Consider the following 55434-nt stretch of genomic DNA (forward strand, 5'->3'; position numbering starts at 1 on the left):
CTCCTTGGCGAACCAGTTCGCCCGCTCCCACCCGTTATAGGCGCCCATCTGGCCGCCATCGGCCAAGAGGCGTTCGTGGTTCGGCGACAGCTTCTTGTCGCGCCCGGCAGGCCATTCGTGATGCGGGAAGTGCATCGCGTACTCGTGACCATAAGTCTCCAGCGCCTTCGACAGGCAATAATCGTGATCCGCGTAGTCGGTGTACCGGCGCGGATCGACGGCCCACATGTCGAGCTCGGTCTCGCCGTGCATGATCCACTCGCTGAGGCACTTGCCCGCGCCCCCACCCTGCGCGATCCCAAAGGTGAAGGAATGCGCCTCAAAGGCATTCTTCACCCCCGGCATCGGGCCGATCATCGGCAACCCATCGGGCGCGTACGGGATCGGCCCGTTGATATTCCGGCCAACGCCCGCCGTCCCCAGCGCTGGCACCCGCTCCATCGCGTCTTCGATATAGAACTCCAGCCGCTCCAGGTCATCCGGGTAGAGCTGGAACGAGAAGTCTTCCGGCATCGGATCGTCCGGCGTGACCCAATGCGCCTTGCAGTTGCGCTCATACGGCCCAAGGTTCAGGCCGTTCTTGTCCTGCCGCAGATAGTACGAAATATCCACGTCCCGGATCATCGGCATCTTGTGGCCCTTCTCCTTGGTCCACGCGGCCAGTTCTGGAATCTCGTCGGTCAGGAAATACTGGTGGCTCATCACCACCATGGGCACCGTGCGCCCGCCAAAGGGCTTGAACATCTCGCCCACGCGCTGCGCGTAATACCCCGCGCAGTTGGCCACATACTGACAGCGAATGTCGCCCTTGTCGGTCTTCACGATCCACTCGTCGCCATCGCGCTCGATGCCGGTGACCGGGCAGAACCGCTCGATCCGCCCACCTGCATCACGCGCACCCTTGGCCAGGGCCTGCGTCAACTGTGCCGGGTCAATATCACCATCGAGTGGATCCCAAAGGCCCCCGGCGAGATCATGGGTCTCCATGAACGGATTGTACTCTTTCAACTCTTCGGGCGTGCAGATGCCCATCTCCAGCCCCTGGTACCGGCCCATGGAGGCGACCTTCTCGAACTCCATCATCCGGTCTTTGCTGTGCGCCAGCCGGATCGCGCCGGTGACGTGGTAGTTCATCGGGTAATCAACGTCTTCGGCCAGCGTGCGGTACATCGACAGCGAATAGCGCTGCATGTTCATCACAGCCCAGGAGCCCGCAAAGTTCGGACAGTTGCCCGCCGCGTGCCAGGTCGATCCGGCGGTCAGCTCGTTCTTCTCCAGCAGCACACAATCGGTCCAGCCTGCCTTCGCCAGATGATAGAGCGTCGAGGTGCCGACGACACCGCCGCCGATGATGACCACGCGGGCCGTTGTTGGAAAATCTGCCATGGTTTAGGTCTCCCTTTGCGGCTCGTCGGCCGCGATGCTGTAGTAATCGCCCTTCGTGGCGGTATGGATGTGGCCGCGCAGGCGCAGCCCCGTCGGCCCGTCAATCGAGCCGGTGGAAAAACAGATGAAATCGTCGTCGTCGTGCTGCCAGAAGAGTGCCGACCCGCAGGTGGGGCAGAAGCCGCGCTTGGCTTTGTCCGAGGATTGGTACCAGCGGACCTCGCCTTTGATCTCCAGCGCGCCGTTCGCGACATAGGACGACGCCCAGACATGTCCCGACTGCTTACGGCACTGCGTGCAATGGCACGCGGCGGGCGCACCGGGCTCCCCTTTGGCCGTGTAGGTCACGGCCCCGCAGAGACAGCTGCCGGTGATCATATCACACCCTCCCCGGCGTGGCTGAGGTGCCCAGAAGAACGCCGTAAATCACGAAACAGGCCGCCATAATTCGGCGCACCCAGACATTGAACACGGCGCCCAAGGCAGCCCGTCCCAGCCCGGCGCCCAGAAGCGTAAACCCGGTATAGCTTATCGCGGTGATCACCAAAGCCGTGGGCATAATCACCCCCATCTGGCTCCAGATCGGTACATCCGGTTGTACGAATTGCGAAAAGGCGGCGAGATATCCAGCCACACTCTTGGGGTTGATCGTGGCGATGGCCAAAGCGTGAAGATAGACCGATTTCGCCGGGCGGTCGCCGACGATGACAGGCCGCTTGGCCAGAATCCAGCCGCGCACACCCAGATAAATCAGGAACCCCGCACCCACCAGCTTGGCAACAAAGAACCCCGTCGGTGAGGCCGCGATCAGCGCCGTGATTCCCAGCGCTGAGAGCAGCAGAAACAGGCTGGCTTGTGTCAGGATCGCCAGCACGCCGACCATCGCGCGCGGAAAACTCAGGTGCATCCCGTTGGTAATGCAATTGACCGCATTCGGCCCCGGCGTGGTGACAAAGACCACCCAGAACAGCGCGAATATGGTCCAGGCCTCGAAGCTCATTAATACACCGGTGGCGCGATGACCCAGATCGCCAAAGCGGGCGCATCATAGGGGTTTGACCAGCGGAAAGGCTCGCCGCGAATGCGGAAGCTGTCGCCGGGGTTGATTGTATGGCTTTTGCCCGCGATCTCCAGGTCGAGCGCACCGTGTACAAGATAGCCAACTTCCTGCGTCGGCCTGGTGACGGGTTCGGTGATCCTGCTCCCCGGGGCAAAAGTGGAATGCACCATTTCAAAATCATCGGTGAGGTCGGGCGAGAGAAGCTCTTCGACCAACCCTGCCACGGATGATCCAATCGGGCGGCGCGCCGTCTTGCGCACCACGTATCCTGCCTCATCCGAGGGGGCAGCCGCGTGCCGAAAGAGCATCGAGACCGACACATCCAGGGCCGCTGCGATCTGTCGCAGATCGGTGATCGAGGGATCGGATTTATCACGCTCCACCTGGCTCAGCCAGCCAACGGATCGGCCCAACATCGCGGCCAGATCGGTCAATGTCAGCCCGCGCGATTTCCGCAGAGCGCGCAAATCTGCGCCGAGCGTGTGGGGGTGCGAAGGAAGACTATGGTGCATGGCTCGTGAAATTTCAGAGGTTTTTTTCACACTGCCGTGAGTCGGTGAAAAAATCCAGCGAATTTTCACTTCATTAACAAATCAATCCCATAAACCCCATCAGCATCAGCCAAAGACCGCCTTTAGCAGTGCCGCAAGCGCGTCCGCATCTGCTGTGGTAAAGGCATCCGGTTGGTCGCTGTCGATATCGAAAACAGCGATTAGCGCACCGGATGCATCATGCACCGGCAGTACCAATTCGGAGCGGGTCGAGGAAGCGCAGGCAATGTGGTCAGAAAATGCATCAACATCCGGCACCAGTTGAATTTCACCGCTACGCGCCGCCGCCCCGCAAACGCCGCGCGAAAACGGGATCGTCAGGCACCCGTGTCCGCCTTGATAGGGGCCGATTTTAAGAAGCTCCGGTTCCGTCACGCGGTAAAACCCGGTCCAGTCAAAGCGGTCGTCCGAATGGTGCACCTCGCAAGCCACTGTGGCCATCAACGCCACCGCATCGCGCTCATTCTCGGTCAGCGCTTGGATTGTCTTGTGCAGGTGGTCGTAGTCTACGGTCATTCCTATGCCTTCTGGTTATGCAGGCTGGGGGCTGTCTGCCCCCGCCCTCCGGGCTCCCCCGAGGATATTTGCGGCCAGAAGAAATCAAGCGCGCTCGATTGCAATGGCCGTGCCTTCGCCGCCGCCAATGCAGATGGCGGCGACACCGCGCTTCACATCACGTTTTTCCATGGCATTCAGCAGCGTGACGATGATGCGCGCACCCGAAGCACCGATGGGATGCCCCAATGCGCAGGCGCCGCCGTTGACGTTCACGATCTCATGATCGAGCGCCATTTCCCGCATAAACGCCAGTGGCACCACGGCGAAGGCCTCATTCACTTCCCACAGGTCCACGCTCTCCTTGGTCCATCCAATCCGGTCGAGTAGTTTTTGTGCGGCGGGCACAGGCGCGGTTGTGAAGAGACCCGGCGCCTGTGCGTGACTGGCGTGACCGATGATCCGCGCGCGGGCGGTCAGACCCTGCGCCGCGGCGGTCTCTTCCGCCGCCAGCACCAGTGCCGCCGCGCCATCGGAAATCGAGGATGAGTTTGCCGCCGTGACCGTGCCGCCCTCGCGAAAGGCCGGTTTCAACTGTGGGATCTTGTCCGGTCTGGCCGCCGCGGGCTGTTCATCCGCCGTGATCGTCATGCTGCCCTTGCGGGATTTGACCTCAACCGGTGCGACCTCATGATCAAATGCACCGGTGGATTGCGCCTCCAGCGCCCGGGACAGCGAGGCCAGTGCATAATCATCCTGGACCGCGCGGGTGAATTGAAACCGTTCTGCGCAATCTTCGGCAAAGGTGCCCATCAAGCGGCCCTTGTCGTAGGCATCTTCCAGACCGTCCAGAAACATGTGGTCCACGACCTGACCATGACCCAACCGCGCCCCACCGCGCATTTTCGGTAAGATATAGGGGGCGTTGGTCATGCTCTCCATGCCGCCTGCAACCATCACATCCGTCTGTCCCAGTGCGATCTGATCAAAGGCGATCATCGCCGCTTTCATACCCGACCCACACATTTTATTCAGTGTGGTTGCCGGAATATCTTCGCCTAATCCAGCCTTGAAACCTGCCTGCCGCGCGGGTGCTTGACCTTGACCGGCGGGCAGGACACAGCCCATCAAAACCTCTTCCACCACGGCAGGCCCGGCCTTTTCGATGGCTGCCTTGATCGCGGCGCCGCCCAAGTCAGAGGCATCCAATGCCGTAAAATCTCCCTGGAAGCCACCCATCGGTGTGCGGGCCGCCCCGGCTATCACGACTTGGCGCATATGAAGGTCTCCTTGATGCCTAATAGTTTCGTAAGACTTGCCCGCTAGACAAATCCGAAACGAGTCATGAGGCTATATAATGCAACTCGCCACCAAAACAGAAGAAGCACTGCGCATCGTCTCTGTACAGGAAGAACGGATTGATGCGGCTGTGGCGCTTGAGTTCAAGGACGCCATGCGGGTCGAAACCGATGGTGGGCCTGATACCGTGGTTCTTGACCTCAGTATGGTCGAATTTATCGATTCCAGCGGGCTGGGCGCAATTGTCGCTGCGATGAAACATCTCGGAACCGAGCGAAAGATGGCGCTGGCCGGGCTGACGCCCACCGTCGAACGGGTTTTTCAGCTGACCCGCATGGATACGGTTTTCAGTGTGTTTACCACCGTTGACGGTGCGCTCGCTGAGTTGCGGCATTGATGGTTGAGCAGGAGAGGTTCGAACACATGAGCATACTGCCCCCGTTCGATTTTTCGGTTCAAAGCAGCGAATTGGCGGTGCGCGAAGCGCTGCAAAAGCTCCTTGATGCGCTTGGGCCTCTGGATTTGGGCGTTGAAGAGGCGGGCACGGTCGAGTTGGTGCTGGCAGAGGCGCTAAATAATATCGTCGAACACGCTTATCCGGACCAGAACACGGCAGGACAGATCGCGATCTCCTGCAAACATCTTTCCGATGGGCTTCACTTTAAAGTCGTCGATCAGGGCAAAGAGATGCCGGACGGGCAGGCCCCGCTTGGCATGCAAGCATCGCTCGACGTCGATCTTAACGATTTGCCAGAGGGCGGATTTGGTTGGTTCCTCATTCAGGATTTGGCGAAAGACGTCTCATATCAAAGAGTTGGCTCCGCCAACCAGCTTTCAATGCGCTTGGCTGTTGCCCTTCAAAGCTAGGGGTCGTGTTAACACCCACGGCAGCCGGGCCTTAATTCTTCCGTAATAATTCTCCAAAGCGCCGCGTTACAATCATATTAACGCCTTGATCCACACGCATAACTGAGCCTGTAGCTGCATATAGCTTCCCTCGGCGCTGCGTGTAATAGCCCCCACCCAGTGCGCGGCGTCGAGGATCTTACATCCCCCAAATTTCCAAGCAGAATCGCGCCGCCATGGACTTTGCCGTGCGCGTGGTTAGGGTGCAGCGAGATAAGCTGCAAAGGGGTCGCTCATGCGCGATTTTCATTTTCCCGGGCGCTCGCCCGTTCTTGCAACAAACGGCATGTGCGCGACATCCCATCCCCTGGGCGCAAAGGTTGCCATCGACATTCTTGAACGGGGCGGCAACGCAATGGATGCCGCGATTGCGGGTGCATTGGTCCTGGGCATCTGCGAACCCCAGATGACCGGTATCGGCGGGGATTGCTTTGTGCTCTGGCACACGGGCGACGATGACATTCAGGCCCTGAATGGGTCGGGGCGGGCACCGGCGGCTTTGGATGCTTCCGATCTACGTGATGCAGGCGAAACCACGGTACCGATCCAAAGCGCGCATTCCGTCACCATCCCTGGTGCGATTGATGCGTTTTGCCATCTGTCTGAAACGGTCGGTAAACTTGGCCTTGATGCGATTTTTTCCCCAGCAATCAAGGCGGCGGAGACAGGCGTCCCTGTAGCGCCGCGTGTCGCCTTCGATTGGATCCGGGACGAATGTGTCCTTCAGGGAAAGGCACGGGAATACTACCTCGTGAACGGTCAGGTGCCAAAAACCGGCCAGATATTTCACGCCCCCGGTCAGGCCGCCGTGCTGCAACGGATCGCAGATAAAGGGCGCGAGGGCTTCTATGCGGGCGAGATCGCCGAAGACATGGTCCAAACGCTCAACGCTCTGGGCGGACGGCATACGCTCGACGATTTCGCACAGGTCAGCTGCACGCCCACCACGCCGATTTCGGGCAGCTACAAGGATATCGAGATCGTCGAACATCCGCCGAACGGTCACGGCGCCACCGCTTTGTTGATGATGAACATCCTGTCGCAGTTCGATATCGCAAGCATGGATCCACTGGGCAGCCAGCGCACCCACCTGGAGGCAGAAGCCGCGAAACTGGCCTATGACGCGCGCAATCGCTTCCTTGCCGACGCCGATTATGTGACGCGTCTCGATCACATGCTCAGCATGGACACCGCCAAAGCACTGGCCGGGTTGATTGACCCTAAAAAGGCCATGGCAAATGCGACCAGCATTTCCGAAAACATCCACAAGGACACGATCTACATCACAACAGTTGATCGTGACGGCATGTCCGTTTCGCTGATTTATTCGATCTTCAATGGGTTTGGGTCAGGCATTGCGTCCGACAAATTTGGCATTCTGTTCCAAAACCGAGGCTCCGGCTTCTGTCTGGAAGCGGGTCATCCCAACGAATTGAAAGGCGGCAAACGCCCCATGCACACGATCATACCGGGCATGGTGCGCAAGAATGGCAAGGTCATCATGCCATTTGGTGTCATGGGAGGCGCGTATCAGCCTGCGGGTCACGCCCGATTTGCCTCAAACATCGCGGATTTTGGTATGGACCCGCAAACAGCGATCGATCTGCCGCGGGCTTTCTCCGACAACGGGGACATGAAGGTCGAGCGCGGGTTCTCGGACCAGGTGCGGCAGGATTTGAGCGATATGGGGCATAACGTCAGCATCCCGGATACGCCCATTGGCGGCGCGCAGGCCATCTTGATCCGTGACGATGGGGTTCTCGAAGGTGCAAGCGATCCGCGCAAGGATGGATGCGCTTTGGGCTATTGACCCCCATCAGCCGAAAGCCGCCTCAATTCAGCTGGAAGTGCAGCGGGTAGGTCCCGTTTTGAAACGGACCGAATAGATCGGCAATATCGGGATGATCCACAGGTTCGCCCGAATAGTCCGCGATCAGGTTCTGCTCCGATACGTAGGCGACGTAATAGCTTTGCTCGTTTTCGGCCAGCAAATGGTAATAGGGCTGGTCTTTTATCGGGCGGCTGTCTTCGGGAATGGCCTCATACCACTCCTCGGTATTCGCAAATTCGGGGTCGACGTCAAAGATCACACCGCGGAAGGGGTGCTTCTTGTGGCGGACCACCTGGCCCAAATGATATTTTGCACGCGTTCTTAACATTACAAACAAGCCCCTTACCGAGCGATTTTAACCGCTTCAAGAGGTATTTGTCCAATCACAGCCGCCGATTTGAAAGAAACAGTTTGTGAACGCCGGGCAGACAGTACCGTTTCAAGCGCGATGGCGCCGCATTATTGGCTAACACCCTCAAAAACCGAGTTTGAACCGTCAAAGTTTAGAAATCATGATTTCCTAGACCGGCTTTTTCGGCTAAACTGCTTCAAAACATATAAAAGAAGCGAGAGGCAGATGAGCAGAACTCTTCGCGCTATGACACTGGTTCTTTTGGTCGCCTCTTGCGGGGGCGGGCAAGGAAGTGCGCCGCGTCACCTCGACGATGCGTGCAGAATCGCCAGCGAGCGCCCCGAATACCTCAAGGCATTCCGCAAGACGGAAAAGAAATGGGGCGTGCCCGTGCACGTTCAGATGGCGACGATCCATCAGGAAAGCAAGTTCATCTCGAACGCGCGCACACCACAGAGATACGCCTTGGGGGTGATCCCGATGGGTCGTCAGTCTAGCGCCTATGGCTATGCGCAGGCGCTGGATGGCACGTGGGACGACTATAAAAAAGCAACCGGCAAGCGTTTTGCGCGCCGGGACCGGATCAGGGACGCCTCCGACTTCATGGGATGGTACATGGTCACCAGCCGCTCCAAGAATGGCATTCCTCTCACGGACACGCGTAACCAGTACCTCGCCTATCACGAGGGCCATACCGGGTACGCCCGCGGCAGCTACAATCGCAAATCCTGGTTGTTGCAGGTGGCAAACAAGGTCGATCAGCGCGCAGGCGTCTACCAGGCGCAGTTGGCGACCTGCAACCTGCGGCGATAACCGGGGTTAACGGTCCCGGTTTCGAAGCGCGACGCTGCGATCGAACAAGGAGCTGTCGAGACTGACGCCGGTTTCAAAAGCGCCGAGAATCACAGTCGTTTGCCCGCCGTTTGCGTCATTGATGATCCACTGACGCAACTGGACCGGCGCATCGGTAAAGCTCATCTGGATGGTGCCATATTCCGCATTGTCCGGATCCTGCGCGGTCACGATGGTCGCGGTCCCGTCATAGTCATGGCCCATCACCATCCGCGCCCGATCCAGGTTCACCTGGCGGGCCAGAATCAACGACAAGGGCGTCCGGTTCAGCGGGTAGGTCTCCGGCGGTTGGTTTGATTTCTTGTCGATGATCACCACCGCATTGGCGCTGGCAACCACAAGGGCTTGCTCCGGTGGATCGTATTCAAACCGCATTTTTCCAGGACGGCTGATATAGAGCGTACCGGTGCTGATCGTGCCGTCGTCGTTGATCTGCGTGAAAGCACCCTGAGCTGTTTTGAGCCCGTTGAGATAGCTGGATATTGCGTTGAGCGACAGTTTTTCTGCTGCGGCGGGCAAGGTGGAAGCAACGTTAAGGCCAACGATCAAGGCCACCAAAATCAAGTTTTTCATCAAGGGCTCTCCGAGCGATCTACACACCATCGCACTTAGGCACGATGGGGCTGTTATGCGATATCAACCCCGGAAAATTGACCCCGATGCTGTCGCCCAGAGGTAACGCGCGGAACGCTACGCTTGTTCCGGCACCAGAATTTCGCGTTTGCCGACATGGTTTGCAGGCGACACCAGCCCCTGATCTTCCATCTGTTCTACAAGACGCGCGGCCTTATTGTACCCGATGGCCAATTTACGCTGAATGTAGCTGGTGGAACACTTGCGATCCTTGATCACAACCGCGACGGCCTGATCATAAAGCGCATCTTCTCCATCGGTATTGCCACCAAGGCCCAGCACCAGATCAATGTCGTTTTCCTTGTCGTCCGATGGCCCTTCGACAACACCCGAGACATAGTCAGGCTCGCCGTAGGCCTTCAGGTGGTTCACGATCTCTTCAACCTCCTCATCGGACACAAACGGACCGTGGCAGCGCGTGATTTTCGCACCACCGGCCATATACAGCATGTCACCCATGCCCAGGAGCTGCTCCGCGCCCATCTCGCCCAGAATGGTGCGGCTGTCGATTTTCGACGTCACCTGGAAAGAAATCCGCGTCGGGAAATTCGCCTTGATCGTCCCGGTAATGACATCCACAGACGGGCGCTGCGTGGCCATGATCAGGTGAATACCGGAGGCCCGCGCCATCTGCGCCAGCCTCTGGATGCAGGCCTCGATCTCCTTACCGGCGACCATCATCAGATCCGCCATCTCGTCGACAATCACCACGATATAGGGCAGCGCGACGGGTGTGTTTTCCTCGGTCTCGAAAACCGGTTCGCCCGTTTCCTCGTCAAATCCGGTCTGCACGGTGCGGGTGAAGAGCTCGCCCTTGGACAGCGCTTCGCGCACGCGGCTGTTGTAGCCTTCGATGTTGCGCACACCCATCTTGGACATCTTGCGATACCGCTCTTCCATCTCGCCCACGACCCATTTCAGCGCCACAACCGCCTTTTTAGGGTCTGTCACAACGGGTGAGAGCAGGTGCGGAATGCCGTCATAAACGCTGAGTTCCAGCATCTTGGGGTCGATCATGATCATCCGGCATTCTTCCGGTGTCAGCTTGTAAAGCAGCGACAGGATCATCGTGTTGATCGCCACGGATTTACCGGAACCGGTCGTCCCCGCAATCAACAGGTGCGGCATCTTGGCGAGGTTTGCGACCACCGGGTCGCCCCCGATGTCCTTCCCTAGGGCCAGCGGCAGGCGCATGTTGCTATCGCCAAAGTCACGCGCAGACAGGATTTCACGCAGCACGACTTTCTCACGGCTCTCGTTGGGCAGTTCGATGCCAATGACCGACCGGCCGGGCACGGTGGAAACCCGTGCCGACAGGGCAGCCATGGACCGCGCGATGTCGTCGGCCAATCCGATGACCCGCGACGCTTTCAAACCGGGTGCCGGTTCCAATTCGTACATGGTGACCACGGGGCCGGGGCGTACGGCGACGATCTCGCCCTTCACGCCATAGTCATCCAGCACCGATTCCAGCATGCGGGCGTTTTCCTCAAGCGCCTCGTCGCTCAGGTGCAGCCGCGGCACTTCCGTCGGGTTTTCCAATAGGCTCAGCGGCGGCAGTTCAAAGCCCGGGTGGGTATCGTCAAACGACAGTTTCGGCTGCGCCTCTGCCTTGGCCCGCGTCGAAGGCTGCACCGGTTTGCGGTTCAGCTGCTGGATCACCCGGCGCGGCTCAGCCGTCGGGATTGCGGGCGCGTCCACCTGTGGGGTTTCGACATAGGGATCGATCATATCCATGTCGTCCGGCGCGGGCGGAATGGAGGAGGCGGGAGATGCGGTCAAAGGCGGCTCAGCCCGCACCCCATCCGTGTCCAGAACCAGCGGATCGGGGCCGCGCCCCCGGCCTTTGGTCAGGGGGGCCGTTGCAGGTACCTGCACCGCTTTGCTGGTCCGCGCCCGGGATTTGATGACATCGGCGATACGGGCCCGGATCCGATCCTCGCCCGGCGCATCGTCGAAATCATCCGGGGTGTCAAATTCAACCAATTCGGGTTCGGGCATGACATCGGGCCGCTTCACCAGCCCCGGCATCCGCGAAAAAAGACCAGCCTTGGGCTCAGACCGCATGTCCTGAAACCCTGGTGCATCCTGTAGCGGTGCAACTTCCGTATGCACGGTCGCATCCGCAGCGGCCTGCGCCGCCGCCGCGCGGGCTTCTTCGCGCCGTTCAGCATGACGGGCAGACAGGTTTTGCGCCGTGCTCAGCGCACCGCTTGCGCCCCGGCCCAGCACGGCCATGATCCCGGCGTAAATCATCACCAGACCCACCAACAGGAACCGTCCGATGCGCATCAGTTCAGGCCGGGTGAAGCCGGTGACAAATGCGCCCAATGCGAGGATGCCCACGGCCATCAGAAGCGACATCAGTTTGACGGTAAAGGTCGACCCGATCGGCAGCAGGGTCAGCAGCGCGCCCATGACGGTATCGCCAAAGAGCCCGCCCAGACCAAAGCTGTGCGTATCAAGCCAATTGCCATCCGGTGTCAGGGTTGCCGCGTAAATCGACCCCAAAGCGATGGCGATGGGTGCAAAAATCAACCGCCCGATGGCCCGTTCCGCACCCTGGTGCAGCGCAAACCGCGCGCCCCAGGCCAAGAGCACGATGCCAATGCCCCAGGCGCCCCAGCCCACGATCATGAAGAGCGGGGCCGCCAGCGACGCACCGGGCCGCCCGAGCCAGTTCTGCACCGGTGCGTCGGTCGACACCATCCAATTGGGATCATCCGGCGTGTAGGAGGCGATCATCGCACAGGCCATGCACCCCAGAGCAATCAGCACAAGCCCCAGCAGTTCCTTGCCACGCTTTTCAACCGCTTCAGCCATTGAACTGTCCAACAATGGGTCTCGCCCCCGTGTTTGATATGCCATGCTCTGATCCCTCGTTAATTATTGCGCAAAAAGGCACGCGCGGATCAGTTCGATCCCACGCGCCGTTTCCGCTTTTGGGGCCACCATCGCGGCCCGAATATATCCCTGGCCCGGGTTCACCCCGTTCCAGTCCTGCGCCAAATACCCGCCGGGCAAAACACGCACGCCGGTTTCACGCCACAGCTTCACCGCAGCGGCCTCGTCATTCTCGACCGGCAGCCACAAAAAGAACCCGGCCTCGGGGCTGGCGTATCCCGGCACATTGCCCAACATCCGGTCAGCAATATCGTATTTCTCCACATAGAGACGCCGATTTTCGACAACATGCTCTTCGTCGTTCCAGACCGCGGCGGCTGCTGCCTGCAAAGGGAGCGGCAAGGGCGCGCCTGCATAATTGCGCAACTGTTTGATCTCGCGAATGTTCTCCGCCCCGCTGGCCACAAACCCTGACCGTAGTCCCGGCAGGTTGGAGCGTTTGGACAACGAATGAAAGATCACGACGCGGTTGAGGTCCACGCCCATTTCCTGTGCCACCTGCAGCGCACCCACCGGCGGCGTGTCGCGGTAAATCTCCGAATAACACTCATCCGCGAATACTTTGAAATCGTACTTCTCTGCCAACGCGATCAGCCCGCGCCAGTAGTCACGGCTTGCCACCGCCCCCTGCGGGTTGGCAGGTGAGCAGACATAGGCCGCCGTGGTGCGATTCAACACCTCTTCGGGCAGATCCACAAAATCCGGCAGATGACCATTTTCGACGGTGGCTGGCACCATGACCGGATCGGCAGCGGCGGACAGGGCTGCAATCATATAGACTTGGTAGAACGGGTTGGGCATCAAAATCGCCGGGCGCGCACCGTTCTTTGTTTCAGGACAAAGCGCCATGACGGCGTTATAGAGCCCTTCGCGGGTGCCATTCAGCGCCATCACCTGCGTCTGCGCGTCGACAGGCACGCCGTAGCGCCGGTTCACAAACCCCGCGATGGCCTGCCGCAATTCCTCGGACCCATCGTTGGGCGGATAGCTGTTAAACCCGACGGCATTCTGCGCGATAATATCGGTCACCCAGGCCGGAAATTCATGTTTGGGCTCGCCAATGGTCATGTGAATGGTGGGGCCACCCCCTTCGGACACGTCCAAAAGAGCGCGCAAACGCGGCCACGCATGTGCCGGAAGGTTCGAAAACCGCTCGGGGTACACCATCAAAACTGCCTCAGATCGGGATCATTCACGTCCCGTTTGCCTCAAACTACCCAAGGCGGGCGGCTGCGTCCAGAAAAACGCGCAGCTTTGTCGTGATTTGTGGCTTTTAGGACAATGCCTGCTCAGCGGCCGCCCCAAGCCGCAACAGCGCCCCTTCGCAATCGGGTGCCGCCATCATCATCAAGCCACAGCTCGGGACACCGGTGGGCAGGCTCAGCGCGCAAAGACCCATCAGGTTGCCGATCCGAGTGTTGCGCAGCGCCATCAGGTTTTCCGTGATGTAATAATCATGATCTGAATTCAGCCGCTCCAGGTTCGGCGGCATGATGGGGGCGGTCGGCAAGATCACGGCGTCATAGCCAGCAGTTGCGCGGTCATAGGCCATCCGCGCAGCATCAAGCGTTGCCCAGGCCGCCACATAGTCCGGGCCGGAGTGATTTTTCCCAAGCTGGAACCGCTGCAGAATTTCGCTGTACATCGCCTCCGGATTGGCTTCGATGACATCGCGCCAAAGGCCGTAAGCCTCTGATGTATAAACACAAGTACTTTGCGCGAGGGCCGTTTCGACCTCGGGGATCTCGATGTGATCGATCCGGGCGCCCGCATCCTGCAGGCGTGCCACGGCACCTTCAAATGCAGCCATGGGCGTGTCGCGCACCTCTTGCGTCGCAACCGTGTCCAGGACCGCCAGGCATCTGCCCGCAAGCGATGCCCCGGCCAAATCAAAGGGCTTGCAACCTTCCATCACCGCAGTGAGCAGATTGGCGTCCTCAATCGAGCGGCAGAGCGGCCCAACCGTGTCGAATTTCAGCGCCAGTGGCACGACACCTTCCAGGCTCAGCCGACCCGCTGTAGTTTTCAGGCCCACCAGATCGTTCCACGCGGAGGGAATGCGCACAGATCCACCGGTATCAGAGCCGATACCAGCCGCCGCCAACCCGAAGGCGACCGAGGCCGCCGCCCCGGACGACGATCCACCGGGCACAGCGCCCGCATCATTGACGCAGGGCGGCGTATCGGTGCTCGGGTTGTAGCCCAGCCCGGAAAACGCCAGCTCGCTCATGTGGGTTTTGCCCAGGCACACAAGGCCCGCAGCCGTGGCATTCTGCAAGACGCGGGCATCATGGTCTGGCACGCGATCCTTCAGCAGTTTGGACCCAGCTTCTGTGCCCACCCCGGCCGTATCAAACAGGTCTTTCCAACTGATCGGGACGCCATCCAAGGGCGACAAACGTTGGCCTGTCGCGGCACGTTCCGCCGCTGCGGCAGCCTCGGCCAGGGCGCGATCTTTGGTCAGCCGGGCGTAAATCCGGTCTTTCAACGCGTGGCCCTCAATGGCGTCCAGATAGGTCTGCGTGAGCGCCACCGGATCAATATCCCCTGCGGCAATGCCGCGCCCGAGATCAGCGGCTGTCATCTGCAACCAGTTCTGCATGTCATCTACCCCCAATATTTTGCGCGGAGGGTAGCGACGCAAGCGCGCATGGACAATCCCCCGCCCACGGTCCTATTGAGGCACATGGCATTTGATTGTGACATCGTAATCGTAGGGGGCGGCCTGAATGGTCCGGCGCTCGCTTTGGCGCTCGCAAGCGCGGGTCAGACCGTGACACTTGTTGACGCGCTGCCGATCAAGGTTCGCAAGAATGCTGGTTTTGACGGTCGCTCCTACGCCCTTGCGCTGACCTCCGCCCGATTGGTCCGTGCCCTGGATGTCTGGGACGCCCTCGAGGACGTGGCCCAACCGATGCTGGACATCAAGGTCAGCGACGGTCGGGCGGGCGAAGGTCCCTCGCCATTCTTCATGCACTTCGATCACGCGGAGATCGAAGAGGGGCCCATGGGCTACATGGTCGAAGACCGCCACCTCCGTCCCGCCCTGCTGAACGCGGTGAAGAAGGTCAAAGCCATTCGCCAGATCAGCGAAGATCAGGTCACAGGCCAGGAGGTTGATGCCACCGGTGTCACGGCGCATCTGGCGTCGGGAAAATCCGTGCGCGCCAAATTGCTGGTGGGGTGCGACGGGCGCAGCTCCGGGACAGCGCAGCGCGCCGGGATTTCGCGCACCGGATGGGGGTATGGTCAAACGGCGCTGGTCTGTGCCCTGAACCACGAATTGCCGCACCACGGCGTCGCACATCAGTTTTTCATGCCGCCTGGTCCCCTGGCCATCTTACCGCTCAAGGGCAACCGATCCTCCATCGTCTGGAGCGAAACCACCGAGAACGCCAGTCATATCAATGGTACGTCGGATGCTGACTACCTTGACGTGCTACGTCCGAGGTTTGGCAGTTTTCTCGGTGAGATTTCCTTGGCCGGTGCGCGTTTTACCTATCCGCTGTCCCTGTCACTGGCGAATGCCCTGGTGGCCAAACGCGTGGCACTGGTGGGCGATGCGGCCCATGGTGTGCACCCGATTGCGGGTCAGGGGCTGAATGCAGGCATCCGCGATGTCGCCGCGCTTGCGGATGTGATTGCAGATGCCGCGCGGCGTGGCGAAGACATCGGCTCCGCCCCGGTCCTGTCCCGTTACCAGCAGTGGCGACGGTTCGACAACACGACGCTGGCCATCGCGACGGATGCCTTCAATCGGTTGTTTTCAAATGACAATGCGATGCTACGCGGCATGCGCGATCTTGGCATGGGTCTGGTTGGAAGATTTCCGGCGCTACGCCGAAGCTTCATCCGGGAGGCCGCTGGCTTGACCGGGGATCTACCGCGATTGCTTAAAGGCGAAAAACTCTAATCCAGCGTCCTGGCCTCATCGACCAGCAAGATCGGAATACCATTGCGGATCGGATAGGCGAGATTTGACGACTGTGAAATCAGCTCCTGCTTGTCCGCGTCATACTTCAGCGTTGTGTGACTGCGCGGGCAAATCAGGGCCTCCAGCATGCGCCGGTCAAAACTGACAGCGGTTTCGCTCATTGGATCATCTCGCTCTCGCTGCCACCTCTGAGCTGGTATTCGATCAAGGTCACCAGCGTCTCGCGCCGCGTGGTCAGCGACGGCGCTTCCAACAGCGCCTGCTTATCCTCAGGGTCGAAGTCGAGCATCATCGACAGGGAATTGATCAGCAGTTCATCGTCTGCCTCTTTCAACGTGTCCCAATCGGCGGAGAGCTGTCGCGCATCGAAATATCGCTCCAGGAGCTCCATGAAACCGCTGCGCACAAAAGCCGTGTCTTTCTCTTCGGGTCCGAGGTCGCGGTCAAAGCCATCCCATTTCACATCACAGCGCCGGTAGGGCGTAAACCCTTGCACTTCCTGCACAACCCGAAACCGTGAAACACCACCCAGGGTGATCAGATAGCGCCCGTCTTCGGTCTCTGAAAACTGGGTGATCCGGCCCGCGCACCCGATGGATTGCAGACCATTCCCGCCGCGCCCCGGTACCTCATTGGGCTGCAACATACCGATCAGCCGTGTCGATGTTTTGAGCGCGTCTTCAAGCATTTGCAAATAGCGCGGTTCAAAAATATGCAGCGGCAGTCGTGCGCGCGGCAACAGCAAAGCGCCAGGCAATGGAAATATTGCAATCGTGTCAGGGAGCTCTGCGGCTTTTATCATAAAAGATCACCTAGCCCGCAGTGCGGCTCAGGCAAATATCATTGAGCTCAATTTGCGACGGCCGTTTAACATAATCGGATCGTTCGGCTTCAGCGCCTCGAATATGGTGAATAGCTGCGTTTTGGCAGCACCTTCATTCCAGTCGCGGTCCCGCCGGAACAACTCCAATAGTGCGTCAACCGCGCCTTCGACGTCGCCATTCGCATGCATGGCCTGCGCCAGATCAAAGCGCGCCTGCAGGTCATCCGGGTTGGCCTCGACCGCTTTGCGCAGGTCATCAACTGGCCCTGCACCTTCGGCCTGGCGGGCCAGCTCAAGCTGTGCATGCGCGGCTTCAAGCTCAGGCGAGGCAGAGATTTCTGCGGGCGCACCGTTCAGGATCGCCTCGGCCTGATCCAACTCGCCCAGGGCAATATGCGCGCGCACCATGCCGCCGTAGGCTGCCGCATGGTTTGGATCTTCGCCCAGAATAGCCGCGAAGGTTTGCGCGGCATCTGTCGCTGCACCTTCTGCCAACATCTCCTCGGCGGCCGCAACGGCCTCGCCCAGGGCTTCCCCCGGCGCGTCACCGCCTGCGGCTTTCACCACACGATCAACAAAGGCCTTGATCTCGGATTGCGGCACCGCGCCCTGAAAGCCGTCAATCGGCTGACCTTTGTGGAAGGCATAGACCGTCGGGATCGACTGAATTTGCAACTGTCCGGCGATCATCTGGGCCTCGTCCACGTTGACCTTGGCCATCTTCGCCGCGCCCTTGGCAGCGCGAACGGCCTCTTCCAATTGTGGTCCCAGCGTTTTACAGGGGCCACACCAGGGCGCCCAGAAATCAACAATCACCGGCGTGGTCTGAGAGGCCTCAACCACATCCGCCATGAAACTCGCTTCGGTCACGTCTTTGATTAGATCGTCGGCCGCCGGAGCGGCACCCAGGTTCAGGTCCATCATCTTGTCGTCCTTACGCTCGCGTCAGAAGTTATATGGGAGGCGGCCCGGCTTTTCAAAGGTCAAAACTGGCAAAAACGGGCGCGTGGTCGCTGGGTTTCTCCCATCCGCGCGCCGACCGCAAGATGCGGCTTGAATGTGCAGCCTGCGCAATGTCCGGACTGGCCCAGACGTGATCGAGGCGGCGCCCCTTGTCGGCCCCGTCCCAGTCTTTCGCGCGATAGGACCACCAGCTGTAAAGCCGCCCGTCCGGGATGTCCCGCCGGGTGATATCCACCCATCCGCCGGCATCCTGGGTGTTGGCCAGATGTTCGACCTCAATCGGCGTGTGGCTGACGACCTTCAGCAGCTTCTTGTGGTCCCAGACGTCGTCTTCGCGCGGGGCAATGTTCAAATCGCCAACCAGAATGGATTTCTCGGGGCGATTATCCCGGAACCAGTCACGCATCTCCGTCAGGTAATCCAGCTTTTGGCCAAACTTCTCGTTGACCGCACGATCGGCAACATCCCCGCCTGCGGGAACATAGAAGTTATGGACGGTCACGCCATTCTCAAGCTCTCCGGCAATGTGGCGCGCATGACCCAGGGAGGCGAAATCATGAGACCCGGCTTCCTGCATCGGAATCTTCGACAGGATTGCGACGCCGTTGTAGCCCTTCTGCCCGCGTGCCACGACATGGCCGTAGCCAACGGCGGCAAATGCCTCCAGCGGCATCTTGTCCACCGGGCTCTTGCACTCTTGCAGGCACAGCACGTCAGGTCCCTCCTCCGCCAGCAATTTCAGGACCAGCGCTTCGCGCAATCGGACCGAATTGATGTTCCAGGTCGCAAGGGAGAATGTCATGAGGCGGGCTCCGTGTTTCGTGTCGTGGCACCCTAACGCAGGCATAATCCATGCGCCACGCGATTCCATCGACGCGCGCCGTTTGCAGAGGATATCGGAGCTTTGGGCAAAAAAAGACCGGGCACGAAGCCCGGCCAAGTCCAACAGGGAGGTACATGCCATTACCCGGGCATGCGCGGGATCTCATCGCCAGCGAGCCTGAATTCTCGCTGATAAAATCAATATAGGCGCTAATTGGTTAATAAAAACCCAACGCTTTACGCCATCAGACGATATCCGCCTGATTCGGTCACAAGAAGGCGTGCATTTGACGGATCTGGTTCGATTTTTTGACGCAGCCGGTAGATATGCGTCTCCAATGTATGGGTGGTCACGCCGGCGTTATATCCCCAGACCTCGTGCAGCAGCACATCTCGGGCCACCACACCATCGGTTGATCTATATAGGAATTTCAGGATGTTAGTCTCTTTTTCGGTCAGACGGACTTTCTTGTCGTCCTCCGTCACCAACATCTTCATCGACGGCTTGAACGTGTAATGACCCAGTTGGAAAACGGCGTCCTCAGATTGCTCATGCTGTCGCAACTGCGCACGAATCCGCGCAAGCAACACCGGAAATTTGAAAGGTTTGCTGACATAATCATTGGCACCGGCATCCAGACCGAGGATCGTATCCGCGTCGCTGTCATGCCCCGTCAGCATCAGGATCGGGCTCTTGACCCCCTGTTTGCGCATCAAACGGCACAATTCGCGCCCGTCTGTATCCGGCAGACCCACATCCAGGATCACCAGATCGTAAAGCGCCTCCTTGGCGCGCACCATGGCATCCGCGCCATTAGCTGCCTCAAAGACATCGAAGTCCTCGGTCATGATCAACTGCTCGCTCAGCGCATCGCGCAGATCATCGTCATCGTCGACCAAGAGTATCTTTTTCAGTTGTGCCATCAGCTTTCTCCCTTTGGTGACCTAGAGATGTGGTTTCGCGCACAATCTGGCAAGCGCGCGACAAAATCTCTCACGCGCTCGTGTTACAGGACCCGGCAAATGTTTCAATTCCGGCGGAATTGGCCTAGATCAAGCGCAGATTATGCAGGCATTGTAACATCATGAACATCAGACCGGACATCACAGAACAGCTTGCACGGGCCCGGGCGGACCTGCGGATGGGCGTACCAGTGGTGCTTGACGGGCATTCTCCGGTGATCATCGCGGCGGTCGAGACACTGGATCGGGATCGGTTGTCATCGCTGATGGACCTGCCCGGTGATGCTGTTTTGGCCATTACCGTGCGGCGGGCGGAAACGCTCAAGGCGCGGGCCTATGACGGCGATCTCGCGCGTGTCGTTCTGCCCGCGGACGCCACGCTGGCCTGGGCGCATGGGATCGCGGACCCGGCAGGCGATTTGATGGCACCGATGAAAGGGCCGCTCATCTGCGCACGCGGGGGAGGTGTCGAGGGCCATCGCGCGGCGCTGCAATTGGCAAAATCCGCGCGGCTGCTGCCCGCATGTCTTGTGATCCAGATAACCGCCGGTGCCGATTTTGCACAGGAGCACGCTTTGACGTCCTTGTCTCTGGATGAGGCGCTGCCGCATTTGTCTGGGCGCAGCCCTTTGCATGAGGTCGTCAGCGCGCGCTTGCCGTTGGAGGTATCGGAAGCCGGGCGACTGCATATTTTCCGCCCCGAAGACGGCGGCGAAGAGCATTATGCCATCGAGATCGGCAGGCCCGACCGGTCCGCACCAGTGCTGACCCGGCTGCATTCCGCCTGTTTCACCGGTGATCTGATGGGCTCGCTGAAATGCGATTGTGGCCCGCAGTTGCGCGCAGCCCTCGCCCAGATGGGACAGGAAGGGCACGGCATCCTGCTCTATATGAATCAGGAAGGGCGCGGGATCGGCCTTGCCAACAAGATGCGTGCCTACTCACTGCAGGATCAGGGTTTTGACACGGTTGAGGCCAACCATCGACTGGGTTTTGAAGACGACGAGCGGGATTTTCGGCTCGGGTCCGACATTCTGACATCCCTGGGATTCTCCGCCGTTCGGCTGTTGACGAATAACCCCAAGAAGGTCGAGATGATGCAGGCCAGCGGCATTGACGTGACTGAGCGTGTCCCGCTTCAGGTGGGCGGCAACCGACATAACCATGCTTATCTGGCGACCAAAGCTGCGAAATCGGGCCACCTGCTGTGACCGCTGACGATCTGGTTCTGACGCGGATGGGGTTGCGGTTTCAGGGACAGACCTACCCCTGCACCATCGGCAAATCGGGGTGTACCGAACGCAAACGCGAAGGCGACGGTGGCACGCCGGTGGGCGTGCACCGGCTTGTTGGCATGCTCTATCGTCCCGACCGGATTGCGCGCCCGACGGATTGGGCGCTGCCCATCGGGCCACGCGACCTGTGGTCCGACGATGCGAAGGATGCGGATTACAATATGATGGTCCGTGCACCTTATTCTGCCAGTCACGAAAAGCTGCGCCGGGCGGACCCGCTTTATGATCTTGTGATCCTGACGGATTGGAACTGGCCCTATGCCGTAAAGGGGCGTGGTTCAGCGATCTTCATCCATCAATACCGCAGACCGGGCTATCCGACAGAAGGCTGCATCGCTTTATCCCGCATGCATCTGCATAAGATAGCCGGTCGTATCACCTACGGCACGCGTTTGATCGTCACAGCATAGGTGTATGGTAACGGGGTGGTTCAGGTTGCCACCCGTTCGCCGAAAATAGCGGAGCCCACACGGATATGGGTCGCACCCAGCGCAATCGCCTTCTCAAAATCGCCACTCATGCCCATGCTGAGCCCGGCGAGACCATTGCGGGCGGCAATCTTGGCCAGAAGGGCGCAGTGAAGGGAGGCCTCCTCCTCCGCAGGCGGGATGGACATAAGCCCGGTGATTGGCAGATCCATGGCAATACAGTCCTGGATGAATACATCCGCATCCGCAGGTAAGATGCCTGCCTTTTGGGGTTCTTCACCCGTGTTCACTTGGATGAACAGATCCGGGCAATGCCCCACCTCCTGCGCCAGACGCGCGAAGGTTTTTGCCAGCTTGGGTCGATCAAGAGAGTGAATGCTCTGAAACAGATCAAACGACTGCCGCGCCTTGTTTGTCTGCAGGGGCCCGATCAAATGCAGATCGATCCCATCAAACTTTTCTCGAAACGCAGGCCATTTTCCTGCCGCTTCCTGTACGCGGTTTTCGCCAAAGCACCGGTGTCCCTGCGCCAGCACAGCTTCGACACGTTCATTGGGCTGAACTTTGGACACCGCAATCAGCTTGACCGATTGGGCGGGACGACCAGCAGCGCTTTCAGCCTTGGCCACCCGATCGGCAATCTCCTGCAGTCCCATCTTCAACTCCGCTTTGTGTTTGGGGTCACAAGATAACAGCCCAGCGCAAAAGAAAAGGGGCAGACCAAAAGGCCTGCCCCAAATTCAGGTTGTAGCGTTCAACTTAGAAGTTGAAGAGCACACCAAGGTCAGCAATGGTGTTGCCGCCTGTGTCACGGCCAACCATACCTTGCAGTTTCACACCGCCACCGAGGCTGTGGTCGAAACCAAGGCCATAGGCTGTGTCAAGTGCGTCGGCACCGCCGCCAGCAACGGATGCTTCGATCACTGTGGCTGCGCCAACTGGGATCGCTGCGGAGATACCGTATGCTACGTCGTCGCCAGCTGCGTCTGTGTCACCAACGAAGAAGACCAGGTCAGCAATGCCGACCGCGCCCGACGCGGACAGAGCCCAGAAGTCGATTTCTTCTGCCACACCAACAGTTGTCTGCTCGGACATACCGTAAACGGCGCCCAGCGTCCAAGCGGAGAAGGTGTAAGCTGCACCAAGTTCGAATGTTTCGGCGAAGTCACCGTCGTCAGTTGTGACGGCTGTGTTTTCGTCGTAGTCGTCGGTGTAGCTCGCCATGACGACGAAGTCACCCATTTCGTACTTCGCAGAAACGCCATTCGCGCCTTCAGCACCAGTTGCGTACGCAGGGAACAGGCCAGCAACGTTGGCGCCCCATGTGCTGTAGTGACCTGTGTTGAATGTCAGGCCTGGCTCGAAGCCGTAGGTGTTGATCGTGGAAGCCGCGTCGGAAACACCGGAGATGTTACCAACTTCAACACGCAGACCGCCGCTTTCGATGTGGAAGCGTGGACCGTTGAAGGATGCAACATTGCTGGAACCATCGGATTCGTCGTTGTCCGACTGGATCCGCAGACGTGCGCCGAATTCGATGCCGCTGTCTGTTTCTGTTTCCGCGTCAATGTTGAGACGCATCCGGCTGTCGAGAACTGTTTCGTTTTCGTCGCCTGCTGCGCTTGTGCGGTCTTCTTGGTAGTCAAGACCGAAGCGGCCCAGACCGGAGATGTTTACCTCAGCAACGGCTACTGTGGTTGTGGCCACCAGTGCTGTTGTCGCGATGAGAATCTTTTTCATTATCTTATCCTCGGTTTCTAGTAACGTTCAAAGAGAGAATCTCGACTGAACCCGAGGTGCTTTTCGCTCGTAACCGGGTCCTTTTGCAAGAAGTTGAGGCCCGCGTTAATCAGAGTAGTTAAAGATGGTGCAGCAATGCCACACTCCATTTGCGCACCCCGTTACCAGAGCTGCTTGGCAAATACTGGACACCTCAGGTAATACCGACTTGTCCATTTCGGACCAGATAGAATATAGCAAGTATAACTTAGGCTTTACGCAGGTCGGGCACATAATGAGAATACCCTTGAGCATACGCCAAATCATGGCAGGTTGCGCGCTCGCGCTTTTGATCGGTTGCGGTCAGGGCACATCAACAACCAACCAGCAAGGCAACGTCTCTGGCGCGGTCGATGCCCGCGCCATTGATCGGGGCGATGCAGTCGGAGAGACAACCATCTGGGATGCCTTTCGCCGTCAGAACACCGAGACGGTTGTCAGCGTGAACAAATACATCTGGTCCGCCTCCCTGGAGGTTCTGGACTTTTTGCCGGTGCAGTCGGTTGATCCCTTCACCGGCGTCATCATCACCGGCTTTGGCACCCCTCCCGGCGGTGGCCGCGCTTATCGCGCAACCGTGCTGATCAACGATCCGGCGCTCGATGCACGCTCGCTAAACGTTTCGCTACAAACAAGAAACGGCCCGGCGAGTGCGGCGACCGTGCGCGCGGTTGAGGACGCCATCCTCACCCGGGCGCGCCAGATCCGCATCGCCGACGGCAGGCTCTGAAGCCGGTCCACCACCTGTGATCAACACCAGCGCCGGGCCCCGTAGATAAAGACGGCTCCCGGCGCTCTTTCGTTAAGAAGGACGCCACCATGACGCGTTACACCCCCGCAGAGATCGAAGCCCGCTGGCAAAAGGTCTGGGACAGGGACGAAGTCTTCAAGGCCGTGCGTTCGGCCGACAAACCCAAGTACTATGTGCTTGAGATGTTTCCCTATCCATCCGGGCGCATCCACATGGGCCATGTGCGCAACTACACCATGGGCGATGTGATCGCGCGCTACAAGTTTGCGACGGGGCACAACGTTCTGCATCCCTTTGGCTTTGATGCTTTTGGTCTCGCCGCTGAGAATGCGGCGATGGAACGGGGTATTCACCCCAAGGACTGGACCTACCAGAACATCGACGACATGATCGCACAGATGAAACCGCTCGGTTTCGGCCTTGACTGGTCCCGCCTGTTTGCGACCTGCGATGTCAATTACTATGGTCAGCAGCAATCACTGTTTCTCGACTTCCTCGAAGCCGGATTGGTCTACCGCAAAAATGCCGTCGTCAACTGGGACCCGGTCGATATGACCGTGCTGGCCAACGAACAGGTCGAGCAGGGGCGCGGCTGGCGCTCAGGTGCCTTGGTTGAACGGCGCGAGCTGACGCAGTGGTTCTTCAAGATCAACGACTATTCCGAAGAGCTGCTGGACGCCCTGGACACGTTGGAGAACTGGCCCGCCAAGGTGCGGCTGATGCAGGAGAACTGGATCGGCAAGTCGCGCGGGTTGCAGTTTGCGTTCTCCACCATCGACGCGCCGGAAGGTCATGACCGGATCGAGGTCTATACCACCCGGCCTGATACGCTGATGGGCGCCTCCTTTGTCGGCATTTCACCGGATCACCCGCTGGCGAAAGTGCTTGAGCGGGACAACGCGGAGGTGGCCGCCTTCTGTGCGGACTGTCGCAAGATCGGGACAACCGAAGAGGCGATTGAGACCGCGGAAAAGCTGGGCTTCGACACCGGCATCCGGGTGCGCCACCCCTTTGACACCGCGCATGAGCTGCCTGTCTATATCGCCAACTTCATCCTGATGGACTACGGCACCGGTGCGATCTTTGGCTGCCCGGCGCACGATCAGCGCGATTTCGAATTCGCCACGAAATACGGGCTGCCGATCATTTCGACCTATCTGCCGTCAGAGGACAGCCCGGAGACGCTGACCGAGGCCTATGTGCCTGCTAAAACAGAGAAAGTCTTTTACAACCGGGGTTTTGCTGGTGAGGCCCATCAGACCGGGCTAGAGGCCATCGATGCGGCCATCGATTTCTGTGAAAACAGCGGCGTGGGGCAAGGTGTCACCAAGTTTCGGCTGCGCGATTGGGGGTTGTCCCGCCAACGCTATTGGGGCTGTCCGATCCCGGTAGTGCATTGCGACGCCTGTGGCGTGGTGCCGGAAAAGAAAGAAAACCTGCCGGTTGAGCTGCCCTATGACGTGACCTTCGACACGCCCGGCAATCCGCTGGACCGGCACCCGACCTGGCGCGACACCCCCTGCCCGTCCTGTGGCAAGCCCGCACAGCGTGAGACCGACACGATGGACACCTTTGTGGACAGTTCGTGGTATTTCGCGCGCTTCACCGCACCGGACGCCAAAACACCAACCGTGATGGAAGACGTCGCCTATTGGATGAACGTCGACCAGTACATCGGCGGTGTTGAACACGCGATCCTGCACCTGCTCTACTCTCGCTTCTTTGCGCGCGCGATGCAGATCACCGGTCATTTGCCAAAATCGGCCAACGAACCTTTCAACGCGCTCTTCACCCAAGGTATGGTCACCCACGAGATTTACCTGACCCGGGATGAAAAGGGCCGCCCGGTCTACCACCTCCCCGAAGACATCCATTGGACGGAATCAGGAGCAAGGCTTGGCGCTGACGGACCGGAGGTGCAGGTTGTCCCCTCGGCCAAGATGTCGAAGTCGAAAAAGAACGTGGTCGACCCGATCAACATCATCTCGGCCTACGGGGCCGATACCGCGCGCTGGTTCGTGCTGTCAGACAGCCCACCTGAGCGGGATGTAGAATGGACAGCGAGCGGGGCAGAAGCGGCCTTCAAGCACCTCACACGTGTCTGGAACCTCTGCGACCGGATCGGCAAGATGGACAAAGACGCACCGGGCGTCGGCGACGAAGAGCTGCTGCGGGCGATGCATCTCTGCATTCATGACGTGACAATGGGCATCGAAAGCTTTGGCTTTAACGCGGCCATTGCAAAGCTTTACGCCTTTACAGCAACGCTGCAGAAATCCAAAGCCGGCCATGCAGCACAGCGTCAGGCGGTCATGACGCTGGCCCAGCTGATGTCGCCAATGACCCCGCATCTGGCCGAGGACATCTGGAAGCATCAGGGCGGTGATGGGCTGGTCACCACTGCGAGCTGGCCCAAAGCGGACGAGGCGATGCTGGTCTCCGACACAGTGACCCTGCCCGTTCAGGTCAACGGCAAACGCCGGGCGGAAATCGTGGTCCCTGCAGATATGCCCAAAGAAGAGGTTGAAAAAGCCGCCCTTGCCGATCAGGCTGTGCAACGAACGCTTGATGGCGCGGAACCCAAAAAGGTCATCGTTGTGCCCGGACGGATTGTGAATGTTGTCGTTTAGCCGCAAATTCCTGCTGATGATCCCGCTGGCGCTGGCCGCCTGCGGCTTCACACCTGTCTATGCGCCCGGCGGCACCGGTGCGCAGGTACAAAACAGTATCACCGTTCAGGCCCCCAATACCCGGGATGAATTCCTGCTGACCCAGCGATTGGAAGAGCGTCTGGGCCGTGCGTCCGAGGCCCCCTATGCCCTGAATTACACGCTACGCTCAAGCCAGGCCAACCTTGCTGTCGATAGCGAGGGCAGCACCACGCGGTTCAACATTATAGGCTCGGCCGACTATTCACTGGTCGAGACCGGCACGGGCCGGGTCATTGCCTCGGATCGGGTGGATAACTTCACCGGCTATTCCGCGGCTGGCACCACCGTGGCAACCCTTGCCGCAGAACGCGACGCGCAACAGCGGCTGATGATCCTGCTGGCGGATCAGATTGTGACACGGATCCTGACCACGGATTTGCAATGAAGCTGTCGCCGCGCGATGCCAACGCCTATTTTGCCAAACCCGACGCCGACAAGACCGGACTGCTGATCTATGGCACGGACGCCATGCGCGTGGCGTTGAAACGTCAACAGGTTCTGACCGCCCTGCTGGGTGAGGGCGCCGAAGAAGAGATGCGGCTGACCCGAATGGGGGGAAGCGACGTGCGCAAGGATCCCGCCCTGTTGATCGATGCCACCAAGGCCATCGGATTTTTCCCCGGTGCGCGCGCGGTATTTGTCGAAGAAGCCAACGAGACCTGCGCGCCTGCCGTTCTGGCGGCACTCGAGGGATGGCACCCCGGTGACGCGCAAATCATTGTCACCGCCGGCGCGCTGAAACCAACATCCAAACTGCGCAAGGCCTTTGAGGCTCACCCGCAAGCCTATGCCGCTGCCATCTATGACAATCCGCCAACCCGGGAAGAGATCGAAACGGCCCTGCGGGACGCAGGTCTGGCACAGGTGACAGGCGACGTGATGGCAGCATTGAACGATCTGGCGCAGGCCATCGATCCCGGTGATTTCCGCCAGATGGTCGAAAAGCTCGCGCTCTACAAGATCGGGGACCCGGAGCCTCTCTCCTTGACGGATATCGCCGCTTGCGCGCCCACCTCGACTGAGGCCGATGTGGACGATGTCCTGATGGTTGTGGCAGAGGCGCGCGCCCATGAAATTGGCCCAGTCATGCAAAAACTGGTGGCACAGGGGGCGACGCCCGTGGGGCTGTGCATCGGCGCGATGCGTCACTTTCGGGCGCTGCATCGTGCGGCAAGCGACACCTCCGGCAGACCCACCATTTTCGGTCCGAACCGCGACCGCATGCTGGCGCAGTCACGCCGCTGGGGCCCTGCCAAACTGGAAACGGCCATCACGTTGCTGACCGATACGGATTTGCAATTGCGATCCGCCGGTCAAAACGCGCCCGGAATGGCATTGGTCGAACGCGCGTTTATCCGCCTTGCAATGCTGGGCAGTCGCTAGAACCTATTCAGGCGGCGCAAAGAGCGCCATCACCTCTTCGGTGGTCATCTGATGCGTCTTTTCCACGAAACTGTACCCACCGGGTTTGTTGTCGATGAAAAGCTCGCCGGTCAAAGGCAAATCGCCCAGGTCGTCAACCGTCCCGGCACCGAAGTGATATTCGCCCTCATGCGGCCCCGGGGCTGTCACCCGATAATAAACGCTGCTGCCGCAGGTCCTGCAGAACGCCCGCTCCGCCCAGGGCGAAGACGTGTAAATCGTGAGGTTCTCGGCACCGTGCACCGTTGTTTTGTCAGATGACGCCTGCACGCCCAGGAAAATGCCACCGCTCCACTTGCGGCACATGTCGCAATGGCAGGCGCCGAATTCCTTGGGTGTTTCGTTCAAGGTATAGGTGACGGCACCACACAGGCAGCTACCGGATTTGGACATGACAACACTCCGTTTTTTGAAAACTTCGCCTTAAATGCTCTCACAATCCACTGACAGAATATGTCAGCAGTTGCCGCGCCAGACACAAGATGACAGTCTCTGAGACGGACAAGCCAAGAATAGGATGCTCTAATGTACAAGGTGATCGGCACGACCAAATCCCGCGCGTTTCGCGTGATGTGGACGTTGCAGGAAATGGGTGAGCCCTATGAGCAGATCGCAGCCGGGCCGCGATCCGAAGAGGCGTTGCAGTACAACGTTCTTGGGAAAATCCCGGCGCTTGTCGATGGCGAGGACGTGCTGACGGATTCGGTCGCGATCATGACCTATCTCGCGGACAAGCACGGCAAGCTGACAGCACCCGCTGGCACGGTCGCGCGGGCCAGGCAGGACGCGATGACATTCTGGCTGATCGATGAGCTGGACGCGATCCTCTGGGCCGCGGCCAAGCACAGCTTCGTGCTGCCGGAAGACAGGCGCGTGCCAACTGTCAAAGACGCGCTCAAGTTCGAATTCGAACGCTCGGCGGCACATCTATCGGAGCGGCTGGAGGGGTCTTTTCTGATGGGCGACACGATTACGCTTCCCGATATTCTGGCCTGTCATTGCCTGAATTGGGCCATCGGCGCGAAATTTCCGCGCACGGATGAAAAGCTCTTCGCTTACGCGAAAGCGCTGCGTCAGCGTCCGGCGTTTCTGGCGGCTTCCGAAACATAGGCTGCCGCCGCCTGCCCTGCCCAGCGTCCCGTCGCCAGGCACCCGGTGATCAGGTAGCCCCCTGTGGGTGCCTCCCAATCCAGCATTTCGCCCGCGCAAAAAACTCCCGGAACAGCCTTTAGCATCAAATCCGGCGTCAGCGCATCAAACGCCACGCCACCGGCAACAGATATTGCCTGATCGAGCGGCTGCAGACCATCGTGGTTCAGCCGGAGCTTCTTGAACACCCGCGCCAAGGCTGCAGGGTCCTTGGGTAAGGGGCGGGCGCATTCGAAGGCCAGTGCTGCCTTGACGGGGTCCAGTTTGAGCACCTTGCGCAGATGATTCACCAGACTTGTTTTGCCTTTTGGGCGGGCAAGCCGCCTGGCCACCTCATCGGTGCTGAGATCGGGCAGCAGGTCCACGTAAAGTGCATGATCTATACGGACCGCACGGCTGACCTCATAGATGCCACCCCCTTCCAGCCCGGTCCGACTGATGACGGCTTCACCGCGTGAACGCATCGGGCCACAGATAAAGCGCACGCCCTTCAGGGCCTGCCCCGCCCGCGCCAGCATATGAGGTGACCATGCCACGCTCAGCCCGACGTTTGCCGCCGCGAACTGCGCAATCACCACACCGCGCTCCGCAAGCTTATCTGCCCAAGCGCCGTCCGATCCCAAACGCGCCCAACTGGCCCCCCCGAGCGCCAGAACGGTGACATCGGCACCCAGCACTTCGAGACCGTTCGGACCGTCGAACTCGGCCTGATTGTCCTGCCACCCGTGCCACCGCATGTTTGTGCGCAGATCAACCCCCGCTGCCGCCAGGCGCTGCAACCAGGCCCGCAACAGGGGCGAGGCTTTCATCGCTTTTGGAAACACCCGCCCGGTGGATCCGGTGAATATCTCCTGCCCCAGCCCGCGCGCCCACTCCTGAACCGCCTGTGCGTCAAAGGCCTGCAAGATAGGGCGCAGAGGGTCCGCCGCCTCATAGTAGTGCGGCAGCATCTGATCAAAGGGCTCGTCCTTCGCCAAATTCAGACCGGACTTTCCGGCCATCAGGAATTTCCGCCCGACGGATGGCTTTGCATCGCAGATCGTTACGCGCAACCCCGCAGCGGCGAGCGCTTCGGCGGCCATCAGACCGGCAGGTCCGGCGCCGATGACAAGGGCCCGCTTCACGCCTCCACCTGCGGCGACGCTCCCTTGATCTCCACCACCCGGTGCGGATAGGGAATTTCGATGCCGTTCTCTTTCAGGGCGTTCCAGACGAGGAAGAGTACATCGGAGGTGTATTTATTGGGCCCATCATCCAGCCCGTTCACCCAGAATTCAACGGCAAAATCGATCCCGCTATCGCCAAAACCGCGCAGCTCGCAATCCGGCGGATAGGGCGCGTCCAGCACATCCGGATGCGTGGCAACGGCCGCTTCGATGATCGCGGGCACGGCGTTGATGTCGGTGTCATAGCTCACGGAAAACGGCGCCTCGTAGCGGTTGGCGGAACCGGAATCGGAATAGTTGACCACACGCGTGGTGATGAAATCCTCGTTCGGCACCACGATCCAGCGGCCATCGAATGTTTCCAGCACCGCCGCCCGCGCCGTCATTTTGACGATCTGACCGGATTCGCCGCCGTCCAGCTCGACAAAATCGCCCACCGTCGCCTGACCTTCGATCAGCAGAATGACCCCTGAGATAAAGTTGGAGGCAATTTTCTGCAGGCCAAATCCAAGACCGACACCAATGGCGCCCCCGATCACCGCCAGAGCGCTGAGGTTGATGCCCATGATGTTCAGCAGCAGCAGGAAGGCGACACCGAAAATGGCGAATTCGATGGCCTTGGCGGTCAGCTGCCGCAGCGAGGGCCGCATTTCCTTTTGGTTTTCAATGAATTGCGTGGTTTGCCGGTTGGACCAGCCGCCCAGCCAAAAGAGGATACCACCGGCAATGACGCCGCGGACAAGCGACATGACGGAGAAGGAAATATTGCCAAGCGTGATGGTGATCTCGCTCAATTTCACCATCAGCGGATCTAGCAGGCCCACCGCATAGAGAGCAGCGATTGGAATGAGGACGTAGCGGCCCAACAGTTTGAGGAAGGGATCCGTAATGATTTCGCGCACCAAAGTGCGTACCGCCAGAAACATGAAGAGACGTTTGCCAAAGGCAATGACCGCGCCGCTGTCAAAGAGCGACCGCACAACGCTTTCACCAATCGCGGTAAACGCATAGGCGAGCAGCGGCAACAGCAGCGGCAGCGCCAGCAAGGAGGTGCGGCGCGCACGGGCCAATGCGGTTTCCGCGTCTTCGGCAGGGGTCAGCAGCCGTTTCAGGACACCGCGCAGGCGGCGCGCCACCAGAACCGCAAGCAGATACGCCAGGATCAGCAGGGCAAACTGTGACCACGCCGCCGGGCTGAGCGCCCAGGATTTTGCGAGTTCCCACCCGAGAAGGGCATATTCCGCGCCGCGCTGTACAATCTCCGGCTGGGTGGACAGGTCAAATTCCACGCAAACCCCCTCTTTTCATCCCAAAAACCACAGCTAGACTCTTGCCCGTGCAAGACCTGTGGAGCAAGCCCGGATGTCTGATGCAATCTGTCCCCTGTGTGACCGGCCGATCCCTGGGGACGTCAAGCAAAGCCTGCACCACCTGATCCCCAAACTGAAAGGCGGCAAGGGTGGGCCGACGGTCTTGCTGCATCACATCTGCCACCGGGAAATTCACGCGACGCTGAGCGAAGCCGAATTGGCGCGGGACTATGCGACCGTCGGTGCGCTGCGCGCGCATCCAAGACTGGCCAAATTCATCGCCTGGGTCGCCAAGAGACCGCCCGGTTTCCACTCAAAAGTGCCCGGCAAACGCAGAAAGACCTGATGCTGATTGGGGTGGCGCGTTACAAGCTGTTAGGCGGATCTTCAGGACGCCCCGGCACACATGCGTTTGATGTCCTGCGCCAGCGCGACCTTGGCTGCAACCGTATCGGCGGTCAGATCGCGGGCGTGCGCCAGGATCTCATCTGCGGGCATGATCCGGTCGATCAGCCCAAACCGCAGCGCTTCTTCGGCTTCTATCTTCTGCCCGCCCATCAGGATCAGTTTCGTGCGCGCCGGACCGATCAGCGCAGACATGCGCAGCGGATCACTGGGTTGTGGCAAAAAGCCCAGCTTCATAACCGGATAGAAAAACTTGGCGTGGGGCGGTGCAATCCGGATGTCGCAGGCCAGCGCCATGCCCATCGCACCACCGGCGAGCGTGCCGTTCAGGGCTGCGATGGACAGCCCCGGCAGATCGGCGACAGCAGCAGAGAGTTCCTCCCAAAGCGGTGAGGTCGCCAGACCGGCGCGCGCCGCGTCCAGATCCGCCCCGGCACTGAACACACGGCCCACGCCTGTGAGGATGACCGCGCGGGCGGCACGTGCTGCCTGCATCGCCGCGATCAGATCTTGCAACATCGCTTCGGTCAGCGCATTCGCCTTGTCCGGGCGGTTCAGGGTGACCGTCCAGACATCCCCCTCACGATCCAGATCGATCATATGAGGCCGACCTTTCGGCGGATGTCTTCATCGCGCAGGGAAATCTCCCGCCCGCGCCACGCGTCCGCCTCTGGACCGCACATCCACAGCAACGCCCGCGCGGGCCAATCCGCCGGAATATGCACATCCCATTCCAGCTGGCTGACCGGATTGATACCGCTCGATTTGATCTCGCGCTGCATCTGCGTGGCCACCGTCCCCGGCGACAGGCCAATCGCGCGGATGCCCTGCGCGGCCTCCTCTTTATCCAGGCAGCGGGTCAGCATGTTGGCCGCCGCTTTGGAGGCGCAATAATGGCTCCAGGCCTCGACCGGCCCATGTGCGGCCCCCGAGCTGATGGTCAGAACCGACCCACCCCCGCGCGCCTTCATCACCGGCACCGCCGCCCGCATACCGTAAAAGACACCCTTGAGGTTGATGTCGATCACATCCCCCCAGGCCTCCGGATCGGCCTCTGACAAATGCGCGATCGGCTCAATGACGCCTGCGTTGTTGATCAGCACATCGAGGCCCCCGAAGGTCTCGACGGTCGCATCAACCGAAGCAGCCATTTCCCGGCTGTTGGCCACGTTGCAGGGGATGGCGATGGCCCGTTCGCCGATCTCACCGGCCAGATCGGCAATATCCTTCTGACCGCGCGCCACCAGAGCGACATTTGCACCGGCACCCGCAAACACCCGTGCAGTCTCTGCGCCGATCCCACGGCTGGCGCCGGTGATCAATACTGTCTTTCCCGTCATATCCATGTGCTGCACTCCCTGAGGCTGTTGCCTTGTGGTAATCTGCCACGCAGCCTTGGTCCAGACCCGGTTCCCCTTGACCATTGGCAGGCCTTGCCTGACGATGCGCGCAGACGCTGTTCATAAGGATTTACACATGTCATTTTTTAACCATCGCTTCACAGCAGCAACTGTGTTGGCCATGTCCACCGCATCGACCGCTTATGCGGACGTCAGCGCGCAGGACGTCTGGACCGACTGGAAGTCCTACTTTGAAGGCCTTGGCTACGGCGTGTCGGCCTCGGAGGCACAGTCCGGCAGCACTCTGACCATCACCGATCTGACAATCGATATTCCACAAACCGAGGACATGGGCGCGTCATCCATGCGGCTGGAGCAGGTGGCCTTCAGCGAAAACGCCGATGGCACCGTTAGCGTCGTTTTCCCTGAGGTGATGCCTTTTGCGATGCAGGTGACCGGCGAGGAAGGCGAGGTCGCCGATGTTGAGCTGGAAGTGCGCCACACCGGCATGGTTTCCACTGTTTCGGGCGTGCCGACGGAAATGACGAATGCCTATACGGCACAGACAGTCGAAGTCATTATGACCGGCCTGACCGTCGACGGCGAAGTGCAAAGCCCTGACATGGCGCTGGTCAAACTGGCGATGCAGGGCCTCTCCGGCACAACGAAAACAACCATCGGCGGCAAGCGCGTCTATGACCAGAGCATGCAGGCTGGCGACGTGACCTATGATCTGGCCTTTGCTGACCCCGAAGGTTCGGGCAACGCCAAGATGAACGGTCGCATCGATGGTCTGAACTTCACCGGCTCCAGCGCCTTCCCGCTGGTGAAAATTGACACGGGCGATGTCTCTTCGCTGTTGGCGGCGGGCGTGAGCGGTGAAGGCACCTTCAACTACACCGGGGGCGCATCGGACATTTCCGTGGAAGAAAACGGCGCATCGGCGTTTTCTGCGACGACCACCTCCAATGGCGGCTCACTCGATGTCGCATTGGGTGAGGATGGCCTGAACTACGCTGGCGATCAGAAAAACCTGCAGGTTGCCATGATGTCACCGGATTTCCCGGTGCCGATCGAATTCGACATGGTGGATGCCCGGTTCAATCTGGCGATGCCGCTGCAGAAGACCGAGGAGATGAAGGACTTCGCCTTTGGCTTTGCGTTCAACGATTTCTCCATGTCCGACATGTTGTGGGGCATGTTCGATCCGAACGCGCAGCTGCCCCGCGATCCGGCGACCATCGTGCTGGATCTGACCGGCAAGGCACGGATGCTCTTTGATTTTCTGGATCCGTCAGCCGCAACGGTGTCGGGTGACCCGAACATCACGCCCGCCGAGGTGGAGCAGGTCAACATCAACAGATTGCAGGTCAAGGCGGCTGGCGCCGAGCTGACCGGAGAGGGCGCGTTCCGGTTTGACAACGCGGCACCGGGTGGCGCGCTGAAGCCAATCGGCGCTGCAGATCTGTCGCTGGTCGGGGGTAACAAGCTGATCGACTCGCTGGTTGCCATGGGTCTGCTGCCCGAAGATCAGGCGATGGGCGCGCGCATGATGCTCGGCCTGCTGGCGGTGCCGGGCAATGCGCCGGACACCCTCAATTCGCGGATCGAGACCAATGAACAGGGCCATATTCTGGCCAATGGTCAGCGTATTCAGTAGCCAACACCAAAGGCGCGTGAGAATGAAGGGGCGCACAACAGGCGCCCCTTTTTACGTACCACCCTTGCAGCGCGGCGAGCACACAGCTACCTGAGGTGCAATTGCTTTGGAGCACAGCCTATGACGCAATCGCCGCAGATACTGACCGACCGCCTGTTGCATGCCGCCCGCAAGGCGGGTGCTGAAACGGCTGATGCGGTGGTGATGCAAGGCACGTCGCTCAACATCGAGGTGCGCGCCGGAACGCTGGAGCATGCAGAACGCTCCGAAGGCATCGACCTTGGCCTGCGGGTTTTCGTCGGCCACAAAAGTGCGACGGTCTCGGCCTCAGATACACGTGACGAGACAATTCAGGAAATGGCGGTGCGTGCCGTGGCCATGGCGCGCGAGGCACCTGACGATCAGTTTGCCGGGTTGGCATCCCCCGATCAACTGGTTATAGATCCGCAGACTGCCGCGCTGGAACTCTATGATCCGGGCGCGGAGCCTTCCCCCGGCGACCTGCAGGACGATGCCGCCCGTGCCGAAGCTGCGGCCCTAGAAAACAAGGGGGTGACGCAGGTGCAATCGGCAAGCGCCGGATACTCCGCCCACACCGTGCATCTTGCCGCGACAAACGGGTTTTCGGATGGGTATCGCCGCACCAGCAGGGGTCTGTCTTGTGTTGCGATTGCGGGCACGGGCACCGCGATGGAACGGGACTACGACGGCGACAGCCGCATCTTTCAAAGCGACCTGCGCGACGCTGAAGACATCGGAAAATGTGCCGCAGAACGTACCGTGGCGCGACTGGACGCGCGCAAACCACCCACGGGCAGTTTCAACGTGCTCTTTGATGAGCGCGTGTCCTCAAGCCTGATCGGGCATCTCCTGGTCGCCATCAATGGCGCCTCCATTGCCCGCGGTGCCTCGTGGCTACGTGACGCGATGGGGAGCGCGGTTTTGCCGGATCACCTGTCGCTTGTCGAAGATCCGCACCGTCCCCGCGCCTCCAGTTCGCGCCCCTTCGACGCCGAAGGCCTGCCGACCAACCGGCGCAACATCGTGGAAAATGGCATCCTCACCGGCTGGACCCTTGATTTGGCCACGGGCCGCAAGCTGGGCATGGCCTCAACAGGCAATGCCGCGCGCGGCACCTCCTCAGCCCCCTCACCCACCACCTGGAATGTGGCGCTGACCCGGGGAGAGGCAAGCCGCGACGATCTTCTCCGGGATATGGGCACCGGCCTGCTGGTCACCTCGATGATCGGCTCGACGATCAACCCCAACACCGGGGATTATTCGCGCGGGGCGGCCGGGTTTTGGGTCGAAAACGGCCAGATCACCCATGCGATCAACGAATGCACCATCGCCGGAAACCTGCGGGACATGCTGCGCAATATTACCCCCGCGAACGACGCGCGCACGCACCTGAGCCGGGTGGTCCCGTCGCTTCTGGTGCCGGGAATGACCCTTGCAGGCAACTGATCTCGATCTGCTCACCGATGCCGCACGCCTTGCCGGCAGGGTCGCAACCAGTTTTGTCGGGAAAGGCACGCGCAAATGGGACAAGCCGGATGGCGCCGGACCGGTCACCGAAGCGGATCTTGCGGTCAATACCGCCCTCGAAAACGCCCTGCGCAGCGCGCGTCCCGACTATGGCTGGCTGTCTGAAGAGACCGAAGACACATCGGAACGGCTGCGGCGCGAGACGGTTTTCATCATTGACCCCATCGACGGCACACGCAGTTTTGTGGATGGCTCCCGTACCTGGGCGCATTCCATCGCCATCGCGCATCAGGGTCAGATTACCGCAGCGGCGGTGTTCCTGCCCCTGCGCGACAAGCTCTATTCCGCAGCGCTGGGGCGCGGCGCATTTCACAACGGTGAGCGTATCACGGCCAGCGAGGCGGCTGATTTGAACGTTGCGGATATCCTGGCCACCAAGCCGATCATGAACGCCGACCACTGGCCGGGCGGATTGCCCGGTTTCACACGTGCGCACCGCCCTTCGCTCGCCTACCGGCTGGGTCTGGTTGCGGAGGCACGGTTTGACGGGATGCTGACCTTTCGACCAAGCTGGGAATGGGACATTGCCGCAGGTGCACTGATCGTGACCGAAGCGGGCGGCATCTGCACCGACAAAACCGGCGCGCCCCTGCGCTTCAACAACGAACAACCAAGGTTGAACGGCGTGATCGCCACGGGTCCGCGCCTGCATGAACATGTTCTCGGCGCGCTTGCACCCGCCCCGCCCGCGGCGTCTTGACCCGGACGCTCAGATACGCGACGTTCCGCCGACCCGGCTGACCAAAGGAAACTCCCATGACACAAAGGCTACACCTCGTCTTCGGCGGCGAACTTGTCGACCCCAGCAAAAATGTATTCAAGAATGTGGACGACATCCATGTTGTCGGGATTTTTCCGGATTACGCAACGGCGTTCAACGCCTGGAAATCAGAAGCCCAACGCACCGTGGACAATGCACATATGCGGTATTTCATCGCCCATCTGCACCGCCTGCGAGACGAAGAGGCCGAAGCATCGTCTACCGAAGAACTGGAGTAATACTTCATGGGCCGCTCCTTAGGACTGGCGGCCTATCGTGCGCTGTCTCGCAGATCGGCAAGCCGCCTGTTTGTGCCCAGCAGCGCACGGCCTGCAGGCGAGCTTGTCTGGATCCACGCGGCAGAGCCATCCAACCTTCTGGCCATTCAGGATCTGGCCGAACGGCTGCACACGGCGCGCAATGATCTGCATGTTCTGATCACGCTGCCGGACCGCGAAGCGCTGGAAAAAGTGCACACCAACATCGGCACGCAATCGACGATCTTCTACGAAGAAATCCCGTCGGAGCATCCCACCGCCATTGACGCCTTTCTGAAAAACTGGGCGCCCGACATGTGCATCTGGACCTGGGGGCGATTGCGCCCAAACCTGTTGTCGCAGACCCGCGAGGTGGGATGCCCCATGGCGCTGATCGATGCCGACACCGGCGGATTTGACGGTCGCAGGGACCGCTGGCTGCCCGACCTCTCGCGCGAACTGCTCACCGGGTTCATCGCGGTCATGACACGGTCGGCCCAGGCGTTGCAGCGGCTCGAAACTCTGGGTCTGCCGACAAGTCGCATCGAAATGACAAGGCCGCTTCAGGCCGGTGGGCAGGCGCTGCCCTGCGAGGACACCGATCTGACGGACATGACATCCTCGCTTGCCGGTCGCCCGGTGTGGCTGGCAACATCCGTCCAGCAGTCCGAGGGTCCGGTTGTGCTGGCCGCGCACCGTCACGCCTTGCGGTATTCGCACCGGTTGCTGTTGATCCTGCACCCGGCCAATCGAAATCTGACCTCCCAATTGGCACAGAACGCACGGCAAGAAGGCTTCCGGGTATGTGATTGGGTCTCTGAGGGTGATCCGTCCGAAGCGACACAGGTGATGTTGGCCGAAGAAAGCGACGATCTGGGCCTGTTTTACCGGCTGGCGCCTGTCTCCTTTTTGGGCAGCTCGCTCACATCCGGCCATGGCGGGTGCAATCCGTTTGACGCCGCCGCGCTTGGGTCTGCGGTTCTATACGGGCCCAACGTGCGGCGTTTCATGCCGTTTTACACGCGACTGGCCAGTGCGGGTGCCGCGCGGATCGTGAATGACGCGCATTCGCTTGGCACCGCGGTGACCCGACTGATTGCACCGGATCAGGCCGCCGCCATGGCCCATGCGGGCTGGGATGTGGTCAGCAGTGGGGCGGAACTGACCGACAAGGTTATCGATCTGGTGGAGACCACGCTGGACGAACGGGTGGAGCTGTCGCGTGCGGACACCTGATTTCTGGTTCACACCCCCAGACAGACCGTCGGTTTTGGCTCGGTTGCTCGCGCCGCTGGGTTGGCTTTACGCGAAAGGCACCGCGCGCCGTCTGCTGCGAGGAACCCCGCTGAAACTCGACATTCCGGTGGTTTGCGTGGGCAACATCAATGCAGGTGGTACCGGAAAGACGCCAACCGTGATCGCCGTGGTCGAGCGTCTGTCTGGCCGCTTCCACATACCGCATGTCGTCACCCGAGGATTTGGGGGCCGTCTGAAGGGCCCCGTGCGCGTGGACCCCGCGCGGCACACCGCGGCGGATGTGGGCGACGAGCCATTGCTGCTCGCCGCCTTTGCCGAGGTCTGGGTGGCACAGGATCGCGCCGCGGGGGGCAAGGCCGCGCAGGCAGAAGGCGCGACCGTCGTGATCCTAGACGATGGGTTCCAAAATCCTGCCTTGCACAAAGACATCAGCATCGTGGTCGCGGATGCGCAGCGCGGGTTTGGCAATGGGCGCTGCCTGCCCGCCGGTCCGCTGCGCGAACCCGTGGATGTTGGCCTGGCGCGGGCGGATGTTCTCTTGACCCTCGGGGACGCCGCCGCGCAGGCCGCTTTTGAGGTGCGAAACACAAAAATACCCATCCCGCATGTGCGTGGTGCCTTGGAGCCCCTGCAAACCGGGATGGACTGGAAGGGTGAAAAACTCGTGGCCTTTGCTGGGATTGGCCACCCCGAGAAGTTCTTTGCCACGCTGCGGGGGCTGGGCGCCGATGTCGTGCACGCTGAACCGCTGGAGGATCATCAACCGCTCACCACCGCGCTCATGGGCCGGTTGCAGGCGGATGCGCAGGCGCGTGGCGCGCAACTGGTGACTACGGAAAAAGATGCGGTGCGGCTGCCCAACGCCTTCCGCACGAAGGTCATCACCCTGCCGGTGCGGTTGCAATTTGCAGAAGACGATAATGCGCTCTTTGCCCGGCTGGACGCGCTGCCCGCGCCCTAGGCCCGGTTATTCGTCATGTTCGCCCAGTTTCGGGGCTGGCTTGTGCAAGGCCAATTCCGCATCCGAAAAAGTGAAGGGAGCGCGCACGCCAGGTACCCCCTCCAAGGCCACCTGCAGGCCCCGCGCCTGCACCTGTGGGTCGGCCATGACGTCACCCATATCGTTGATCGGGCCAGCCGGCACGCCCTCTGCCTCGCAGGCCGCCAGCAGATCATCGCGCGTGCGCGCCTTCGTGGCCGCGGTCAGGCGCGAAATCATTTCCGCGCGATGGGCCAATCGGTCTTCGTTCTTCAGAAACTGCGGCGCGGTGATCATGTCATCCAGCCCCAGCAGCTTGCACAAGCGCCGATATTGGCCATCATTGCCGGTGGCGATGATGATGTGCCCGTCCAGGCAATCGAAGACCTGATAGGGGGCGAGGTTGATATGCGCATTGCCCATCCGCTGCGGCGGATGGCCGGTGGTCAGATAGTTCATCGCCTGATTGGAGGTCACTGCGACCGCCACATCCATCAGGGACATATCGATATGCTGCCCACGCCCCGTCGTCTGACGCTGGTGCACCGCCGCCAGAATCGCCGTGGTCGCATAGACACCGGTCAGAATATCCGTGATGGCAATGCCATATTTCTGCGGCTGCCCCTCCGGCTCACCGGTCAGGGACATCAGACCCGACATGCCCTGAATGATGAAATCATAACCTGCCCGCGGCGCATAGGGTCCGGTGTGCCCGAAACCCGTGATCGAGCAATAGATCAAGCGCGGAAACGCCTGCGCCAGGCTGGCATAGTCCAACCCGTATTTAGCCAGACCCCCGGTCTTGAAATTCTCGATCAGAATATCCGCATCTGCCAGCAAGGTTTTGACCTTTTGCTGGCCTTCTTCGGTCCTGAAGTCCGCCGTCACGGAGCGTTTTCCGCGATTGGTCGAGTGGAAATAGGCGGCTGAAACATCCTCATCCCGTGTGATGAAGGGCGGGCCCCACTGGCGGGTGTCATCTCCCGCGACACTCTCTACTTTGGTGACGTCGCAGCCGAGATCAGACAGCGTTTGACCGGCCCAGGGGCCGGCCAACACACGCGCCAGTTCGACGACTTTCAGACCAGCAAGGGGTGCCGTCATTACTCCGCCGCGGCGTCGATCAGTGCCGCCATTTCGGAATAGGCCATGTTGGAATACTTCTGGCCGTTGATGACAAAGCTTGGTGTGCTGTCGACACCATCGGCCTCAGCGTTCTCCTGATACCAGGCCACCAGCGTGCGGGCATTGTCGCCATCCTGCAGGCAGGCTTCCATGGTGTCGCCGTTCAGCCCGGCCAAACGACCGATCTTTCGCAGCTCTTCGATGATGGCAGCAGGGTCCCCGGCACGCGACCATTCCGACTGACCGGCATAGATCAGGTCCGTCATGCCAAAGAATTTCTCCGGCGTGCCCGCGCAGCGCGCGATCATCGACGCCCAAAGGCCATAGCGGTCAAAATAGACCTCGCGGTAGACGAAGTTGATCTTGCCGGTATCGATGTAATCCGCCTTCAGCTGTTTGTAGGGGCCTGCGTGAAACGACGCGCAATGCGGGCAGGTGAAGGAGGCGTATTCGATCACGGTCACGGGCGCATCCGGGTTGCCCAGCGACATTTCCGCAATTGTGGAAGTATCGATATCGGCTTCTGTTTCCTGCGCGTTGGCGGCGCCAAGCGGGTCCACCGGCGTGACCGAAGACCCCGGTGACGTCACGAAATACGCCCCAATGCCCAACACAGCCACAGCGGCAGAAATAATCATCATACGCGACATGGGTTTTCCTTTTTCAACGGTTTGTCTTGTTCAGTATGTTTTCGCCGAGCCGCGCCAGGGCATCACGCAAACCGGCATCCCGCACCGGACTGGCGGTATCAGCGGCCTGTTGGCGGATAAGCGGGTCGATCACGTCCTCTTTTTCAGCCGGTTGTGCAGGCTCAAACGCTACCCGGCCTTCGGCAAATCCGGTTGCCGCCGTTTGCGTGATCCGCACCCGCGCGATGGCGTTATAGCCATAGACCGCGTTGACCTTGGCGCGCATCTGTTCCTTTTGCATCTCCAGCATGGGCGCGTTGGCACCGGTCGTCAGCAGCGTCAGCGTCGCCCCCATGCCGCCGCGGCCATAGCTGACCTCCACGGGGCGTGAGACAGCAGCAATATCCTGGCCCATGATCTCGGTCCACTGCGTCAGCAAGCGGCTTTGAGCGAATCCCCGGCTCTCCGACGCCGCCCTGATCCGGCCCGTCAGCAGACTGGCCGTGCGCTTGAAACCTTTTGTACTGGCACGTCGAGGTGGCATTGCTATCTTTCAGTGAAACAGTTGCTGTATCTTACCGAATTGGGGCCTCAGCAACCAGATAAAGCCACAGGACGATTATAAACATTGCGTGAGATGCCTCAAAACCCCGTGACGCTGAGCGACGAATTGCTGGCGTGGTACGATGTTCATGCCCGCCGCATGCCCTGGCGTGTCTCGCCACAGGATCGCAAGGCCGGGCATGTGCCCGATCCCTATCGCGTCTGGCTCTCTGAGGTCATGTTGCAGCAGACAACCGTGGTGACCGTCAAAGACTATTTTGAACGGTTCACAACACGGTGGCCAACGGTGGCCGATCTCGCGGCCGCGCGCGATGCCGATGTGATGGGCGAATGGGCGGGCCTTGGGTACTATGCCCGCGCCCGCAATCTGCTGAAATGCGCGCGGCAGGTGGTGGCGGAGCATGAGGGTCGCTTTCCCGCCGATCACGCCGCCTTGCTGAAGCTGCCCGGGATTGGCCCCTATACCGCTGCCGCGATCTCTTCAATCGCCTTTGATCTGCCCCATGCGGTGCTGGATGGGAACGTCGAACGTGTGATGGCCCGGTTGCACGACATTCACACCCCCTTGCCGGAGGCAAAACCGGAGTTGATGGCAGAGGCGGCACGCCTGACCCCGTCCAAACGCCCCGGTGATTACGCGCAGGCCGTTATGGATCTGGGGGCCACGATCTGCACCCCGAAATCACCCGCTTGCGGCATCTGCCCCTGGCGTGATCCCTGCGTGGCACGTGCACGAGGCACCGCGCAGGAACTACCAAATAAGACACCGAAAAAGGCTAAACCAACAAGACACGGTATCGTCTATCTGGGGCGCCGCGATGACGGCGCATGGTTGTTGGAAACGCGTCCGGAAAAGGGGTTGTTGGGGGGCATGCTGGGCTGGCCGGGATCGGATTGGGTGGACGTAAAGGAAGACGTGCCAGACACCGATCCCCCGGCCACGGCGGATTGGCAGAAATTACCGGCGGAGGTGCGTCACACGTTTACCCATTTCCACTTGACGCTCACCATCTACGGCGCCCGCATGGGGAATGATGCCAAGGCTGATCGCGGAGCCTTCCTGCCCCGGCCGGAATTCCGCCCTTCGGATCTACCAACGGTCATGCGCAAGGCGTTTGATCTGGCAAGCGGAGAGATTTGAGCGCGGCGTCACGCTTGGATGCGGGCGCTGATTGGACATAGAATGATGCCAGATGCGATGCAGGACCTGAATGATGGCACGTGAAACGAAATCTGTTCCCCTCGCGGACCTCATCCGGTTTTCGCGCGCGGCTCCGTTTTGGATTTCGCTACTGCTGGTTCCTCTCGCATGGGTCGGCGCGTTGCAGGGCGGATGGACCGTGGTCTTACTGCCCGTTGTCACATGGTACCTCTTTTCAGCACTTGATGCGCTTTTTGGGCGTGATCTTGCGAATGCCGATCCGGACGCGCCGCAGGAGGCGCTTTATTGGTACCGCGCGATCACGGTAATTTGGGCGCCGGTGCAATTCTGTCTGCTGTTCAGTCTGATCTGGTACGTGCCCCAGGCCGACCATCTGGGCACGCTGGAACGGGTGGTGCTGTTTTTTGGTGTTGGCGTGATCACCGGCACGGTGGGCATCAATTACAGCCACGAATTGATGCATCAGAAAAACAAGATGGAACGCTGGATGGCCGATATTCTGCTGGCCATGGTGCTCTATTCGCATTTCCGTTCCGAACATCTGCTGGTGCATCACCGCTATGTCGGAACCCCCAAGGATGCCGTCACCGCCCGCTACAACGAAGGATTTCATCGCTTCTATCCGCGGGTGTTGAAACAGTCTCTGCACTCGGCGTTTCAGGCGGAAAAGAAGATGCTGGCCCGGCGCAATCTGCCCTGGCATGACCGTGCAAACCCGTTCTTCAAATACGGGGCACTGCAACTCTTCATGCTGCTTTTGGCATTTCTGCTTGGCGGTTGGTCTGGGGTCATTTTGTTCCTGGTGCAGGCGGGCACCGCGATCTGGCAGCTGGAGCTGGTCAACTACATTGAACACTACGGTCTGACACGCAAACATCTGGGCGATGGCAAGTACGAGCACGTCAAACCCCAGCACTCCTGGAATGCGGACTTCAGGATGTCCAACTGGCTGCTGATCAACCTCCAGCGTCATTCCGATCACCACTTCAAACCCGACCGCCGCTTCCCGGTGCTGCAGACCTATTCCGCATCCGATGCGCCGCAATTGCCCTATGGCTACCCGATCATGACGATGGTGGCGATGGTGCCGCCCTTGTGGCGCCGCATCATGAACCCCAGGGTCCGCTTGTGGCGCGCGAATTACTATCCTGAGATCACGGATTGGGCACCGTATAACAAGGCCGAAAACCCGATGCCGGGCTAACCCTGAACACGTTATATTAAGGCTTTTATGTGACCTTCAGCGCTCAGGTGGACTGATGTGAGAGCCAAGCATGCAGCAACAAAGCGCGATAACATATCCGGGTGCGACGACAAAAACCTGCTTGATTGTCGAAGATAACATCTTCGATCAGGAGCGGATCAAACGCATCATGGACAAAAGCTTCAATGGTGTTTTTGTCGCTGTTGCCTCTACAATTGACGAGGCGCGCCAACACATGGCGCGGTATCAGACCAGCATGATTTTGCTCGATAACAATCTGCCCGACGGGACAGGTGCAAATTTTGCGTTGGAACTGGCGGAAAAGCCTGAATTTGCCAAAATCCCCATTGTTATGGTCAGCGATTGGCCAACACCCTTCATGTTTGACAAAGCGCAATCGGCAGGCGTGATCCATGTGGTCAACAAGTCGGATTTTGGCGCGCGCTATATCCATGCCGCGCTGAACTACAAGCCACAGCAACAGCGGGCCAGCTAGGGACCAGCTCAAATGCTAAGCCCTGCAGGAGCATGAGGTCATTCTGCTCTGGATCATGTTGCTTGCGGCTTAACGAATACTGGCGCATGAAAAAACCCCGCCAATAAATGGCGGGGTCAGTTGAGTGCCTAAACTAGGCAGCCTCTTACAAAAGGCCACAGGCACCGGCGGTGTTCGAAGAGTGAAAGATCAGTTGGTCATTTCCGAGCGGATCTGCTGGCGCAACACGTCGATCGGGACCTTTTTGCCATCCTGCTTGAAGGTCCAATAGGTCCAGCCATTGCAGCTTGGCGCGCCTTCCAGATGAGCCCCCACCTGATGGATCGAGCCTTTGACGTCATTCCCGATCAGGGTCCCATCCGCGCGGACTTTGGCAATTTGTCCCCGGGGCGAATAAAGTTCTTCACCGGGGCGCAACATGCCACGCTCAACCAACTGCCCGAAGGGAACGCGCGGCTCCGCCCGTTTTGAGGTGGAAACCTGAAGCGCCTCCCGGTCAAACTTGCGCACCTTGGCAATGCGCTTCTCTGCAACCTTCCGGTAAGCTGCTTCGCGCTCGATCCCAATGAAATCACGCCCCAGCATCTTAGCCACAGCGCCCGTTGTGCCGGTCCCGAAAAACGGGTCGAGCACGACGTCGCCTGGATTGGTCGACCCCACCAGAACGCGGTGCAACAGGCTTTCCGGCTTTTGCGTCGGATGGGCTTTTTCGCCTTTATCGTCTTTCAAGCGCTCATGCCCGGTGCAGATCGGCAGCACCCAGTCGGAGCGCATCTGAATGCCCTCGTTCAGCGCCTTGAGCGCCTCATAGTTAAACGTGTACTTGCTGGCTTCATCCCGACCCGCCCAGATCATCGTCTCATGCGCGTTGGTGAAGCGTTTTCCCCGGAAATTGGGCATTGGGTTCGACTTGCGCCAAACCACATCATTCAAAATCCAATATCCTTGATCCTGAAGCGCCGCACCGACCCGAAAAATATTATGATAGCTGCCAATCACCCAAATCGCGCCGTTGGGTTTCAACAGACGGCGCGCCGCTTTGAGCCAGGCCCGCGTGAAGTCGTCATAAGCTTTGAAACTGGAAAACTGGTCCCATTCGTCGTCAACGGCATCCACCCGGCTGTTGTCGGGGCGGTGCAGGTCGCCTTTGAGCTGAAGATTATAAGGCGGATCTGCAAAAATCAGGTCCACCGAAGCCGCCGGCAGCGCGTTCATCATCTCGATGCAATCGCCGTCAAGAATCGTGTTCAAAGGAAGCGCCTGGGCGCCTTTGAGTTTGGTCATCATGTTCTGCCTCTGTGCCGGTGCGCTTGCACTCATTGGTTGAGACAAACATGAGTCAAAGGCGATTCGCGGTCAATTTCTTTTTTGAATCAAGACCTTAAGTTTTTATCTTGATACAACATATTGTGCACCGGTTTAAAAGTACGTCTATGGTGTGGGGTCGGCCCCAGATTTTGAAGCGCAGACATGTGGCTTTTTGATCCATATCCCATGTTCGTCTCCCACCCATAGCCGGGGTGCTGTTGCGCTAAATCCACCATCAGCCTGTCGCGACATATTTTGGCCACAATTGACGCCGCAGAAATCGAAAGACACCGTGTGTCTCCCTTGACCACGGGCTGCGCCGACACGTTCAGCCCGTGCGGGATCATCGACCCGTCAATCAGCACATGATCCGGCGGATGCGGCAGCCCGGCCAGAGCGCGACACATGGCGATATGGCTGGCGCGCAGGATATTGTGCTGTTCGATCTCTTCCACGGATGCATGCGCAATGGAAATCTCCGCGCAATCCTTCAGTAGATCCGCCAGATAGATCCGTTTCTTGATTGAGAGCTGTTTGGAATCATTGAGGCCTTCGGGAATGCAGGCCGGGTCGAGCACAACGGCCGCCGCCGTCACGGGACCCGCGAGCGGTCCACGGCCGACTTCATCAACCCCGGCCACCCGCGCCTTGCCGGCCGCCATGGCGGCCTTTTCCATCTCGAAATCCGGACCCATGATCTTTTGATCCAATGATCCGACCCAAAGCGCAAGACCCAACCTATCGAGCCACGCACAGCGCACAAAGGAAAACGCGCCCCCGGTTGCGGGAGCGCGGTACTCGTTATCAAAAGGAAGGAGGCGCCCGAACGCCCCCTTCTAGGTCAAAGCCGGTTTTTGGGGGACCCCGCCGGCTTTGCATCGACGCGTCCTTAGCGGCGCGCCAATTGGTATCCCTGATTGCGCAGGCAACGCGCCTCATATCCAAGGCCATGTCCGCGCACCCGGACGGCACAGGCATTGGGTAGGCGGTTCACATATTTATAATTGCGCTTCAGACAGTGCTGGCCGAAGTAGCGCAGCCGACCCTGACGCGTCTCAGCACTGCGCAGGCAAGCCCCGGGCAAAAGCTTGCGTTGCGCGCGTTTGGGAAGCGGGCGCGGTTTCAGATCATAAACGCGACCATGGCTCTGATACACCGGCGCCTTGTGGGCGTTCCGGGTCACCGTGTTGCGTTCTTTCTCGCGTTTGTTCCGGTCGTGGATCACCTTGCCCACAATCGCGATGCCAGCGATGGCGGCCAATGCCCGCAACAGGTCTTCGTCCGCGCGCGCCGGGGCGCTGCCGATGGCGGTGACGGCCAGAGCCGCGGCAACGATGGTGGCGATGAACTTGCGGTGCATGGGCGTGTCCTTTCAGATGTATTCCAGTAGACCCCGACAGTGCGACGGGTGTGTCTCGAACAATCTGGGTCAGCCCCCGGCGGACAGGCAATATCGCCGCATTGTTATCGGATAGCAGGAGGGCTAAGGCCCCTTTGTTATTGAATATCTCGCGTCTGGGGCGCAGGATCGCGCATATGAAACAAACAGCCCTGATCACCGGATTAATCGCGGCGCTGGCCCTGACCGGGCCTGGACACGCCGCCGATTGCTATGCCGATTACAAGGCAAAGCAGGACAACCCGCTGCGCCTGCACTATGGTGTGGCGCAAATTTCGCAATGCTCCAAAAGCGCGGCCAAGGTGGAGTTGTCCGCGCGGCTGGCAAGCCGCGGGTGGACGCTTTTGAACATTGTTTCCGTCTTCGATGAGAGTGGGCTGGCAGAAAGGAAACAGAGTGCAGGACCCAACTACCTCCGCTTCTGACATGCGCCGCTCGGGCGGTCGTATCGTGGGGTTCGGCATTGCGGGGATCGTGGGCATATTGATTGTCGCCGCTGCCCTGCTTTTTTGGGCGCTGCCCGATGCCAATGCGTTCAATGCCCGCGTCGAACGCCTGTTTGTGGAAAACAACGATCTGACGGCGCAGGCGGAAATTAAGTTGCTGGAAATCCTCGCGCAATCGGGTACCGCCTTTTCCGACACGCTGGCAAGCTACCGGCTGGTGATTTTTGTGCTTCTGGTTTTCGCTACCGCGATGCTGATCGCCGCCCTGGTTTTCCTTGTGTTTCTTGTCGGGTTCAACCGTCGCATGGCCCAGATCGAGCGCGCGGGTATCCAGGTTAATTCCCTGCTGATCAGCCGCGAAGAAAACACCGTGTACCTTAATAACCTCGGTTTCAAACTGACCGACGCCGCGATGGAAACGATGTCCGTGCTGGCGGAAGCCCGTATGGATGATGACGTGCTATCTGGTTCCGAAATCGAAGGCGTGATTTCGGGCAGATCATCTGCCGATTGCGATGAAGCGGCGGGGGCCACACGTATCAAGCGTTTACGCGATACACTGGGAAACCAGATCGTCGCAGAGCTCTTGGTCAAGAATATCGCGCGGCGCGGCTACATGCTGGCGATCGACAAAGATGTGATCAAGGTGATCTGATCTAAATCGGTCGCTGAATTTGATGCGGGTTTGATTTTGGTTTTGAGGTGGATGCCCGACTACATTTTCAGGACATCCGATAGCGGTCGGCGCGGGGCTGCGATGACATCGTCCATCGGATAGCCCAACCGTAGCAGGATTTGCGGCACGCCCCCATTCTGGCAAAGCGATTGGAGTGCCGCGCGTAAATGCGCAACCTGAACAGGTTGGTTGAGATAAGACGCCTGCAGCCCAGCCTTCGCCGCGGTCAGCAAAACGCGTTCCAACCCCTGCCCCGCGCTCAGCCAATCCTGCACGCGATCTTTTTGGGTGCCTAGCACTGCCAGAATTGGCGAATGTTGAGCGATTTCTCTGTGCTTGGCGCCGAACCCTTTGCCCATATCAAAGGATCGGACCACCAGTCTGGCCGCGGGAAGTGCCAGCCAAGGTATCGGTAAACCCTCACCACGCCGCCGTGGATGCATCCAGCTGGCCACCTCTCTGCGCCACTGCGGGTCTGACCATTGCGCGGCGTCACCTTCGGAAACCAGCGCTACAGCCGCGGCGCGATGTGTTCCCAAAAGCGGATCAAACCACACACCCTCTATCGCTGCTGCATCGATCAAATCTTCCAGAATGGCCGGAGACACGTCGTCGACTTCAAACTTCTTTCGGTAAGTACGCCGGGGCGAGATATGTCGCGCGAGCGGTTTCAAATCCTCATCGACCTGCCCATCAAACCCGATTTCGGCCAGCAAATCGGGATCGTCTTTGTCCGGAAGTAGGCTAACCATGAGCGGTCTTCCCTGCTCAGCCGCTGCAGCACGCAGGTTCATCAATGCGCAACCGCAACTGATCGTAAGTTCACGATCATTCGGATCATTGACACTCAAAGCACGGGTTCGATCTGCGTAAAGCCTGATGGCCTCTGCTGTTGCTTCAAATATCCACGGTTGGCTGTTGTGGCTCGACGGGGCCTCTATGGCCTTGGCCACCAACGCTTCAATCGCCTGTCGGGCAGCCATATCTCATATCCTGTTCCCTCACTGCAGAATGTCGAACCTGCTTTCCCAAGGTCAGACTAGGATTGGCTGACCTTTCGACATTGATATCGATCAACGGTCGGTTTGGTCTTTCATCAACAGGCGGGTTGGTGTGTTTGCAAGGTGCGCGCGAGGCACTTTCGGGCTGGCGTTTCGTTGCGCAGACCGACTAGGTTGCGCCAAACAAAGTTGTAAGGACGCACGAATATGCCAGCCCCACTCAATACCTTCAAAAAAGCACTCGCCGATGGGCAAACCCTTTTTGGTTGCTGGATGAGCATTGCTGAAGGCTATACGGCCGAGATCATGGGCGGTGCGGGATTTGACTGGTTGCTGATTGACGGAGAGCACTCGCCCAACGATATCAGATCGATCCGGGATCAGATGGTGGCGCTAAAAGGCAGTGACAGCCATCCAATCGTGCGCGTGCCAATTGGCGAGACGTGGATTATCAAGCAGGTCTTGGACGTTGGGACCCAGACCATTCTTGTCCCGATGGTCGAGACAGCCGAACAAGCCCGCGAGCTGGTCCGCGCGTGTCGATACCCACCGAATGGGACGCGGGGTGTTGGTTATGCGGTGGGCCGCGTGTCGGACTTCGGACAGATGGAGAATTATGGCCTGACAGCGGACGACCAAATCTGTCTGCTGGTGCAGGTGGAGAACAAGACAGGATTGGACAATCTTGACGATATCCTCTCTGTCGAAGGGGTGGATGGTATCTTCATCGGTCCCGCGGATCTCTCTGCCAGCCTTGGGTATCTCGGCCAGACCATGCACCTTGACATGCAGAAAACCATCCTCGACGCGATCCGGCGGATCAGCGACAGTGGTAAGGCGGCAGGCATACTCACGCCTGACGACGGCATGATTCAATCGTCGCTGGACGCAGGTGCAAGGTTCGTGGCCGTGGCGATGGATATCGCGCTTTTGCTCAATTCCGGCAAGGCGGTGGCGACCAAGTGGAAAGACAAGAAGTCTTGAGGCCCCTTCCCTCCGACGCCCAAGGGGTATAACAGGCGCGCACCATCACTTGAACATTGGAGTAAAACAGATGGGTTACCGCATCGTCATTGCGGGTGCCACAGGTAATGTGGGCCGCGAAATGCTGAACATTCTCTCTGAACGCCACTTCCCCGTGGATGAGATCGCCGTGCTGGCCAGCCGGAAATCCATGGGAACGGAAGTGAGCTTTGGCGAGAAGACACTGACGACAAAGGACCTTGATACGTTTGACTTCACGGGCTGGGACATCGCGCTCTTCGCCGTTGGTTCCGAGGCGACCAAACAATATGCCCCGAAGGCGGCGAAGGCGGGTTGTGTCGTGATCGATAACTCGTCGCTTTATCGTTATGATCCTGACGTTCCATTGATCGTGCCTGAGGTGAATGCGGATGCGATTACCGGCTACGCCAAGAAAAACATCATTGCGAACCCAAACTGTTCGACTGCGCAGATGGTTGTCGCCCTTAAGCCGCTGCATGACCGTGCGACCGTCAAACGCGTGGTGGTGTCGACTTACCAATCTGTTTCCGGAGCGGGCAAAGACGGCATTGATGAGCTCTGGGATCAGACGAAATCGATCTACAACCCGGTCGACGACAAACCTGCGAAGAAGTTCACCAAGCAGATTGCCTTCAATGTGATCCCACATATCGATGTCTTCATGGAAGACGGCTCGACGAAAGAAGAGTGGAAGATGGTGGCGGAGACGAAGAAGATCGTCGATCCGAAAATCAAAGTGACGGCGACCTGTGTACGCGTGCCTGTTTTCGTTGGTCACTCCGAGGCCGTGAACATCGAGTTCGAAGATCATCTGGACGAAGACGAAGCGCGCGAAATTTTGCGCGAAGCGCCAGGCGTTATGGTGATCGATAAACGCGAGGACGGGGGCTACGTCACGCCGGTCGAATGTGTCGGCGACTTCGCCACCTTCATCAGTCGTATCCGTCAAGACAGCACGATAGATAACGGTCTGAACCTTTGGTGCGTATCTGACAATCTGCGCAAAGGGGCCGCATTGAACGCGGTTCAGATTGCGGAATTGCTTGGGCAGCGTGTCTTGAAGAAAGGCTGATAAGCCACATAAAGCGTTTTGAGCCCGCCGATCTAAGATCTGGCGGGCTTTTTTGGCGCCTCAGCATCATTTAGAGGATTGTCACCCAAACTTCATGCGGGGCGCTCCAGCGACTACCCTACTTTGATGTAGTGTTTGAAACGCGCCAATCTGGAAAATAGGCTAGCGGACGATGAATTCCGCATGGAGTGCTCCAGCAGCCTTTATGCTCTTAAGAATGTCAATCATATCTCTTGGCGAAACACCCAGTGCATTTAATCCAGCAATAACCTCGGACAACGAGGTGCCGTTGGGGATCTCCGCTAAACCAATGCCAGGTTCTTCTTCGATTTCGGCATTTGTTCTCGGCACAATAACAGTTTCACCATCGGCAAATGGGTTCGGTTGAACAGCAATTGGGGCTTCCTGTATCCTCAGTGTGAGGTTGCCCTGCGATACGGCCACACGCGAAATCCGCACGTCTTCGCCCATCACGATCGTTCCCGAACGCTGGTCAACAACCACACGGGCCTTGCGCTCTGGCTGAACGGATATGTTTTCAATCCTGCCAAGTGCATGCGCGACTGAAGCCATTCGCGTTTGTGGAATATCGAGCTGTACGGTGCCTGAATCCAGCATGAAGGCAACCGGTCGCCCAAAATCAGAGTTGATCGCCTGTTCAATACGGGCAGCTGTCGTGAAATCGGCATCTCGCAGTGCGAGCCGTAAATTCGTCAGGTTCGAAAGATCAAACTCGATTTCACGCTCAACCCGGGCACCCGATGGAATAACGCCGGAAGTCGGCACACCTTGTGTGACGTTTGCCCCGTCTCCTTCCGCAACGGCACCCCCTGCAATGATCGTACCCTGGGCAACCGCATAGATTTGCCCATCGGCCGCATTAAGTGGTGTCATAATCAGCGTACCGCCCAGCAAACTGCTTGCGTCACCGATAGCCGAAACGGTCACATCAATTTGACTGCCTCCGCGTGCGAATGGGGGCAACGCGGCCGTCACGAAAACAGCGGCCACGTTTTTGGGTCTGAATTGTTCACCTGCGACATTCACGCCCAGCCGTTCCAGGATATTGGACATTATTTCTTCGGTAAATGGCGCATTCCGCAAACCATCACCACTGCCGTTCAAGCCGACAACTAGGCCGTAACCCACCAGATCATTGCCGCGAACACCGTCGAATTCGACGAGGTCCTTGATGCGGACCGGTCCCGCTATTGCGTTACTCACGCTGATCGAAATGAAAAGTACGACCGATAGAAATAGTTTCATAGGAAATTCACCAGGGAAAGTTGTGAGCTTCGCACCGTAACGGAGTAAAGGCTCTGCAAGTGAAACTGCACGCTTTCCAACTCCGTCGCGGTTCTAAAGGGATCGGCTTCCAGCAAGGCGTTTCGCGCGAACTCTGTGCTGGTTTCTTCCGCCTGATTGCGGGCGGAAATCATCTCGATGCGTTCTTCGGTGAAGCCGATATCTGCGCGTAGGCTGGTCAACTGGTCTTGATTGGATTGCAGGCCAATTCCGGTAATACCAAACAGTTCGGATTGTTGAGAGACATCCAGCCCCAAGACGGGATCGTCTGCGAGAGCAGCAACCGTGGTGTGCAACAAGAGATTTTTAAGTGCGTCGTCATCCGCCCGCACATCCAATGTAACACGTTCTGTTTCGGAGAGGACAAATGGCGCCAACGCGGTTGTTGATCCGGAATAAGCCGTCGCGTCGAAACCTGCCGGGTCATTAAACCACGTTTCTGCGGCCGCAACGATATCTTCTGGTGTCGTTTGCCCCGTCACAGCTGTTCTGACCAGCGCAAGCAGATCTTCAACATTAGGTAGCGGGGTTTGATCCGTCGCAGTGCCAGCAAACATGCTTCTTCCAGCAATATCGCTATTCAAAGAATTGATCATGCCTTGCAACTGCGTGCGCGCATTTTCGGATGGATTACCGGCGATAACTCCAATGGGGCCACCACTCGCGAGCAATAGATCCAACCCCAGATCGCTCCCAAATGTCTGAACGCGATCCAGAGCCGTTTGCATTGCACCTGTGAAGTATTTTGCTTCTGCGTTCGCGACCGAGTAACCATCAAGGATTTCCAGCGACCTTTCCAAACCGGTCAGGTAGTTGTGATTGCCTGAAAGCACTTCACGGATGTCGGAAACCTTACCGCTCGACAGTTCGTCAGTCAGGCGATTCAGATCTTGACGCAAAGAAACGCTACGACGCTGAAGCATAAATGACTGAGCCAGGTCGCCTAGTGAAACGGAAGTCATAAGTTATAGCCTCAAGATTGTTTGCATCATTTCGTCCGCCGCCTCGATCATGCGAGCATTTGCTGCGTAGGTCTGTTCAACCAGAAGCAAGCGTTGAAGCTCTTGATCCGTATCGACGCCTTCTGCCAAAACCAACTGCGTCAACTCGTTCAACTGTGTTGAGGAGAAGGTCAGGCTTTGTTCTGCTTGCGCCCGGTCCGCACCAAGTTGAGAGGTGAGTGTTGCTGCAAGGTTAATGGCGGAAAATGCGCCACTGGCAAAATTGCCGCTTGCGGGCGTTCTTTTCGCGCTCAACGTGGTCGAAAGGGACTGCAGAAGCCGCGAGTCGCCGACATCGCCCTGAACGACCGCATTGATACCGTCTCGCAAACGCCAGGCTTCGCCGCCCTGCCGTTCGTCCACGGCAGCATTCACGGTAAGCCTCTCCGACAGACCGACCTCATTCAAGGGATCAAAAGCGATCCCGGTATCTGTGAAGAGCCCCGGATCTCCAATTGCCAGCGACGGATCAACCGCCGGGTCCTGGAATCTTTCAACAAGGTCGCGCGCAAAAGCGTCAAGCTGCGTCTGCGCGTCCACGCCCAGTTCATCTCTGATTTCAAACTGCGCCCCAAGCGAGCCGCCACCAAGCGCACCGCGTGTGCTGTCGGTTGGCACGGGATAGCCATTTATTGTCAATCCAGAGAGCATGCCGCCAGCTTGCGTCATGTAGGGCGTCACTTGATTGACGGCGGAAAACTCGATTTCGGCGACGCCTCCATCAATCAAAATAGCACCGCCCGTCGAGTAAAGAGCGATCTGGCCGTTGTCTCTTGGAATTTGGCGCACAGACACAATGGTACTGATCTCATCCACCAACGCCTGACGATTGTCCTGCAACGCGGAAGTATCACCCCCAACAGCGAGCGTTTTTGTAATCTGAAGGTTGAGTTCCTTGACCCCGGATAGTGCTGAGTTGAGCTGATTTACCTGAAAGTCGATATTTCGGTCGGCTTCGCTGCGCGCTTCCTGAATATTCTTGGACGCGGACGTGATCAAAGACGCAAGATCGCGCGCTGAGTTTACCGCGCCTTCCAGCCTCTCCGGTGC

The 55434-nt window shown here is 59.3% G+C and carries 59 protein-coding genes (2 of these 59 only partly in view); 26 read left to right on the forward strand and 33 right to left on the reverse strand.

Going from position 1 to position 55434, the window contains the following annotated elements; translation table 11 throughout:
* The 6 genes from Q1A63_RS00935 to Q1A63_RS00960 form a co-directional block, all read right to left on the reverse strand.
* Window positions 1–1386: the 5' portion of an FAD-dependent oxidoreductase gene (locus Q1A63_RS00935; RefSeq protein ID WP_298968487.1), read on the reverse strand. 1068 nt of this gene lie to the left of the window's left edge; only the first 1386 of its 2454 coding nucleotides appear in the window; it begins with the start codon at window positions 1384–1386; the stop codon falls past the left edge of the window.
* Between the two features lie 3 nt (window positions 1387–1389).
* Window positions 1390–1764: a GFA family protein gene (locus Q1A63_RS00940; protein ID WP_298968489.1), complete on the reverse strand. Its 375-nt coding sequence runs from the start codon at window positions 1762–1764 to the stop codon at window positions 1390–1392.
* A gap of 1 nt (window position 1765) precedes the next feature.
* A complete protein-coding gene (locus Q1A63_RS00945; RefSeq protein WP_298968491.1) occupies window positions 1766–2386 on the reverse strand; it encodes a LysE family translocator in 621 nt (206 codons plus the stop codon).
* The gene (locus Q1A63_RS00950) at window positions 2386–2958 is read right to left on the reverse strand and encodes a helix-turn-helix domain-containing protein (RefSeq protein WP_298968493.1); all 573 of its coding nucleotides are present in this window, start codon (window positions 2956–2958) and stop codon (window positions 2386–2388) included. The genes Q1A63_RS00945 and Q1A63_RS00950 overlap by 1 nt, the downstream gene beginning before the upstream one ends.
* A 105-nt stretch (window positions 2959–3063) precedes the next feature.
* Window positions 3064–3513 (reverse strand): GAF domain-containing protein, encoded by a 450-nt coding sequence (locus Q1A63_RS00955; RefSeq protein ID WP_298968495.1) that lies wholly within the window; start codon window positions 3511–3513, stop codon window positions 3064–3066.
* Between the two features lie 84 nt (window positions 3514–3597).
* A complete protein-coding gene (locus tag Q1A63_RS00960) occupies window positions 3598–4770 on the reverse strand; it encodes an acetyl-CoA C-acyltransferase (protein WP_299630367.1) in 1173 nt (390 codons plus the stop codon).
* Between the two features lie 79 nt (window positions 4771–4849).
* Here Q1A63_RS00960 and Q1A63_RS00965 point away from each other — a divergent pair, with 79 nt between their 5' ends.
* The 3 genes from Q1A63_RS00965 to Q1A63_RS00975 all read left to right on the forward strand — a co-directional run bounded on the left by Q1A63_RS00965 (window position 4850) and on the right by Q1A63_RS00975 (window position 7507).
* Window positions 4850–5188 (forward strand): STAS domain-containing protein, encoded by a 339-nt coding sequence (locus Q1A63_RS00965; protein ID WP_298968499.1) that lies wholly within the window; start codon window positions 4850–4852, stop codon window positions 5186–5188.
* A gap of 26 nt (window positions 5189–5214) precedes the next feature.
* Window positions 5215–5658: an ATP-binding protein gene (locus Q1A63_RS00970; RefSeq protein WP_298968501.1), complete on the forward strand. Its 444-nt coding sequence runs from the start codon at window positions 5215–5217 to the stop codon at window positions 5656–5658.
* Between the two features lie 274 nt (window positions 5659–5932).
* Window positions 5933–7507 carry a gamma-glutamyltransferase family protein gene (locus Q1A63_RS00975; protein ID WP_299630370.1) on the forward strand — a complete coding sequence of 525 codons (1575 nt, stop codon included), beginning with the start codon at window positions 5933–5935 and terminating at the stop codon, window positions 7505–7507.
* Window positions 7508–7529: 22 nt separating this feature from the next.
* On the opposite strand, the gene hspQ is transcribed toward Q1A63_RS00975, so the two are convergent.
* Window positions 7530–7856: a heat shock protein HspQ gene (gene hspQ, locus Q1A63_RS00980; RefSeq protein WP_298968503.1), complete on the reverse strand. Its 327-nt coding sequence runs from the start codon at window positions 7854–7856 to the stop codon at window positions 7530–7532.
* A 249-nt stretch (window positions 7857–8105) separates the two neighbouring features.
* Here hspQ and Q1A63_RS00985 point away from each other — a divergent pair, with 249 nt between their 5' ends.
* On the forward strand, window positions 8106–8693 hold the full coding sequence (locus Q1A63_RS00985; protein WP_298968505.1) for a lytic transglycosylase: 588 nt from the start codon (window positions 8106–8108) through the stop codon (window positions 8691–8693).
* Between the two features lie 6 nt (window positions 8694–8699).
* Here the strand turns inward: Q1A63_RS00985 and Q1A63_RS00990 are convergent, their stop codons facing one another.
* From Q1A63_RS00990 to Q1A63_RS01005, 4 genes are all read right to left on the reverse strand, one after another.
* Complete coding sequence (locus Q1A63_RS00990) at window positions 8700–9305, reverse strand: outer membrane lipoprotein carrier protein LolA (protein ID WP_298968507.1); 606 nt, start codon at window positions 9303–9305, stop codon at window positions 8700–8702.
* Between the two features lie 117 nt (window positions 9306–9422).
* Window positions 9423–12233, reverse strand: coding sequence for a DNA translocase FtsK (locus Q1A63_RS00995; protein WP_298968509.1), 2811 nt, complete (start codon window positions 12231–12233; stop codon window positions 9423–9425).
* Between the two features lie 18 nt (window positions 12234–12251).
* Window positions 12252–13433, reverse strand: coding sequence for an aminotransferase class I/II-fold pyridoxal phosphate-dependent enzyme (locus Q1A63_RS01000; RefSeq protein ID WP_298969562.1), 1182 nt, complete (start codon window positions 13431–13433; stop codon window positions 12252–12254).
* A gap of 109 nt (window positions 13434–13542) precedes the next feature.
* Window positions 13543–14871: an amidase family protein gene (locus Q1A63_RS01005; protein ID WP_298968511.1), complete on the reverse strand. Its 1329-nt coding sequence runs from the start codon at window positions 14869–14871 to the stop codon at window positions 13543–13545.
* Between the two features lie 84 nt (window positions 14872–14955).
* Between Q1A63_RS01005 and Q1A63_RS01010 the strand changes: the two genes are divergently transcribed.
* The gene (locus tag Q1A63_RS01010) at window positions 14956–16182 is read left to right on the forward strand and encodes an FAD-dependent monooxygenase (RefSeq protein WP_299630375.1); all 1227 of its coding nucleotides are present in this window, start codon (window positions 14956–14958) and stop codon (window positions 16180–16182) included.
* On the opposite strand, the gene Q1A63_RS01015 is transcribed toward Q1A63_RS01010, so the two are convergent.
* From Q1A63_RS01015 to Q1A63_RS01035, 5 genes are all read right to left on the reverse strand, one after another.
* The gene (locus tag Q1A63_RS01015; RefSeq protein ID WP_298968514.1) at window positions 16179–16364 is read right to left on the reverse strand and encodes a Trm112 family protein; all 186 of its coding nucleotides are present in this window, start codon (window positions 16362–16364) and stop codon (window positions 16179–16181) included. The two genes, Q1A63_RS01010 and Q1A63_RS01015, sit on opposite strands and share 4 nt — an antisense overlap.
* Window positions 16361–17005, reverse strand: a complete 645-nt coding sequence (locus Q1A63_RS01020) for an LON peptidase substrate-binding domain-containing protein (protein ID WP_298968516.1) — start codon at window positions 17003–17005, stop codon at window positions 16361–16363. The genes Q1A63_RS01015 and Q1A63_RS01020 overlap by 4 nt, the downstream gene beginning before the upstream one ends.
* Window positions 17006–17032: 27 nt before the next feature.
* Window positions 17033–17950: a thioredoxin gene (gene trxA, locus Q1A63_RS01025; RefSeq protein WP_298968518.1), complete on the reverse strand. Its 918-nt coding sequence runs from the start codon at window positions 17948–17950 to the stop codon at window positions 17033–17035.
* 52 nt (window positions 17951–18002) lie between these two features.
* Complete coding sequence (locus Q1A63_RS01030) at window positions 18003–18791, reverse strand: exodeoxyribonuclease III (protein ID WP_298968520.1); 789 nt, start codon at window positions 18789–18791, stop codon at window positions 18003–18005.
* Between the two features lie 257 nt (window positions 18792–19048).
* On the reverse strand, window positions 19049–19735 hold the full coding sequence (locus Q1A63_RS01035) for a response regulator transcription factor (protein ID WP_298968522.1): 687 nt from the start codon (window positions 19733–19735) through the stop codon (window positions 19049–19051).
* A 161-nt stretch (window positions 19736–19896) separates the two neighbouring features.
* On the opposite strand from Q1A63_RS01035, the gene ribA reads away from it, so the two are divergent.
* Both ribA and Q1A63_RS01045 read left to right on the forward strand, forming a co-directional pair.
* Window positions 19897–20985: a GTP cyclohydrolase II gene (ribA, locus tag Q1A63_RS01040; RefSeq protein ID WP_298968524.1), complete on the forward strand. Its 1089-nt coding sequence runs from the start codon at window positions 19897–19899 to the stop codon at window positions 20983–20985.
* Window positions 20982–21479, forward strand: a complete 498-nt coding sequence (locus Q1A63_RS01045; RefSeq protein WP_298968526.1) for a L,D-transpeptidase family protein — start codon at window positions 20982–20984, stop codon at window positions 21477–21479. The genes ribA and Q1A63_RS01045 overlap by 4 nt, the downstream gene beginning before the upstream one ends.
* Before the next feature lie 20 nt (window positions 21480–21499).
* Here Q1A63_RS01045 and Q1A63_RS01050 read toward each other — a convergent pair whose 3' ends face one another.
* On the reverse strand, window positions 21500–22153 hold the full coding sequence (locus Q1A63_RS01050) for a YggS family pyridoxal phosphate-dependent enzyme (protein WP_298968528.1): 654 nt from the start codon (window positions 22151–22153) through the stop codon (window positions 21500–21502).
* Window positions 22154–22256: 103 nt separating this feature from the next.
* Window positions 22257–23237, reverse strand: a complete 981-nt coding sequence (locus Q1A63_RS01055) for a porin (protein ID WP_299630380.1) — start codon at window positions 23235–23237, stop codon at window positions 22257–22259.
* 286 nt (window positions 23238–23523) lie between these two features.
* On the opposite strand from Q1A63_RS01055, the gene Q1A63_RS01060 reads away from it, so the two are divergent.
* The 4 genes from Q1A63_RS01060 (at window position 23524) to holA (ending at window position 28121) form a co-directional block, all read left to right on the forward strand.
* Window positions 23524–24006: a DUF3576 domain-containing protein gene (locus tag Q1A63_RS01060; protein WP_299630382.1), complete on the forward strand. Its 483-nt coding sequence runs from the start codon at window positions 23524–23526 to the stop codon at window positions 24004–24006.
* Between the two features lie 89 nt (window positions 24007–24095).
* Window positions 24096–26657 (forward strand): leucine--tRNA ligase, encoded by a 2562-nt coding sequence (gene leuS / locus Q1A63_RS01065; RefSeq protein ID WP_299630384.1) that lies wholly within the window; start codon window positions 24096–24098, stop codon window positions 26655–26657.
* Complete coding sequence (gene lptE / locus Q1A63_RS01070) at window positions 26644–27123, forward strand: LPS assembly lipoprotein LptE (RefSeq protein ID WP_298968534.1); 480 nt, start codon at window positions 26644–26646, stop codon at window positions 27121–27123. The genes leuS and lptE overlap by 14 nt, the downstream gene beginning before the upstream one ends.
* The gene (gene holA / locus Q1A63_RS01075) at window positions 27120–28121 is read left to right on the forward strand and encodes a DNA polymerase III subunit delta (protein ID WP_298968535.1); all 1002 of its coding nucleotides are present in this window, start codon (window positions 27120–27122) and stop codon (window positions 28119–28121) included. The genes lptE and holA overlap by 4 nt, the downstream gene beginning before the upstream one ends.
* A gap of 3 nt (window positions 28122–28124) precedes the next feature.
* Here holA and Q1A63_RS01080 read toward each other — a convergent pair whose 3' ends face one another.
* On the reverse strand, window positions 28125–28553 hold the full coding sequence (locus Q1A63_RS01080) for a GFA family protein (RefSeq protein WP_298968536.1): 429 nt from the start codon (window positions 28551–28553) through the stop codon (window positions 28125–28127).
* A gap of 132 nt (window positions 28554–28685) precedes the next feature.
* Here Q1A63_RS01080 and Q1A63_RS01085 point away from each other — a divergent pair, with 132 nt between their 5' ends.
* A complete protein-coding gene (locus tag Q1A63_RS01085) occupies window positions 28686–29270 on the forward strand; it encodes a glutathione S-transferase family protein (protein ID WP_298968537.1) in 585 nt (194 codons plus the stop codon).
* On the opposite strand, the gene Q1A63_RS01090 is transcribed toward Q1A63_RS01085, so the two are convergent.
* Window positions 29234–30433: a TIGR03862 family flavoprotein gene (locus Q1A63_RS01090; RefSeq protein WP_298968539.1), complete on the reverse strand. Its 1200-nt coding sequence runs from the start codon at window positions 30431–30433 to the stop codon at window positions 29234–29236. The genes Q1A63_RS01085 and Q1A63_RS01090 overlap by 37 nt on opposite strands.
* Entirely contained in the window at window positions 30430–31764 is a 1335-nt protein-coding gene (locus Q1A63_RS01095; RefSeq protein WP_298968540.1) for a mechanosensitive ion channel domain-containing protein, read from the reverse strand. The genes Q1A63_RS01090 and Q1A63_RS01095 overlap by 4 nt, the downstream gene beginning before the upstream one ends.
* A 73-nt stretch (window positions 31765–31837) precedes the next feature.
* On the opposite strand from Q1A63_RS01095, the gene Q1A63_RS01100 reads away from it, so the two are divergent.
* On the forward strand, window positions 31838–32131 hold the full coding sequence (locus Q1A63_RS01100) for an HNH endonuclease (RefSeq protein ID WP_298968542.1): 294 nt from the start codon (window positions 31838–31840) through the stop codon (window positions 32129–32131).
* A 41-nt stretch (window positions 32132–32172) separates the two neighbouring features.
* Here Q1A63_RS01100 and Q1A63_RS01105 read toward each other — a convergent pair whose 3' ends face one another.
* On the reverse strand, window positions 32173–32790 hold the full coding sequence (locus Q1A63_RS01105; RefSeq protein WP_298968544.1) for an enoyl-CoA hydratase/isomerase family protein: 618 nt from the start codon (window positions 32788–32790) through the stop codon (window positions 32173–32175).
* The gene (locus Q1A63_RS01110; RefSeq protein ID WP_298968546.1) at window positions 32787–33536 is read right to left on the reverse strand and encodes an SDR family oxidoreductase; all 750 of its coding nucleotides are present in this window, start codon (window positions 33534–33536) and stop codon (window positions 32787–32789) included. The genes Q1A63_RS01105 and Q1A63_RS01110 overlap by 4 nt, the downstream gene beginning before the upstream one ends.
* A gap of 130 nt (window positions 33537–33666) precedes the next feature.
* On the opposite strand from Q1A63_RS01110, the gene Q1A63_RS01115 reads away from it, so the two are divergent.
* From Q1A63_RS01115 to lpxK, 6 genes are all read left to right on the forward strand, one after another.
* A complete protein-coding gene (locus tag Q1A63_RS01115; RefSeq protein WP_298968548.1) occupies window positions 33667–35190 on the forward strand; it encodes a DUF2125 domain-containing protein in 1524 nt (507 codons plus the stop codon).
* Window positions 35191–35310: 120 nt separating this feature from the next.
* Window positions 35311–36657, forward strand: coding sequence for a TldD/PmbA family protein (locus Q1A63_RS01120; protein WP_298968550.1), 1347 nt, complete (start codon window positions 35311–35313; stop codon window positions 36655–36657).
* Window positions 36644–37438, forward strand: coding sequence for a 3'(2'),5'-bisphosphate nucleotidase CysQ (locus tag Q1A63_RS01125; RefSeq protein ID WP_298968551.1), 795 nt, complete (start codon window positions 36644–36646; stop codon window positions 37436–37438). The genes Q1A63_RS01120 and Q1A63_RS01125 overlap by 14 nt, the downstream gene beginning before the upstream one ends.
* A gap of 56 nt (window positions 37439–37494) precedes the next feature.
* Window positions 37495–37737: a DUF4170 domain-containing protein gene (locus Q1A63_RS01130; protein ID WP_298968552.1), complete on the forward strand. Its 243-nt coding sequence runs from the start codon at window positions 37495–37497 to the stop codon at window positions 37735–37737.
* A 6-nt stretch (window positions 37738–37743) separates the two neighbouring features.
* Complete coding sequence (locus Q1A63_RS01135) at window positions 37744–38991, forward strand: glycosyltransferase N-terminal domain-containing protein (protein WP_298968554.1); 1248 nt, start codon at window positions 37744–37746, stop codon at window positions 38989–38991.
* Window positions 38978–39973, forward strand: coding sequence for a tetraacyldisaccharide 4'-kinase (gene lpxK / locus Q1A63_RS01140; RefSeq protein ID WP_299630391.1), 996 nt, complete (start codon window positions 38978–38980; stop codon window positions 39971–39973). Before Q1A63_RS01135 ends, lpxK begins: the two co-directional genes overlap by 14 nt.
* Window positions 39974–39979: 6 nt before the next feature.
* Here the strand turns inward: lpxK and Q1A63_RS01145 are convergent, their stop codons facing one another.
* Genes Q1A63_RS01145 through Q1A63_RS01155 form a run of 3 tightly spaced genes read right to left on the reverse strand, consistent with a single transcriptional unit; the run spans window position 39980 to window position 42289 of the window.
* Window positions 39980–41095 carry a CaiB/BaiF CoA-transferase family protein gene (locus tag Q1A63_RS01145; protein ID WP_299630393.1) on the reverse strand — a complete coding sequence of 372 codons (1116 nt, stop codon included), beginning with the start codon at window positions 41093–41095 and terminating at the stop codon, window positions 39980–39982.
* On the reverse strand, window positions 41095–41766 hold the full coding sequence (locus tag Q1A63_RS01150; RefSeq protein WP_299401068.1) for a DsbA family protein: 672 nt from the start codon (window positions 41764–41766) through the stop codon (window positions 41095–41097). Before Q1A63_RS01150 ends, Q1A63_RS01145 begins: the two co-directional genes overlap by 1 nt.
* Before the next feature lie 13 nt (window positions 41767–41779).
* A complete protein-coding gene (locus Q1A63_RS01155) occupies window positions 41780–42289 on the reverse strand; it encodes a DciA family protein (RefSeq protein ID WP_299630396.1) in 510 nt (169 codons plus the stop codon).
* Between the two features lie 93 nt (window positions 42290–42382).
* On the opposite strand from Q1A63_RS01155, the gene mutY reads away from it, so the two are divergent.
* The 3 genes from mutY (at window position 42383) to Q1A63_RS01170 (ending at window position 45171) form a co-directional block, all read left to right on the forward strand.
* Window positions 42383–43450: an A/G-specific adenine glycosylase gene (gene mutY, locus Q1A63_RS01160; protein ID WP_299630398.1), complete on the forward strand. Its 1068-nt coding sequence runs from the start codon at window positions 42383–42385 to the stop codon at window positions 43448–43450.
* A 73-nt stretch (window positions 43451–43523) separates the two neighbouring features.
* Window positions 43524–44675: an alkane 1-monooxygenase gene (locus tag Q1A63_RS01165; protein ID WP_298968564.1), complete on the forward strand. Its 1152-nt coding sequence runs from the start codon at window positions 43524–43526 to the stop codon at window positions 44673–44675.
* 70 nt (window positions 44676–44745) lie between these two features.
* Window positions 44746–45171: a response regulator gene (locus tag Q1A63_RS01170; protein WP_298968565.1), complete on the forward strand. Its 426-nt coding sequence runs from the start codon at window positions 44746–44748 to the stop codon at window positions 45169–45171.
* Window positions 45172–45360: 189 nt separating this feature from the next.
* Here the strand turns inward: Q1A63_RS01170 and Q1A63_RS01175 are convergent, their stop codons facing one another.
* The 3 genes from Q1A63_RS01175 to Q1A63_RS01185 all read right to left on the reverse strand — a co-directional run bounded on the left by Q1A63_RS01175 (window position 45361) and on the right by Q1A63_RS01185 (window position 47839).
* On the reverse strand, window positions 45361–46458 hold the full coding sequence (locus Q1A63_RS01175; RefSeq protein ID WP_298968567.1) for a site-specific DNA-methyltransferase: 1098 nt from the start codon (window positions 46456–46458) through the stop codon (window positions 45361–45363).
* Between the two features lie 86 nt (window positions 46459–46544).
* Window positions 46545–47174 (reverse strand): ribonuclease HII, encoded by a 630-nt coding sequence (locus tag Q1A63_RS01180; protein WP_298969563.1) that lies wholly within the window; start codon window positions 47172–47174, stop codon window positions 46545–46547.
* 194 nt (window positions 47175–47368) lie between these two features.
* Entirely contained in the window at window positions 47369–47839 is a 471-nt protein-coding gene (locus Q1A63_RS01185; protein ID WP_298968568.1) for a hypothetical protein, read from the reverse strand.
* A 176-nt stretch (window positions 47840–48015) separates the two neighbouring features.
* Between Q1A63_RS01185 and Q1A63_RS01190 the strand changes: the two genes are divergently transcribed.
* Together Q1A63_RS01190 and Q1A63_RS01195 are read left to right on the forward strand one after the other, a co-directional pair.
* Window positions 48016–48303 (forward strand): hypothetical protein, encoded by a 288-nt coding sequence (locus Q1A63_RS01190; RefSeq protein WP_298968570.1) that lies wholly within the window; start codon window positions 48016–48018, stop codon window positions 48301–48303.
* Window positions 48275–48979, forward strand: a complete 705-nt coding sequence (locus Q1A63_RS01195) for a hypothetical protein (RefSeq protein ID WP_298968571.1) — start codon at window positions 48275–48277, stop codon at window positions 48977–48979. The genes Q1A63_RS01190 and Q1A63_RS01195 overlap by 29 nt, the downstream gene beginning before the upstream one ends.
* Window positions 48980–49038: 59 nt before the next feature.
* Here Q1A63_RS01195 and Q1A63_RS01200 read toward each other — a convergent pair whose 3' ends face one another.
* A complete protein-coding gene (locus tag Q1A63_RS01200; protein ID WP_298968573.1) occupies window positions 49039–49983 on the reverse strand; it encodes a hypothetical protein in 945 nt (314 codons plus the stop codon).
* A gap of 225 nt (window positions 49984–50208) precedes the next feature.
* Here Q1A63_RS01200 and Q1A63_RS01205 point away from each other — a divergent pair, with 225 nt between their 5' ends.
* Window positions 50209–50985 (forward strand): HpcH/HpaI aldolase/citrate lyase family protein, encoded by a 777-nt coding sequence (locus Q1A63_RS01205; protein ID WP_298968575.1) that lies wholly within the window; start codon window positions 50209–50211, stop codon window positions 50983–50985.
* A gap of 70 nt (window positions 50986–51055) precedes the next feature.
* On the forward strand, window positions 51056–52078 hold the full coding sequence (locus Q1A63_RS01210) for an aspartate-semialdehyde dehydrogenase (RefSeq protein WP_298968576.1): 1023 nt from the start codon (window positions 51056–51058) through the stop codon (window positions 52076–52078).
* Window positions 52079–52240: 162 nt separating this feature from the next.
* Here Q1A63_RS01210 and Q1A63_RS01215 read toward each other — a convergent pair whose 3' ends face one another.
* The 3 genes in view from Q1A63_RS01215 to flgK are tightly spaced (at most 3 nt apart) and all read right to left on the reverse strand, a layout consistent with a single transcriptional unit that may run on beyond the window.
* Window positions 52241–53344, reverse strand: coding sequence for a flagellar basal body P-ring protein FlgI (locus Q1A63_RS01215; RefSeq protein WP_298968578.1), 1104 nt, complete (start codon window positions 53342–53344; stop codon window positions 52241–52243).
* Complete coding sequence (locus Q1A63_RS01220) at window positions 53341–54345, reverse strand: flagellin (RefSeq protein ID WP_298968580.1); 1005 nt, start codon at window positions 54343–54345, stop codon at window positions 53341–53343. Before Q1A63_RS01220 ends, Q1A63_RS01215 begins: the two co-directional genes overlap by 4 nt.
* A 3-nt stretch (window positions 54346–54348) precedes the next feature.
* Window positions 54349–55434 carry the 3' portion of a flagellar hook-associated protein FlgK gene (gene flgK, locus Q1A63_RS01225; RefSeq protein WP_298968581.1) on the reverse strand. Its footprint extends 360 nt past the window's final position, so 1086 of the gene's 1446 nt are visible here — the last part of the coding sequence; the start codon falls outside the window, past its right edge — the gene reads right to left on this strand; the stop codon is at window positions 54349–54351.

The sequence above is a fragment of the uncultured Roseobacter sp. genome (genome assembly GCF_947499265.1).
Taxonomy (GTDB): Bacteria; Pseudomonadota; Alphaproteobacteria; order Rhodobacterales; family Rhodobacteraceae; genus Roseobacter.

Bases quoted from the DNA above. Each gene is read 5' to 3' on its own strand.
- Q1A63_RS00945 (WP_298968491.1), bottom strand. From the start codon at position 2,386: ATGAGCTTCGAGGCCTGGACCATATTCGCGCTGTTCTGGGTGGTCTTT.
- trxA (WP_298968518.1), bottom strand. From the start codon at position 17,950: ATGATGGACCTGAACCTGGGTGCCGCTCCGGCGGCCGACGATCTAATC.
- holA (WP_298968535.1), top strand. From the start codon at position 27,120: ATGAAGCTGTCGCCGCGCGATGCCAACGCCTATTTTGCCAAACCCGAC.
- Q1A63_RS00965 (WP_298968499.1), top strand. From the start codon at position 4,850: ATGCAACTCGCCACCAAAACAGAAGAAGCACTGCGCATCGTCTCTGTA.
- Q1A63_RS01115 (WP_298968548.1), top strand. From the start codon at position 33,667: ATGTCATTTTTTAACCATCGCTTCACAGCAGCAACTGTGTTGGCCATG.
- Q1A63_RS01215 (WP_298968578.1), bottom strand. From the start codon at position 53,344: ATGAAACTATTTCTATCGGTCGTACTTTTCATTTCGATCAGCGTGAGT.
- Q1A63_RS01170 (WP_298968565.1), top strand. From the start codon at position 44,746: ATGCAGCAACAAAGCGCGATAACATATCCGGGTGCGACGACAAAAACC.
- mutY (WP_299630398.1), top strand. From the start codon at position 42,383: ATGCCTCAAAACCCCGTGACGCTGAGCGACGAATTGCTGGCGTGGTAC.
- Q1A63_RS01015 (WP_298968514.1), bottom strand. From the start codon at position 16,364: ATGAGCGAAACCGCTGTCAGTTTTGACCGGCGCATGCTGGAGGCCCTG.
- Q1A63_RS01050 (WP_298968528.1), bottom strand. From the start codon at position 22,153: ATGGGACTGCAGGAGATTGCCGATCGGGTGGCCAAGGCTGAAAGCGCT.
- Q1A63_RS01105 (WP_298968544.1), bottom strand. From the start codon at position 32,790: ATGATCGATCTGGATCGTGAGGGGGATGTCTGGACGGTCACCCTGAAC.
- Q1A63_RS01005 (WP_298968511.1), bottom strand. From the start codon at position 14,871: ATGCAGAACTGGTTGCAGATGACAGCCGCTGATCTCGGGCGCGGCATT.
- Q1A63_RS01150 (WP_299401068.1), bottom strand. From the start codon at position 41,766: ATGTCGCGTATGATGATTATTTCTGCCGCTGTGGCTGTGTTGGGCATT.
- Q1A63_RS01100 (WP_298968542.1), top strand. From the start codon at position 31,838: ATGTCTGATGCAATCTGTCCCCTGTGTGACCGGCCGATCCCTGGGGAC.
- hspQ (WP_298968503.1), bottom strand. From the start codon at position 7,856: ATGTTAAGAACGCGTGCAAAATATCATTTGGGCCAGGTGGTCCGCCAC.
- Q1A63_RS01020 (WP_298968516.1), bottom strand. From the start codon at position 17,005: ATGATAAAAGCCGCAGAGCTCCCTGACACGATTGCAATATTTCCATTG.
- Q1A63_RS01010 (WP_299630375.1), top strand. From the start codon at position 14,956: ATGGCATTTGATTGTGACATCGTAATCGTAGGGGGCGGCCTGAATGGT.
- Q1A63_RS01055 (WP_299630380.1), bottom strand. From the start codon at position 23,237: ATGAAAAAGATTCTCATCGCGACAACAGCACTGGTGGCCACAACCACA.
- Q1A63_RS01145 (WP_299630393.1), bottom strand. From the start codon at position 41,095: ATGACGGCACCCCTTGCTGGTCTGAAAGTCGTCGAACTGGCGCGTGTG.
- Q1A63_RS01175 (WP_298968567.1), bottom strand. From the start codon at position 46,458: ATGATGACCAAACTCAAAGGCGCCCAGGCGCTTCCTTTGAACACGATT.
- Q1A63_RS01185 (WP_298968568.1), bottom strand. From the start codon at position 47,839: ATGCACCGCAAGTTCATCGCCACCATCGTTGCCGCGGCTCTGGCCGTC.
- Q1A63_RS01155 (WP_299630396.1), bottom strand. From the start codon at position 42,289: ATGCCACCTCGACGTGCCAGTACAAAAGGTTTCAAGCGCACGGCCAGT.
- Q1A63_RS01120 (WP_298968550.1), top strand. From the start codon at position 35,311: ATGACGCAATCGCCGCAGATACTGACCGACCGCCTGTTGCATGCCGCC.
- Q1A63_RS00955 (WP_298968495.1), bottom strand. From the start codon at position 3,513: ATGACCGTAGACTACGACCACCTGCACAAGACAATCCAAGCGCTGACC.
- lptE (WP_298968534.1), top strand. From the start codon at position 26,644: ATGTTGTCGTTTAGCCGCAAATTCCTGCTGATGATCCCGCTGGCGCTG.
- Q1A63_RS01180 (WP_298969563.1), bottom strand. From the start codon at position 47,174: ATGGGTCCGGATTTCGAGATGGAAAAGGCCGCCATGGCGGCCGGCAAG.
- Q1A63_RS00960 (WP_299630367.1), bottom strand. From the start codon at position 4,770: ATGCGCCAAGTCGTGATAGCCGGGGCGGCCCGCACACCGATGGGTGGC.
- Q1A63_RS00950 (WP_298968493.1), bottom strand. From the start codon at position 2,958: ATGCACCATAGTCTTCCTTCGCACCCCCACACGCTCGGCGCAGATTTG.
- Q1A63_RS00970 (WP_298968501.1), top strand. From the start codon at position 5,215: ATGAGCATACTGCCCCCGTTCGATTTTTCGGTTCAAAGCAGCGAATTG.
- Q1A63_RS00995 (WP_298968509.1), bottom strand. From the start codon at position 12,233: ATGGCATATCAAACACGGGGGCGAGACCCATTGTTGGACAGTTCAATG.
- ribA (WP_298968524.1), top strand. From the start codon at position 19,897: ATGAACATCAGACCGGACATCACAGAACAGCTTGCACGGGCCCGGGCG.
- leuS (WP_299630384.1), top strand. From the start codon at position 24,096: ATGACGCGTTACACCCCCGCAGAGATCGAAGCCCGCTGGCAAAAGGTC.
- Q1A63_RS01110 (WP_298968546.1), bottom strand. From the start codon at position 33,536: ATGGATATGACGGGAAAGACAGTATTGATCACCGGCGCCAGCCGTGGG.
- Q1A63_RS00940 (WP_298968489.1), bottom strand. From the start codon at position 1,764: ATGATCACCGGCAGCTGTCTCTGCGGGGCCGTGACCTACACGGCCAAA.
- Q1A63_RS01035 (WP_298968522.1), bottom strand. From the start codon at position 19,735: ATGGCACAACTGAAAAAGATACTCTTGGTCGACGATGACGATGATCTG.
- Q1A63_RS00985 (WP_298968505.1), top strand. From the start codon at position 8,106: ATGAGCAGAACTCTTCGCGCTATGACACTGGTTCTTTTGGTCGCCTCT.
- Q1A63_RS01135 (WP_298968554.1), top strand. From the start codon at position 37,744: ATGGGCCGCTCCTTAGGACTGGCGGCCTATCGTGCGCTGTCTCGCAGA.
- Q1A63_RS00975 (WP_299630370.1), top strand. From the start codon at position 5,933: ATGCGCGATTTTCATTTTCCCGGGCGCTCGCCCGTTCTTGCAACAAAC.
- Q1A63_RS01080 (WP_298968536.1), bottom strand. From the start codon at position 28,553: ATGTCCAAATCCGGTAGCTGCCTGTGTGGTGCCGTCACCTATACCTTG.
- Q1A63_RS01190 (WP_298968570.1), top strand. From the start codon at position 48,016: ATGAAACAAACAGCCCTGATCACCGGATTAATCGCGGCGCTGGCCCTG.
- Q1A63_RS01165 (WP_298968564.1), top strand. From the start codon at position 43,524: ATGGCACGTGAAACGAAATCTGTTCCCCTCGCGGACCTCATCCGGTTT.
- Q1A63_RS01200 (WP_298968573.1), bottom strand. From the start codon at position 49,983: ATGGCTGCCCGACAGGCGATTGAAGCGTTGGTGGCCAAGGCCATAGAG.
- Q1A63_RS01130 (WP_298968552.1), top strand. From the start codon at position 37,495: ATGACACAAAGGCTACACCTCGTCTTCGGCGGCGAACTTGTCGACCCC.
- Q1A63_RS01220 (WP_298968580.1), bottom strand. From the start codon at position 54,345: ATGACTTCCGTTTCACTAGGCGACCTGGCTCAGTCATTTATGCTTCAG.
- Q1A63_RS01205 (WP_298968575.1), top strand. From the start codon at position 50,209: ATGCCAGCCCCACTCAATACCTTCAAAAAAGCACTCGCCGATGGGCAA.
- Q1A63_RS01210 (WP_298968576.1), top strand. From the start codon at position 51,056: ATGGGTTACCGCATCGTCATTGCGGGTGCCACAGGTAATGTGGGCCGC.
- Q1A63_RS01085 (WP_298968537.1), top strand. From the start codon at position 28,686: ATGTACAAGGTGATCGGCACGACCAAATCCCGCGCGTTTCGCGTGATG.
- Q1A63_RS01030 (WP_298968520.1), bottom strand. From the start codon at position 18,791: ATGACATTCTCCCTTGCGACCTGGAACATCAATTCGGTCCGATTGCGC.
- Q1A63_RS00990 (WP_298968507.1), bottom strand. From the start codon at position 9,305: ATGAAAAACTTGATTTTGGTGGCCTTGATCGTTGGCCTTAACGTTGCT.